We start from the raw sequence: 46,550 nt of genomic DNA on the forward strand, positions 1-46,550 counted from the left end.
TTTGCTGAGTGCTGCCATTCACCCTGAAAAAAGGGACAGTCTACGGTTAAATAGAACTGCCCCCTCTAGTTCTCCTGATATTTTTATTTTACATTGGGGCTAGTTCCCTGATGAAATTGAAGGAAGTACGGCCAAAGCGTACCTGATGTTTTCGTTAACGCCCGCGGATTGGCTGACTCCCGTATACATGTTATAGGTTTTAGACCTGCCACCCTGAACCACAGGAGTTATCCAAGCGGGTTGGATCCCGCCACTCCATCTGATAGGTACCTGGCCATACGCCGTGTAGATAGAAGGCCATTTATCTTCCGGGATTTGCGTATACGGTGGTTGGACCCTTTCACTGAAGTTGTGGTGGCCAAAGGGATATTTGTCACCGGCCAATATAACTACATACCAGCAGTTTGATACTGTGACAGGATAGCTGACCTCTTGACTCGCACTGTCCCTCACGTAGACTCGAGTGGTGCCGTTACTTTTGCTTCTGACGTTTCCATTGGCATCTACAACTGCTACTGGAGAGTTTTGTGGTCGAATTGAATAGTAATAAGGAGGCGTTCCACTTGCTGGCTGACGAGTAAGTGCGGCTCCAGGAAAATCAGCAATCTGCAATGCGCCTGTGGAGTTGAAGTGCCAGCCATTCAGGTACATGGTTGAGGTGTCAATGATAAGAGGTTTAGACTCGACGATGGTATAGGTCGTCTTTGGAAACTCAACTGCCCGGCTCTGATCGTCGATACCATTATAGGCCACGTAAAAACTCAACGTTACCTGGCTATTATTTGCCACCCTGTCCAACCAACTACGCAGCACAGCTTTATCTCTCAAACCATTGGCGGCCTCCGTGGCGCTGATCAGTTCGCCCTCCATCACCAGTAGATCTTCTATACCGTCGCTGCTGAGTATCATCCACCCTAGTTGGTCTTTGTCGCTCAAAGGCCACTTATCCACTGATGCCTTGGCGTCGCCGGTAAAACTACCCAGGTTCAGCGTGCCTCCATCAATAATACTGTTGATGAGTGGCTGCGGTAAGTCCGTGGCCGGAATCGTATTGACTTTCACCGTCTGCACCTGCGACGGGCGTGGGTCAGCCACGCCCGTGCTCACCACCGAATACTTCAAGCACACGGTACTGTTCACACTATGGTGCAAGACCTTGGCCGAGGTCAGGTTGAACACTACCGTGCCTCCATCCAGCCCATTCTGGCTGGTTGAATAAGAGGTGCCGTCGGCAAAAAACCAGTAAAGCGTGATGAAATCTTGGCTACTCATACCGTCATAGCGAACCGTTGCCGTCGTATTGTGTTGAATGGGCAGCGGGTCCACTGTCACATTCGGCCCTGTATCGGTGGTGCCATTGATAAACGGGTGGGGAAGATCTCCTGATAATGCCTGAATGGTGTACGTGCGCCGACGGAAGTGCACTGCATTGGCTTTGTTGGTGCTACGATCGAAACTGGCCCAGAAATCGATGAACAGCGGCATTCCATCCTTGAGTCTGCGCAGATCCGGCGGCGTCGGTGGCATGATGCCCTGACTCTCGCCCTCAGGCGTTACCAGGTTCTCGCTGTAGGTATCCTCAATGTAATCCGCGCCATCGTCGTAGATACCTTCATATCGCATCCACATCCGCTGAAACCGGTGAATGAACGGCCAGATATTGATCAGGGTGCGCTCCCGGCCAGTAAGCTGGGAAATTACCAATACCGGGTTATCATGCCCTTCGATGGTGGGGATCGGTAGCGTGGTCAGGGGCAGTAACAGCAGATCCAGTATGGGCGACGGTATTCTCCGCGTGCCGCGCAGCACAAAGTACTGCACGGGAATCTGGCGGCCTTCGGAAAGAATGTTGGCGCCTACTACTTCGCTCGGTACGTCAAAGTGCACTGTTCTTGAGGTGTTGCCATTCTTGGTTTCTTCATAAGTGCCAATGCCCGGTACGCCGCTGAACACTGCCAGGATCCGGTCGCTGGGTGACATGTTCAGAAACGATACTTCAATCGTTGCTCCGGTCGTTGCGGACTCCGGCCTTAGTTGGTCTGGGTCTCGTGAGGCTTCAAGCACTTCCGGCCTCAACAGCTCACCTATTGCTTTACCGACCGTCACGTCAAGCGTCTCAGAGCGCAGTGTTGTGTTGCCGCGTATGAGGGAATAGCTCAAGCGAATGGAGCCGTTGTTATTCACGTCGACATAATTTCGATCTACCGGAAACGAAATCTCTCCTCCTACCACGACGTTAATCGTGTCGCCTGTGCTGCCACCCACCCCAGAGCCTACCCAGCGCCACACGACAGTGTCACCTCGTTGGAAGGCATAGGGGAGAGTGACATTGACCTGGAAGATCACATCGGCCGGATCGAGGTTGCCATTTTCATCTACGCCCTCAATATGCGGCGCAGGCAGGTCGGCGCGACGTTCGCCTATTTCTACTATCAGGTGCTCGGATTCGCGCACCGTCAGCACATCGGCTTCCTGTATCGTGTTCACACCGTCATTGACGCGATAAAAGACGTCGATCGGCCCGAGCCCGACGAACTGTGCGAAATTTGCCGGCGTCACAATCCGAAAGCGTGTGGGTGGTGGTGGGTCGCCGGCCTGCTGGGTTTGTTCATAAAACACTAGGCCGCCGCCGGGTCGGTGCGCCTCAAAGCGCAAGGTGACGGGATAGTTCGGACTGTATGGCACGAAGGCCGGGAAGTTGACTTTGAGGTAGGGGACGGTCGGATCGATCAAGCCGCCTTCGTTTTCCTCGATTTCAACTGCAGGCATGTTGGAAACAGTACCAAAAACTGTGACAGACAGACTTTGGGAATAGCCAATCTCAGTGCCTAGCGGGAATTGCAGCGTATAGGAGATTTGCATCGAGCCGTTGATCAGGTCTTCGAGGATGCTGTTCTCGACGGTGGTATATGCCGAACGCCCGGGCCGGGCAGCAAACGCTGGCAATGGGATGGTGACTTTCGTTTTATCTTCGCGTGTACCCACGATGGTAGCTACGATCTGAGTGCCTGCTGGCGTTGGGGAGCCATTCGGGAGCCGTGTGGGCGCAACCACTTCGAGTTCGAAGTGACTCTCTGCGTACTGGTCGAAATCGACGTTATTATTGTCTGTTCCATCCACCAAAAAGTGGGGGCGCATGAGTGCGTCTGGATCCAGGTTACTGTTCAGGTTTACCACCTGAGACCACTGCTGCACTTCCCCTGAGAAGTTCAGCACCAAGTCGTAGATCCGGAACCGGATAGTCAACAGACCGCTACCGCCCAATTCGATGACCTCCCACGGGACGAACACCTCGATAGGCGTCAGTCCCTCGGCCTGATCCGCGTCCAACTGCAGCTCTACCAAACGACCGTTCCAATACAACTCGATGGTGTCCCCTACAAATGCATCTGGGTAGTGATCAATGGTAATGAGCACACCATCACGTGCGCGCTCGGGGTCGAGTACGGCATCTGAGCCACTCAAGTCCTCTGGCAGGTGAAGGACCAGCGCCGAATGGTAGGGGAGTCCTGGGTCCTGATCCACGCCCCCTGGCCGGGTATCTTTCAGGAACCAGGTTTCTTCCTCCGATGTACTTTCAGTGCCAGACCCGTTACGCCTGACCAGGCCATAGCAGGGGTACACAATACCTAGCGGTACATGCTCGCGTAGTACCGAGAGTTGGTAGCGTCTTTGCGTTTCCTCGCCAGCAACAATTTCCCCCCAGGCGACCGGAAAACGCCGATCTCCCATATACCATTCGTAAGAATCGCCGACGTTCTTCGTGGTCCAGCTCTCGAAGGTAATCAGCAAACGGTTTTCGAGGCTGCGTATGCCAACCCCTACATCAGCCAGAAGTTCGGGAAGGGGACGTACAGTGTTGTCGTTGTAGGGCGGCGGCTCCAGGTCTGCGATGCGTGGTGGGTGCAGGATGGGTGGACTGTCTGTGCGTTTATCGGACATGGTGGTGACCCTTCAGGCTGATTTGAGAAACGTGCCAAACAGGGTCAGCAAATATGAGAGAGTGGTCACCGTCTAGCTGTGAGAAATGACAGTGGCGACGAGCGGTCAGCTACTGAATAATGAGTGTCAGCGCGCTATAACGCACGCCCTTGGCCAGGGTTACCAGCAGCAAAAAACGCGACAACGGCTCTCGCATCACCCCGGCCACCAAGGTCAGCGGGTCGCCGATGATAGGTACCCAACTGAGCAACAGCGTCCAATGCCCCCAACGCAGGTAATGCCCGCGGGCTCTATCCAGCTGTTTGGCACTCACCGGAAACCAGCGCCGTTCCTTGAAGCGCTCTACCGAACGCCCCAGCAGCCAATTGACCACCGACCCCAGCACGTTGCCCAACGTGGCGATACCCAGCAGCAGCCACAGGTTGTAATGCCCGCTGATCAGCAGGCCGACCAGCACGGCTTCAGATTGCAGGGGCAATAACGTTGCGGCGCCAAACGCCGCGCCGAACAGCCCCAGGTAACCCATCAGCACCGGTCAGTGGGCCGGGTAGTCGGCTATGTATGGACTCGCCCCCACTTTCAACCCGCTTTTCAAACATTGGTACCCGGTTGCATCTATGTATCAGGCCTATCCGAGGAAGCTCCAAACAGCTTCTGGCCAACATTGGATCAGCTCGCGATCTGCCCATTACAAAAAGGCCTCAAGGGCCGGTAGGAGCACAGGCATCAATTCGCGACGGTCTGACCAGGGGTCAATGTTCGTTAGCACGGGTTGGAGCGGCTAAACGCCCCGGTGGCAGAACTCTGTAAATCAGTGGCTCATCGCAGCCTCCTGACTATTGCCTGGCTGACGTCGATAAGTCTGGTCGTTTTGCAAGAGCCGCCAGAGGATACGCAGGTTGCGGTTGGCCAAACGCACCGCCGCCTCCTTGCGCCCTATGCGAGATACCCAACGCTGTAGCCACTGGTCGTCGGGCTGTTCTGAATCCGGTCGCACCTGTCTTAACACGGCGTGGGCCCCCTGGACCGCCAGGCTGCGCAAATACGCATCACCCTTCTTGCTCATCTTGCCGAAATTGCCCTATGCTTGCAGTAATCGCGCCCATGCCTGAGCACCTGGCCCGGTTTCCACCAGCACCGTCACGCTTGCTGGAAGCTTAAGAAGAAAGGTTTGAAAGGCCTCTCGTGACTTAATCCGATCCTCGAATATCACCTGGCCGAGCGCATTCTCACCGGCCACCTGGAAGACCTTTTTGGCAAGGTCTACCGCGACGTTTACGCAAGTAGATACATCGGCTGACAAAGACTGATTGATCGTCGTATGCTTTTTCATGGGCTCGCCCTCGCTGTCGTTGGCTTCTATAAGAATGCCACCGTGGCGCATAGACGCCTCGGCTTGGGCGAGTCCATCTAATTACAGAGGTAACTCATGAGCGCCGCACAAAGGTGCGCATGGTTTGCCCAGGGCCGGTGCTGAATACGGTGGGCCTGGGCATGCCTTCATCCGCTGCGATAAATACGAAATCATCGCCGTCGAGCCGGTAACTGGCGGGAAGCTGCTTGCCCGCGTCATCGCCGATAGCGTCAATCCAGGTAATGCTTTTGGGCGTGGTACTGGCATCCAGGAAAAAACGGCCCGCCAGCAGTTGATCACCATTGACGGTGGTCACTTCGAAGCAATCGCCCGTGATGGTGGTAATAGCCCCTGGCGCACTGTGGGCGTCGGCGGGGTTGAGGATGCCACTGTCTTCAAGGGCAGTCTGCTCCCAGGTGCCTTGTAAGCCGCGTAAATCGAGAGTTGAAACAGACAGCATGCAAATTCCTTATTGCTGATCAGGGAAGCGCCCCGTTGCATCAGGTACGCAACCACGACGTAGGCGGATAAGTTTTTTCTTTAGAAGACAGCTATTTGACAGCATTTTGATGTTCTATTGACTATGCTTGCAAGCGCGCAAGTCCGACAATGCTGCGCCATTTGTACTACTCCTCGATATAAAACCGAAATAATCCTTGGAAATGTGGGATATTTCGGCTGGCTAAGTGGTCACATCGCCACCGGTCCGGCGTATCCAGGGCGTTGTCCCTGATTTTTGAAGCCATTTAGGTTTCTGAGAATGATGGCCTTTTAGTATTATTTTAAGGTGTTCTTATTTTGAATCGCACTTCCCCGCTCCCGCCCTCCGTAGCGTCTGATGAAATTGACTTGTTTGAATTGTTTCACGCCATCTGGCGACAAAAAAAGCTGGTAGTCGGATGTACGCTTCTGGTGGGCGTATTAGGGGCAGGGTACGCGTTCCTGGCACCCAAGACTTATGAAGTCAGCAGTGTGCTGCGGCCTGCGGCAATCAATGAACTGGATGCGTTGAACCGTTCGGAAGTCTATAAGTTGCCTCCCGCTGACGCCCTGATGAAAGTGGGAGCACAGTTAGACTCTTACGAGGCGCGCTTGGGATTTTTCAAGGAACACGAGGAATTGTTCAAGGCGTTCAAGAAGCCGGGGCAGAGCCTTGAGCAAAGCTTTGAGGCGTTCAATCGAAACTCTGTCAACCTGATCTTGCCGGACCCGAAGAAATCAGACTCGCTGAGCAGCTATATTCGCTTGGAACTGCAATACCCGACAGACGTTGATGGTGTCGCGATCCTCAACGGCTTTGTAGACTACGCCATCGCCGCCGAGCGTCAGCAGGTTGGCGCCGACCTCAAGGTGATCGTCAATAACCGCTTGAGCGAACTCAAAGGCAAGATCGACGCCGCCCGTGACAACTACGATACGGAAAAGGAATCCAAGATCGCCAAGCTGCTTGAGGCTGACCGACTCAAGCGTGCCCAGTTGCAGGATGAGCTCAGCGCGCTGCGCTTGCAGATGAAGATGGAGCGTACCAATCGCCTGGCCGAGCTGGCGGAAGCCATCGCCATTGCCAAGTCCATGGGCATCCGCACCCCGACGACACCATCTTCCATGGCGGACTCCACGCGCAGTGGGTCGAGCCAGGTCATGCGCACAGAGGTGAACAATCAGAAGATCCCGCTGTACTTCATGGGCACCGAGGCTCTGGAAGCCGAACGCGCTGCGCTGCAACAGCGCACCAGCGATGACTTCACCAACCCGCGAATTGCCGAGATCGGCAAGGATTTGCAACTGCTCGAAAGCAACCGCGAAGTCGAGGTGCTGCGCAAGCGCGGCAATGAGGACATATTCCTGCAGGACGTCGAGCCGCTTCGTGCTGAAGTTGCCAGGCTGCGTGGCTTGAACATCGACATGAGCAACCTCAAGCTGGTAACGGTCGACCGCCGCGCCCAAGAGCCTCTGGCGCCGATCAAACCGAAAAAATCGCTGATCATTGCTTTGAGTCTGGTGGGCGGCCTGTTGGTGGGACTCATGATCGCGCTGATTCGCTACTTCATCCGCAGCCGCAGCCAGGCCGTACCCTTTACGGCGTTGGGAGACGGCAGTTTGCCCCGCCGCGAGATTAAGGACACCCCGCAATAATTTCAGCAAAACCTTTAAGCAGGTGGGCGGGAACGCCCGCCTGTTCCCTTCCCCAGCACACTCAGTAGACAGCTTTTCACAATTCTTAGTTAACCTTTGGTTACAAAGTATGGCTAAATAACGGCCAATGGTTACACGCCGCAGGTCGCCCAGCCTGCCGTGTCACCTGTACGTGAATTGTGATTTCAGGTGCTGCATATCCATCCTCGGCCGTTGTGGGCCCGCAGGAGCAGCCTGTTCTCTCCCTGACTTGTGACGAATCCCTTGAAACTCATCATTGTTGCTCTCTACGTTGCCTCCATTGCGTATGTACACCTGCGTGGTCGGGTGCGACACAAGCTGGGTCGCCAGCTTAGCGATCACTCGACGTTCCTGGCGCCGATCAACTGTTTCCTGTACTTGTTCTCCAAGCAGCCCAGCCGTCCCTATCTGTCGCCCAGCGATTTTCCAGACCTGAGCCCCCTGCAGGAACATTGGCAAGAGATCCGCGAGGAAGGCCAGAACCTGATGCGGGCCGGGGAGATCAAACGTTCGGATCAGTACAACGACGTGGGTTTCAACTCGTTTTTCAAGTCGGGCTGGAAGCGCTTTTACCTCAAGTGGTATGGCGACAGCCACCCTTCGGCGATGAAGCTGTGCCCGCGCACCACCGAGTTGGTGCAAGGGATCGGCTCGATCAAGGCCGCGATGTTCGCCGAACTGCCACCGGGCTCCAAGCTGGTGCGCCACCGTGACCCGTACGCGGGCTCCTATCGGTATCACCTGGGGCTCGATACGCCCAACGACCCAGGGTGCTACATCAATGTGGATGGCGAGAGCTATTACTGGCGCGACGGCGAGCCGGTGATGTTCGACGAGACCTACATTCACTACGCAGAAAACACCACCCAGCAGAACCGCATCATTCTGTTCTGCGATATCGAACGCCCGATGAAGTACCGCTGGGCGGCGGCATTCAACCGTTGGTTCAGCCGCAATGTAATGGCCGCTGCAGGCTCGCCCAATGATGATGGCGACAAGACCGGCGGCCTCAACCGCGCCTTTACCCGCTTGTACAAGATCCGCCTGCGCGGCAAAGAGCTCAAAAAGCGCAACCGCACACGCTACTACCTGGAAAAATGGGCGATCTTTGCCGGTCTGGCGCTGATCTTCATTCTTATCTGAACCCTGTGCCGGGCGCGAATCACTGCGGTGGTTTTGCGCCCAGCTTGTCCCACATCTTCTTGCCGATTTTCTGCCGATTGGCATAGCCGGCCCATGGGTCGCCCTTCAACCCCTGCAGACGCTCATGCAGGTTCGCCACCGTCCACTGCTGGGCCCCGCGCAATCCTTTCAATTCTTCCCGACTGACCGGCACCGATACCGGCAGACCCGGCCGTGCACGCACGGAGTATGCCGCCACAGTGCTGGCGCCACGGGCATTGCGCAGGTAGTCGATAAAGATCTTGCCCACACGGTTTTTAGGGCCGCTGGTGGCGGTAAAGCGTTCGGGCAGTTGCTGGCTCATAAATTGGGCAATGGCCTTGGCGAATGCCTTGACGGCGTCCCAGCCATCACGCCGGGCCAGCGGCACGATCAGGTGCAGACCTTTACCGCCGCTGGTCTTGACGAAGGCTTGCAAGCCCAGCTCATCCAGCACCGACAGGGTCAGTTCGGCCGCTTCCAACATGGATTTCCAAGGCAGGGCCGGGTCCGGGTCGAGGTCCAGGACGAACAGGTCAGGGGTTTCAATCTTGTCCGTAGTGGCGCCCCAGGTATGCAACTCGACAGTGCCCATTTGCACGGCGCCGGCCAGCGCCTCTGCGCTGTCTACCTCCATCAGGCGTGCATGACCGGGATCCAGGGCCTGATCCAGTTGCTTGATGTGGGGAATTGCCAGGCGTTCGGAGTGCTTCTGAAAAAACTGCTCCCCTTCGATGCCTTCGGGTGCGCGCAGCAGCGACACAGGACGACCGCGCAGGAACGGCAGGATCCATTCGCTGATGTCGGCGTAGAACTGCGCCAATTGCTGTTTTTGCGTGCCACTGTGCTTGTCGATAATGCGATCGGGGTGGGTGATTTTCACGTTCTTCACCGCTATGTCGGCTTTATCGGTTTTCTGCTTCTTCGAAGCATTGACCGACTTTGCCGCACGCGGCTGTTCATGAATGATCTGCGACGCAGGCTTATCAGTGCGCAGCCCAACAAAGGCCGCCTGGCGCACCACGCCTTCACGCGTCCATTCGGCGAATTGCACTTCACCCACCAGGCGCGGCTCGACCCAATGCACGCCACGGGCCTGGGTGCTGGTCAAAGGCTTTTGCAAGGGCGAGTCCTTGCGCTCCAATGGCGTGAGCTTGGCGTAGATGGATTTCAACGTGGCCTGATCAAATCCGGTGCCCACACGCCCGGCATATACCAGCCCGGTTTCATCGTTGACGGCCAGCAGCAGCGCGCCAAACCCGCTGCGCGAACCCTGAGGGCGGGTGTAGCCAACAATCACAAACTCCTGGCGCAGGCGGCATTTGAGCTTGATCCAGTCAGCACTGCGGCGGGACACATAGGGGCTGCCTGCACGCTTGCCGATCACGCCTTCGAGCGCCAGGTCGCAGGCGCTTTCGAAAATATCGCGGTGGTTGGCGGCAAAGGCTTCGGAGAAACGCAGCAGTTTGCTTTTGCTGCCGGCGAGCGCAGCTTTAAGCGCAGCCCGACGCTCCTCGACCGGATCTTCGCGTTGATCACGGCCGTTCAGGAAGGGGGCATCAAATAGGTAATAGACGATGTCCAGGCTGCGGCCGATATCGAAGGCATTCTGCAACGCCTGGAAATCCGGCAACCCGTCGCCGTTGAGGCTGACCACTTCGCCATCCAGCCAGCTGTCCTTGAGCTTGAGGGCTTGCAAGGCTTTGGCCTGGCGCGGCAGGCGTTCGGTCCAGTCGTGGCCGTTGCGAGTGAACAGGCGCACTTGACCGTCATGGATGCGCGCGAGAATGCGATAACCGTCGAACTTGATCTCGTAGCTCCAATCGCCCTCGGGGGCGCGATCGACCAAGGTCGCCAATTGCGGGGCAAATTCTTCGGGTATGGCGCTCACTTGCGTGCGGGCCTTGGCCTTTGGCGCTGGCTTTTTTTTGACTGGGACCTTGGCCTTGGGCGTGCCGACCACCGCATCGCTGAGCACGCTGGCAGGCTCGGCGTCGACAATATCGTATTCAGAAGCGGGGCGTGCCTGCTGGTCTTTTTCCTTGATCAGTAGCCACTGCTCCTTGTCGCCACTACCCTTGAGTCGGGTGCGTACCAGGGTCCAATCCCCAGCGAGTTTTTCGCCCACCAGCGTGAACTTGAGCTTGCCGGCCGCATAGGCTTTGCGCGGCTCGTCATGGGGTTGCCAGATACCTCGGTCCCACACAATCACATCGCCTGCGCCATATTGGCCGGCTGGGATGCTGCCCTCGAAACCGCCATAGCTCAGGGGGTGGTCTTCAACGTGGACCGCCAGGCGCTTCTGGCTTGGGTCCAGGCTCGGGCCCTTGGGCACCGCCCAGCTCAACAGCACGCCGTCGAGTTCCATGCGAAAGTCATAATGCAGGTTGCGCGCATCATGCTTTTGAATCACGAAGCTCAGCGCCGAGGCTTTCCGCTTGCTGGCGGGTGAGCTGCCGGCGGGTTCGGCGGTGATCTTGAAATCGCGCTTGCGGTTGTATTCGCTCAGGGGCTTTGCCATATCGCGCTCCAGTCAATGGCAGGCTCAAGAGGCCTTTTTGTTGGATTTCTTCGCGGCGGGCTTTTTCGCCGCGGGTTTGCCCGCCAGGCTGCGTTTAAGCAGTTCGGTCAGGTCGATAACGTCGGCGGATTTGCGCTCTTCGCTGTCTTGGCTCGACTCCACGTCTTCGATCTTGCCGGCCTTGGCCTTTTTCGCCACCAGCGCCATGATCTTGTCCTGGAAGCTGTCGCGGTACTCATCGGGTTGCCAGTCTGCACTCATGTCTTCCACCAGGCGCTTGGCCATGTCCAATTCACCCTTGGCCAGGGTCGGTTTGGTTACATCGGCACCGAGTTCCAGCTCGTCCAGGCTGCGCACTTCTGCGGGCCAGCGCAGCATCACCAGTACCAGGGCCGATTCGAGCGGCATCAACGCGGCCAAGTGCTGTTTGGTATGCAGCACCACATTGGCCAGGGCGACCTTGCCGGTTTTCTTCAGGGTTTCGCGCAGCAGTGCATAGACCTTGCCGCCACGTTTGTCCGGCGCCAGGAAGTAGGGCGTGTCGATGTTTTGCAGGGGGATCTGGTCAGCGGCGACAAACGCGATGATCTCAATGGTCTGGGTCGATTTCGGATGGGCCGAGCGAATTTCATCTTCGCTGATCACCACATAACGGCCCTTCTCAAAGGCGACGCCCTTGACGATATGTTCCTTGGTGACTTCCTTGCCCGTGGTTTTGTTGATGCGCTTGTAGCCGACCGGGTCCATGCTGCGTTTGTCCAGCCAGTCGAAATCAACGCCTTGGGAAGATGTCGCCGAGACCAGCGACACCGGGATATGAACCAGACCGAAACTGATAGCGCCTTTCCAGATTGCCCGTGGCATAACTCCGATTCCTTAAAAAGTGAGCCTGTTCTGGTGACTCGCAGGCCGCGGCAAAAGTTTCGGCGGGCAGATGCTCGGACAGATCGTGTTACACCTGATGAGAAACTATTTAGTGTCGCAAGCCGAACCCATGGCGTAGCGTGTTATCGAAAGCACGTAGTACTCGGCATAGAGAGGCTCCGTCATGAATGCTTATGTACGTTATCTTGCAGTACTTGCGCTGGGCCTGGCCCTGGCGCCTTGGGCCCAGGCGCAAAACCTGCCGGGCCAATACGACACCAATAACAGCCCGATTCACCGGGCCAACCCCAATAGCATGCAGGGCACTCAGCCCAATGCACCTGCGGCCGGCGGTATCCAGACTGCGCCCACCGGCCCTCGGCCGACCGTGGAAAACCGCGGAATCGGCAATACGTATCCCAAGCGCGACGTAGCTCCCAGTCGCCCGGCCACCGAAACCAAAGCACCCACCTATGATGCCAACGGCAATCGCCGGTAAGGACTTCGCCTTATGTTTCTACGCAAAACTCTGCTAGCGGCTGTCTGTGCCGCCACGCTGCTGCCGCTGACCACCGTTTATGCCGCCGATAGCCAGCAGTTCCCCAGCGAGCAAGGCAGCATCACCGTCACGCCGATCGCCAAAGGCCTGGATCATCCATGGGCGCTGGCGTTTCTACCGGATCAGCAGGGCTTCCTGGTGACCGAGCTTCCCGGGTACCTGCGATTTGTCAGCCCCGACGGTAAGCTTTCCGCTCCGTTGAAGGGGGTGCCGCAAGTCTGGGCCAAGGGGCAGGGCGGGTTACTGGATGTGGTGTTGTCACCCGACTTCAAGCAGGACCGTATGGTCTACCTGTCGTACGCCGAAGGCGGCGGGCAGGATGGCAAAGCCGGAACCGCTGTGGGGCGCGGGCGCCTGTCCGCTGACATGAGCGGCCTGGAGGACTTCAAGGTGATCCTGCGCCAGGAGCCCAAGCTGTCTACCGGCAACCACTTCGGCTCGCGCCTGGCGTTCGATCGTGACGGCTATCTGTTCGTGACCCTGGGCGAGAACAACGACCGCCCGACCGCCCAGGACCTGGACAAGCTGCAAGGCAAAGTTGTGCGCATCTATCCAGATGGCCGCGTACCGGATGACAACCCCTTCGTCGGTCAACCCGGTGTACGTCCCGAGATCTGGTCCTACGGCCAGCGTAACCCACAGGGCCTGGCGCTGAACCCGTGGAGCGGCACGATCTGGGAAAACGAGCATGGGCCGCGTGGGGGCGATGAAGTGAACATCATCGAGCGCGGCAAGAACTACGGGTGGCCGCTGGCGACCCACGGCATCAACTACTCTCTGCTACCGATTCCCGAAGCCAAGGGCAAAACGGCAGAAGGCACGGTGCAGCCCCATCATGTCTGGGAGAAGTCCCCGGCCATCAGCGGCATGGCGTTCTATGACGCCGACCGGTTCAAGGTGTGGCAGCACAATCTGTTTATCGGTGCGCTGGGCACTCAGGAGTTGATTCGGTTGCAGTTCGAGGGTGACAGGGTCGTTCACGAGGAACGTTTGCTGGGCGAGTTGAAAGCGCGAATTCGTGACGTGCGGCAGGGGCCGGATGGGTTTCTGTATGTGCTGACGGATGAGGATAATGGAGTGTTGTATCGGGTCGGGCTGAATCAGGACTGATGCCTTTCGGTAATCGCTTTTTGTAGGAGCGAGCAAGCTCGCTCCTACAAAGGGTAAGAGAGCTACAGCCCTAGGTCTGACAAGCCCGGATGATCATCCGGGCGACGCCCCAGCGGCCAGTGGAACTTGCGTTCGCTTTCCTGGATCGGCTTATCGTTGATGCAGGCAAAGCGGTTGGCCATCAGGCCGTTCTCATCGAACTCCCAGTTTTCATTTCCGTAGGAACGAAACCAGTTGCCGGAGTCGTCATGCCACTCATAGGCATAGCGCACGGCGATGCGGTTGCCGGTGAACGCCCACAACTCCTTGATCAATCGATAATCCAGTTCCCTGGCCCATTTACGGCTCAGGAACTGCCTGGCTTCTTCGCGGTTGTGGGCGAATTCGGCGCGGTTACGCCACTGGGTGTCCAGGGTGTAGGCCAGGGAAACCCGTTCTGGGTCGCGGGAGTTCCAGCCGTCTTCGGCCAGCCGGACTTTTTCGATGGCTGACTCGCGAGTAAAGGGCGGTAGGGGCGGGCGGGCTTGTGCATTGGCTGACATGGGGTGGCTCCTTAAAACAATAGGGTTGAATGATAGAAGTTGCCAATTCCGAGAATTCAAAGTCCCAATAACGTTCGCGCCATGCATTGCGCATTATCGGCAGCTGTTGAATCACCCATGATCAGGGCAACGGTAATGGCGCCATCGATCAGGATCAGCAGTTGCGCGGCCTGCTGTTGCGGGTCGGGGGTGCCATGTGCTTGACACAGTTCAAGTGCGTACTCGAACAGTTTGTGTTTATGGGCCTTGGCCAGCAGACGCACCGGATCTTGAGCGTTGCCGGTTTCGCCACTGGTGTTGATAAAGGCGCAGCCGCGAAAATCCGCGGAACCGAACCAGCTTTTCAGGGCGCTGAACAGCGCCAGCAAGCGCTCGCCGCTGTTGTCGCTGCGTTCCACTTCGCTGCGCAGCCACTGCATCCAGCGTTCGTCGCGACGCTGCAGGGCGGCAATCACCAACTCGTCCTTGTTGGCGAAATAGCGATAGATGCTTTTTCTCGATACGCCAGCGGTTTTTACCAGCAAGTCCATGCCGGTGGCGGCGATGCCATGGCGATAGATCAGCTTTTCGGTGACGTCGAGGATAATGTCGCGGGTTATGTCGTTCATGCTTATTACAGTAGAACGATCGTTCTTCTTGGTCAACCGGCTTTTTTCCATGCCGTACGGCGAGACCTGAGCAGCCCCATGGTGTAAGCTCTGGACCTCTTCGGATTCGACCCATTGCGAGCCCTATGCCGTCGTTCTTCAAACGCTCCCTGTTGCCCAAACTACGCGGTTTCCCGCTGTCCCCGGAGGCCATCGAGGTGCTGTCCGGCGCCGATGCCTATCGTCGCTGCCTGCTGGAAAAAATCTCCCAGGCGACGCGTCGCATCTACATCGTCGCCTTGTACTTGCAGCACGACGAAGCGGGGCAGGAGATCTACGACGCGCTTCACGCTGCCAAGGCGGCACGGCCGGAGTTGGACATCGTGGTGATGGTCGACTGGTTGCGCGCCCAGCGTGGCTTGATTGGCGCCGGCAAGCAGCCGGGCAACAGCGCCTGGTACCAGGCCATGACGCAAAGCCACGCCAGCGAAGTGCCGGTGTATGGCGTGCCGGTGCAAACCCGCGAGCTGTTTGGCGTATTGCACCTCAAGGGCTTTGTGATCGATGACAGCGTGCTGTACAGCGGCGCCAGCCTCAACAATGTGTATTTGCACAAGTTCGACAAGTACCGCTTTGATCGTTACCACCTGATCCATAGCCAGGTGCTGGCCGATTCTATGCAACACCTGATCGAGCACGGCCTGGTGGCATCCAAGGCCGTGCACCGCCTGGACCTGCCCAACCCGCCGACCACCCGCAGCCTGCGCAACGATATCGGCGACCTGCGCAGCCGTCTCAAGCACGCGGCCTATGACACCACGGCCGGGCAGTTGCCCAATGGTCACCTCTCGGTGAGCCCGTTGCTCGGCGTTGGCAAGAACAACCCCCTGAGCCGGGTCATTCTGGAGCTGATCGCCAGCGCCCAGCAGCAGTTGACCATCTGCACCCCGTATTTCAACCTGCCGTTGCCGGTGACCCGCGAGATCAACCGCGCACTGGCACGTGGGGTGAAGATCGACATCGTGGTCGGCGACAAGACGGCCAACGACTTCTATATTCCGCCCAGCGAGCCGTTCAAGGTGATCGCGGCCTTGCCTTATCTGTATGAGATCAGCCTGCGGCGCTTTGCCAAGCGTCACCAGCCGATGATCGACAGCGGCCAGTTGAACCTGCACCTGTGGCGCGATGGCGACAACACCTACCACCTTAAGGGCATGTGGGTTGACCAGCGCTATACCTTGCTGACCGGCAACAACCTCAACCCCAGGGCATTTCGCCTCGACCTGGAAAACGGCTTGCTGATCGACGACCCCAAGGGCCAATGGCTGGAGCCGCGACATACCGAGCTGGCGCAGATCTTCCAGCACACCACGCGTATCCAGGGCTACCAGCAATTGCAGACGTTGGTTGATTACCCGCCGGCAGTGGGTAAATTCCTGCGTCGGGTCAGCCGAGTGCGCATTGAGCGTTTGCTGTACCGCATTTTGTAGCCGTTATCCCGCAGGCAAAAAAACACCCAGGCCCTCAACAGGGCCTGGGTGTTTTTTTGCCGGTAGCCTTTAATTCAAACCCAGCTTGCCGCGCAGCATCGACAAGTCTTCAGCCAGGGTGTTGACCGGGCCAACCAGGGCCTTGCGGTCGTTGTCCTTGACCTTGTCGTAGGTTTCAAAGCCGCCATCCTGGGTCTTGTACTTGGCCAGGATCTTGTCCACGGTGGCGAAGTTTTTATCGACCTTGGCCAGGAACGCCTGGTCCTGCTGCCCGATCTGGCCACGGAACAAATCGACGATTTTCTTCGCACCGTCGATGTTGCCCTGGAAGTCATACAGGTCGGTATGGCTGTAGCGGTCTTCTTCGCCGGAGATCTTGGTGGCAGCGACTTCCTCCAACAGCGCCGCAGCGCCGCCGACGACTTTTTCCGGCGGGAAGGTCAGGCCATCGACCCGCGTCTTGAGATCGTTCACATCGGTATTGAGCTTGGCGGTCAGTGCTTCCAGGCCCTTGGTCGAGTTTTGCGCGAACAGCGCGTATTCAATCCGGTGAAAACCGGTGAAGTCTTCGGCCGTTACACCTTTTTCATGGTCATCGACACGCGAATCGATGGACGCGTCGAGGTCGCTGAACAGCTCGGCGATCGGCTCGATGGCCTCATAGTGCACGCGGGTCGGCGCATAGAGCTTCTTGGCGGTGGCCAGGTCACCTTTATTGATGGCGTTGGTAAACGCCTGGGTCTGGGTGACCAGTTCGCCGATTTCCTCGGTAACGTAGATCTTGTAGTCCGATACCGGGCCTACCAGGTCGAGCGGCGCGGTAGCGGCGAAGGCAGCCAGCGGCGCAAGGCTCATTAACAACGACAACGCGATAGACGACTTCTTCATGGGGGCATTCCGCTCTGGTGTGTTTCAGGTCTTGGCAGGGGTGGTGGAGTGCGTTGCAGCAAGCAGCGTGCGCCCGATGAAATCCTCAGGGCCGGTGACGCCGGGCAAGGTGAAGAAATACCCGCCGCCGACCGGCTTGAGGTATTCCTCCAGCGGTTCGCCGTTGAGCCGCGTTTGCACGCTGATAAAGCCTTTCTCCAGGTCAGCCTGATAGCAGATGAACAATAGGCCCATGTCCAGCTGACCGTTTTTGTTGACGCCGTTGGAGTAGTTGAACGGCCGCCGCAGGATCAGGTTGGCCTGGGTCTGCGGGGTGCGCGGGTTGGCCAGGCGGATGTGCGCATCAAGCTTGGTCAACTTGCCATGCGGGTCTTTGCTGTAGTCCGGCACCTGGGTTTCATGCTGGCCATCCATGGGGGCGCCGGTGGGTTTGACGCGGCCGATGATGCTTTCCTGTTCTTGCAGTGGGGTGCGATCCCAGCGCTCGACAAAGTTGCGGATGATACGCACGGCCTGGTAACTGCCATGGGCCGCCCAGGCGGGTTCGTCGCTGCTCGGTTGCACCCAGACGATCTGGTCCATGGCCTTGGCATCGTTGGAGTCGGGGTTGGCCGAACCGTCGCGAAAACCCAGGAAGTTACGCGCACTCTGCGCCGGTTCGCCGGGCTTGGCCGGGGCCTGGGGCGGCACGCTGCCTTCTTGTTTCCAGCGCACCAGCAGCAAGTCAGGCAGGTTTTTCACGATATCGCGCAGGGCGTGGATGTTGGTATCGGGCGTGTTGGAACTGAACTGCAGGCTCAGGTCGCCGTGGCACTGCGCCGGCTCCAGTGCATCGTTGGGGAAACCCACCATGCGGATCAGGCGCTTGGGCTTGACGGCACTGAGGCCGAAGCGCTCATCGAACAACGATTCGCCGACCGACACGGTGATGGTCAGGTTATCTGGGGTAACCACCGGGCCAAGGATGCCGGAGTCGGTGGGTGGCAGTTTCGGGTCGACCTGCGGCACGGTGCCGCCGCTCATCAGGAACGCGATACGCTCGTTCAGGGTGCGGAACAAACGTTCGAGGTCCTCGCGGTCGCTGGCCAGTACGTCGAAGGCCACCACCATGCCGCAGGCCGGGCGCGGGGTGACAATGCCGCTCTGATGCTGACCGAAAAAAGCCTGGTGGTCGTGGGTCTTGTCGCTGCGCGGAGCGCTGGTGACTTGCTCGGCCGCTGCGGCCATGGCCGGACAGGTCAAGGTGCTGCCGGCGATGGCCGCGCCGGTGGCCGCCATGCCCAGCAGGACGCGGCGACGCGCAAGGTTTAGCTGTTCTGAATCACTCATGTATGCGTTCGTCTCACTGCAGGCCGGAAAGGCCAAGGGCGGGGTCGATTCCATCGAGTGCGGCGGCCAGTGCCTTGGCCTTGTCGGCGATCTGCTGGCGCTGATCGGCGGTGATGCTGTCGTACGTGCTGTAGGTATTGCCGACTTTGAATGCAGCGAGTTCGGCGTCGAAGGCATTCAGCGCGCTGTCGATATCGGGCAGCAAGCCGGCTGCGGACTTGCCCAGCAGCGGGCGCATCAAGTCGACCACTTTACGAGCGACGTCCAGGTTGGCGGCAAAGCCGTTCAGATCGATATGGCTGTAGCGCTCCTCTTCACCACTGCGGGCACGTACATCCGCCAGGCTGTTGAGGTTGCGTACCACAATGCTCACCAGTTGCTCTGGGGGCAGCGATTGCGCCAGCAACTGTTGCTTGAGCTTGGTGACGTCGGCCACCAGGCGTTGCGCGACCGGCGCCAGGCCGTCGAGACTGTGTTGCTGGAACAGGCTGTATTCGAGGCGATGGAAGCCGCTGAAGGCCGGGTCCTGCTCGCGCTTTTCAAAGTAGTCGGCGCGGGCGTTGATTGCGTTATCCAATTCGGCCAGGCGTTGAGAGGCAGGCGCCAGGCGCTGATACGCCTCACGGGCCGGCACATACAGGGCCTGCGCCTGGGCCAGATCACCGGCGTCGATAGCCTGTTGCAGCGCCGTCACCGCCTTGATCAGTGCACCGCTCTGGCCGCTCAAGTACACACGGAACTCCGACAACGGGCCGATAAACGCCACCATCGACGGCTTGGCCTTGGCCTGGGCGTCGGACTCCGTGGTGGGGGTGACATGCAAGGTGCCACGCGGGTTGCTCAACAGGCCACAGGTGATGGCGTAGTCACCGGGCAACAGGTTGGCGTTGATCACCTGGCTCAGGCCTGGGGCAATGTTTTCCCGTTCCTCGACCACCAGCACACCGTCGAGGATTTCCCACTCCACCGCACGGTCGGAGCGGTTGATGATACGAAAGCTTGCGCGCCCGGCCGGCACGGTGAGGGCGTTGGGCTCGCAGGCGTGGCTGTGAATCGTGACTGCGATTTCATTGTGGTTGGTCTGGCGCTTGGTCGCGGCCAATTGCGAGGCGTAGTAGAACAGGCCACCGGCGGCGATCATCACCACCACCGAGCCGGCCACACCCCAGCGCAAGGCGCGGGATGGCGGGGCCGATTGAGGGGTTGGGTTGGACAAGAGACGGTCCTTACTGGCTGGAAACGGAAGAAGTCGTGGCGACAGGCTTGGCGGGGGCCGAGGGCAGGAAGAACATCACCAGGGCCACCACCAGGTAAATCACATAGGCACCCAGGGTGCTGACGGTCGGCACCTCCTGATAACCGAACATGCCGGCCAGTACCGAGCCCAACGGGCTATCCATGGGCAGCGCAGCGCTGAAATCGAACAGCACGGTTTGCCAGTGGTTCCACACACCGGCCTCATGCAGGGCTTGCACCGAATTGGCGAGAATGCCGGCCGCCACTACAAGGATGAACAGGCCGGTCCAGCGGAAAAACGCGCCGAGGTTCAGGCGCATGCTGCCGGAATAGATGAGGAAACCGACGACGATGGCCAGGATCAGGCCGAGCAGGGCACCGACCGGCGCGCCCGGGCCTTCGCTCTGCTGGAACACGGCCAACAGGAAAAATACCGTCTCCAGGCCTTCGCGGGCCACGGCGAAAAACACCATGGCGATCAACGCGATCACTTGGTTCCTGGAGCCGGTCAGGGCGAGGTCAAGGGATTCGTGCAGGGTATGCTTGATCGAACGCGCCACCTTGCGCATCCAGAACACCATGGAACTGAGGATGCCCACTGCGACAAGCCCTACGATCCCTTCGAACAATTCCTGCTGCTTTTGCGGAAATTCCGCACTGACCAGTTCCAGACCGCCGCCCACCAGCAACGCCAGGGCCGCGGCCAGGAATACGCCAATCCACACCGCAGGCATCCACTGGCCACGGCCGGTCTGCTGCAGGTAACTGGCGATGATGCCAACGATCAAGGCGGCTTCAATGCCTTCGCGCAGCATGATTAAAAAAGGAACGAGCATCGGGCACCAGGGCGTAACTAGTTAGGAAGCTAAGTTGTAACATAATGATACTCATTGCTAAACAAGAAATATTGACCTTTGCTGAACGAGGGCTGAACAGTGGTGGCGAAGCGCGACCGCCCTTATGATGCAGGCCACCTGGTTTGCAGTCGGATAACTCAACATCCCATGTCGGAAAAAGACACCATCTCCATCCACCTTGTGCGCGAAGCGCTGTTGCAGAGCTGTGCGCCTGGTGCGGCCACTGTCGAGGCATTGAGCAAAGTCGGGATTGACCCTGCGTTGCTTGAGCAGCCCAATGCCCGTGTCCCGGCCACGGCCTATGCGCGCCTTTGGCGTTTGCTGGCGCGGCGCAGGGATGACGAGTTTTTTGGCATGGACCCGCGCGCACTCAAATCCGGTAGCCTGGCGTTTCTGTGTCGCGCCGCCATGGCGCAACCTAGCCTGGCGGCGGGCCTGGAAACCGGCCTGGGGTTTCTTTCGTTGATGCTGGAGCACATGCCAGGCCAGTTGGTTCGCCAACAGAGCCTGGCGGAGATCGTCCTGCTCGAACCCGATGAGCCCAAGCGTGCGTTCACGTATTTCACTTATTGGATGATCGTCCACGGCGTTGCGTGCTGGCTGGCGGGGCGTCGCATCCCGATCCTGGCCATTGAGCTGCGTTGCGCGCAGCCGGACTTCTGTGACGATTACCAGGTAATGTTTTCCGACAACCTGCGCTTTGATCGACCTCGTACCCGCATGATCTTTTCTGCCGACTGCCTGGACCTGCCGATCAAACGCAGTCAGCAGGAGCTCCAACGTTTTCTGGCCCATGCACCCGCTAACATCCTGGTCAAATACCGCGACCCTGAAAGCCTCGCCACGCGCATCAAGCACGACCTTCGGCAGATGCCTCCCGACACTTGGCCGGAAACGGAGGGCCTTGCCGCCAGGCTATGTATTTCTGCGTCCACCCTGCGTCGGCGCCTGGCGGAAGAGGGGCAGACTTATCAGGGCCTCAAAGACAGTGTGCGCAAAGAACTGGCGATTGTGTGGTTGGCTGAACCGCAGATCAGCTTTGCCGAGATTGCCACGCGGCTGGGGTTTGCCGATGCGAGCTCGTTCTACAAGGCGTTTCGCAAGTGGGTGGGGTCGAATCCGGGGCATTATCGGAGTTTGATTTTGAGCGAATCGAGTCGGTTCTAACCTTCGTTATGCGCAAGTAAGAAATTTCTTACTCATTCCTTCACCCCAGTATGACAGAACGCTCCTTCGATATTTTAGGACGCGGCCGGCATATTTGGCGCTTGATTTCGTGCACTGTAAGCAACGTGTTCCTACCCGCATTAGTGGGTGCTTGATATCTGCTGGGCTGATATCGAGTGTCATGTGCTGGCAGCCGTTGCTTAACTGCGAGGTGCGCTTATGGGGAAATAAAAGATCAGATATTTCGAGTGGGTATTTATTTACTATTTTCTGATTTGAGGTGAGATTATGAAAGGTCTTATTGCGTTGCCGTGTCTCGCGTTAATGCTTTTGTCTGCTCAGGTGTCGGCCTTGTGTCTGTATATAAGTGATAGCTATAGCGGGCTTTTGCCACCTGGTGTCGAAACGACTGTGTATGGCCCGTTCACAATAACTTCCGCGAATGGATGTGCGGGTGCGACTATTGATGCCTCAGCTTCCACGGGAGGAGGGCGGGCGCCACAGTTGATTATCCAAAAGCAGTTGGGAGCCTCTTAGCAATCTGTTGCGACAAGCTTTGGGAGCAGCGCTTCATACTCTGGATCGTTTGGTACCTATCGAGTCGCTATGTTCAATTCCGACCCTGATGTGAAATCCTACTCAGGCACCGCCAAATACGGCCGCTGAAGGCCTGCAATGGCAGTGCGTTAAGATCCTCCTTAGCGCACTGCCCAAACGACTTGGATTCAAGCTTGCTCATGAATCTTTAAATCACTTCTGGAAGAGTTGACGAAGTAGGTCAATGCGCCTATCGCGTGATTGGCATCTATCATCCCACGCCGCCACCTCAAAGTATCTTCTTTCACGTCTGCAGGATTATTTTCAAGGAAATCATTGTAGTCCTCAAGCCGCTCATTAAACAAAGCGATGGCGTTGAATTTGACGTCTGTTTCTGTAGGAAGACCATCTGCACCACTCGCCAAATTGCCTTCGGCGAATATTACAAATGCATGTATATCTATCATTTCATCGTCGAATAATCGTCGCGCTACTTTTCTGAGGTCATCTGAGCTTATGGCTGTCATGTCAAAGCCCTTTAAATATTCTTTCAGGTCGGCGATTTTTTTTGTTTCACCAAGATTTAGTGTGTCAGCTGCTACGGACTCCTCAGTGATTGTGAATTTATTCGTTATTTGTTCAGGATTTTTAATAACGTAAGCGTTGGTTGCCTTGGTATGCCTCATCTGCTCAGCAGTCAACATGATAGCCATGTCGCCTTCCTCCATTAGTAAGTGGCACTTGGTTGTCGACACGTGCGCCAATTACTTTAACGTGGGTGTACCGCTTGCCTACATGAAAATGCACTGTTGTTTCTGAAGTATTAAAACCTGGAAGCCAGGTATAGCGCAGTACTAGGACATTACCTACGAAGGACTTCTTAATTGGCTTACAGAAATAACGTTCAATATTTTAGGAAGTCCTGACAAAAAAAAGCCCCGCGACCGAATGGATCGCAGGGCTAAAAATTGGCTGGATGCGACCAACCAAAGGAGCTCTTTACATCACTTGTTGCTGGCCACCACTGCATCCGGTTGCCAGCCACCACCCAACGCCTTGTAGATCGCCACAATGCCGCGATACAGATCCACTTCGGCCTGGGCCTGGGAGTCCTCTGCGGCCAGGCGTTCGCGTTGGGCGTCGAGCAGTACCAGGAAGTCCACGGTGCCTTCGCGGTAGCGGATCGCGGCGAGGTCGGCGGCGGCGCGGCTGGATTCGCTTTGGCGGATCAGAGACACCAGGCGTTGCTGACGCTTGCCGTAATCGCTGAAGGCGTTCTCGGACTCTTCCAGGGCCAGCAGCACTTGCTGCTCGTAGGTTGCCAGGGCGCCGTCGGCCTCGGCATTCGCACCGCGCAAACGCGCACGCACACTGCCCAGGTCAAACGCGGCCCAGGTAATGCTCGGGCCCAGGGACCAGGCATTTGCTGCAGCCGAGCCGATCTGCGAACCACGCCCGGCGGTAAAGCCGAGGAAGCCGCTGAGGCTGACCCGTGGGAACAGGTCGGCCTTGGCCACGCCGATACGCGCGGTGGCGGCGGCCAGCTTGCGTTCGGCGCTGAGGATGTCCGGGCGCCGTTGCAGCAATTGCCCCGGGTCGCCAATCGGCAGGGCCTTGGCGATTGCCGGCAGGTCTTTGGGGCTCAGGTCCACGCTCAGCTTGTCGGGACGCTGGCCGAGGAGGGTGGCGATGCGATTGCGCTCGCGCACTTGTTCGGCTTGCAGCTGCGGCACGCTGGCTTCCACCGCCGCCAGGCGTGCGTCGGCACGCTCGACGTCGAGTTGATCACCCACGCCGGCATCGCGCAGGCTGACGGTGATGGTGCGTGATTCTTGCTGGTTCTTCAGGTTGTCCAGGGCGATGCGTTCACGCAGTTGCGCCCCGCGCAGTTGGCCATAGGCATCCACCAGTTCAGCGATCATGGTGACTTGCAGTTGGTACAGGTCGGCTTCGGCCACCTGTTGGTCAGCGTCGCTGGCTTCCAGGTTGCGGCGGATGCGCCCGAACAAATCCACTTCCCAGGCCATGTCCAGGCCCAGGTCATAGCGCTCGCTGTTGACACGCTTGGTAGTCTGGCCGGGAATCTGGCCCTTGCCCACATCGCTGCTGGCGCGGGAGGTGACCACTGGCATGATGTCGTTGGCCGCGTCGTCACGGATAGCCCGTGCCGCCCGCAGGCGGGCAAAGGCTACGCGCAAATCACGGTTGCCGCTCAGCGACTGGGTTACCAGCTGGTTGAGCGTCGGGTCTTCGAACTGCTGCCACCAGATGCCTTCGTACTTGGCATGGTCGTAGCTTTTGCTGTCGGCGGCGGCCGTGATGTTGGCCGCCTCCAGTTGCTGGGTCTTGTAGTCCGGGCCTACGGCACAGGCGGCGAGCGCCAGTACCAGCAAGCTCGGCAGGAATACTTTCACACTCATTGCTGTGTCTCCAGCTTCAAGGCCTTGGCCGCTTTGCGCGCTTCCTGGCGCTCAACATAGCGACGGATCAGTACGTAGAACACTGGCGTCAGCAACAGACCGAAGAAGGTCACACCGATCATCCCGGAGAACACCGCCACACCCATGGCATGGCGCATCTCGGCACCCGCACCGCTTGACAATACCAACGGCACCACACCCATGATGAACGCGAACGAGGTCATCAGGATCGGCCGCAGACGCAGGCGGCAGGCTTCCAGTACCGCGGCCAGCGGGTCGAGGCCCTCCGCTTGTTTATCCTTGGCGAACTCGACGATCAGGATCGCGTTCTTGCAGGCCAGGCCCACCAGTACGATCAGGCCGATCTGGGTGAAGATGTTGTTGTCGCCGCCCGAGATGATCACCCCGGTAATGGCCGACAGCAGCGTCATCGGTACGATCAGGATCACCGCCAGCGGCAGGCTCCAGCTTTCGTATTGGGCGGCCAGTACCAGGAACGCCAGCAGCACGCAGAGCGGGAACACGAACAGCGCGGTATTGCCCGAGAGGATTTGCTGATAGGTCAGGTCAGTCCACTCATAGGTCATGCCGTTGGGCAGTTCATCCTTCAACAGCTTTTCAATCGCAGCCTGGGCCTGGCCGGAGCTGTAGCCCGGTGCGGCGTTGCCGTTGATTTCAGCGGTGATAAAGCCGTTGTAGTGCATCACGCGGTCCGGGCCCGAGGTGTCGCTGACCTTGATAAAGGTCGCCAGGGGGATCATCTCGCCTTTGTTGTTGCGCACTTTCAGCTGGCCGATCTGGTCGGAGTCCTGACGGAACTGCTGCTCGGCCTGCACGTTGACCTGGTAGGTACGCCCGAAGCGGTTGAAGTCGTTGGCATACAACGAACCCAGGTAGACCTGCAGCGTGTCGAAGATGTCGCTGATCGCCACGCCGTGGGTCTTGGCCTTTTCGCGGTCGATGGCGGCGTCGACTTGCGGCACGTTCACTGTGTAGCTGGTGAACAGGCCGAACAGTTCAGGCACGCTGTGACTCTTGGCAATCACGTTCTGGACTTCTTTGTACAGCTCGTCGTAGCCGAGGTTGCCACGGTCTTCGATCTGCAGACGGAACCCGCCGATGGTGCCCAGGCCCTGTACCGGTGGCGGCGGGAAGATCGCCATGTACGCTTCTTCAATGTTGGCGTATTGGCCATTCAACGCCCCGGCAATCGCCCCGGCCGACATGCTAGCGTCTTTACGCTCATCGAAGGGCTTCAAGGTCACAAACACGATGCCGCTGTTCGGGCTGTTGGTGAAGCCGTTGATCGACAGGCCCGGGAAGGCAATCGCGGCCTCCACGCCGGGCTGTTTAAGGGCGATCTCCGACATGCGCTTCATCACGTTTTCGGTGCGGTCCAGGCTTGCAGCATCGGGCAGTTGAGCGAAGGCCACCAGGTATTGCTTGTCCTGGGCCGGTACGAAACCGGTCGGGGTGTGAGCAAACCCGAAGAACGTCAGCACCATCAGGCCGGCGTATACGAACAGGGCAATACCACTGCCGCGAATCACTCGGCGTACGGTACCCACGTAACCATGGCTGGCCTTTTCGAAAAAGCGGTTGAAGGGACGGAATAGCCAGCCACCGAAGAGCTTGTCGAGGAACTTCGAGAAGCGATCCTTCGGCGCATCGTGACCGCGCAACAACACGGCGGCCAGGGCAGGGGACAGCGTCAGCGAGTTAAACGCCGAGATCACGGTCGAGATCGCGATAGTCAACGCGAACTGCTTGTAGAACTGCCCGGTCAAGCCACTGATAAAAGCGGCTGGAATGAATACCGCACACAGCACCAGCGCTGTAGCGATGATCGGGCCGGTAACTTCGCTCATGGCTTTTTCGGTGGCCGGGAATGGCTCCAGGCCCAGTTCGATATTGCGCTCGACGTTCTCCACCACCACGATCGCGTCATCCACCACGATACCGATGGCCAGTACCAGGCCGAACAATGACAGGGCGTTGAGCGAGAATCCGAACAGGTGCATCACCGCAAACGTACCGATCAAGGATACCGGCACCGCCACCAACGGAATGATCGAGGCGCGCCAGGTCTGCAGGAACAGAATCACCACCAGCACCACAAGGATCAGCGCTTCGAACAGTGTGTGCACCACCGCTTCGATAGAGCCGCGTACAAAAATGGTCGGGTCATAGGCGATGCGGTAATCCATGCCCGCCGGGAAACTCTTTTTCAGCTCGGCCATCTTGCTGCGCACATCGTTGGAGATGTCGATGGCATTGGAGCCGGGGCGCTGGAAGATCGGAATCGCAACGGCCGGCTGGTTATCGATCAACGAGCGCAGCGCGTATTGGCTGGAGCCCAGCTCGACCCGGGCGATGTCTTTTAGGCGCGTGATTTCACCGTTGGCGCCGGCACGAATCACGATGTTCTCGAACTCTTCCTCGGTGACCAGGCGGCCTTGGGTATTGACCGACAACTGGAAGCTGGTGTCACTCGGCGCAGGCTGAGCGCCCAGGGCACCGGCAGCCACCTGGCGGTTCTGCTCGCGGATCGCCGTGACCACATCGGTGGCGGTCAGGTTGCGCGAGGCGGTCTTGTTCGGATCCAGCCATACGCGCAGGGAGTAGTCACCCATGCCGAACAGCTGCACATCGCCGACGCCGCCCAAACGGGCCAGTTCGTCCTTGATGTTGAGGATCGCGTAGTTGGACAGGTACAGCATGTCGTAACGCTGATCCGGGGAGGTCAAGTGCACCACCATGGTCAGGTCGGGGGAAGCCTTGTCCACGGTGATACCGATGCGTGTCACTTCCTCCGGCAGCTTTGGCTGAGTCCGCGTCACACGGTTTTGCACTTGCACCTGCGCGTTGTCCAGGTCGGTGCCCAGGGCGAAGGTGATAGTCAGGGTCAGCTTACCGTCGGCGGTGGACTGCGAGGACATGTACAGCATGTTCTCGACACCCGTGATGGCCTGCTCCAGCGGTGCGGCCACGGTTTCGCCGATGACTTTGGGGTTGGCACCCGGGAAGTTGGCGCGTACCACCACAGTCGGCGGCACTACTTCCGGGTATTCGCTGATCGGCAGTTGGAACAGCGAGATTGCACCCGCGATCAGGATCAACAGCGACAGCACCGCTGCGAAGATCGGCCGCGAAATGAAGAACTTGGAAAAATTCATCTTGAGTCTTATCCCTTAACCGCGTGGAGTCGCAGTGCTGGCGAGCTTGGGCGCGGTCGTTTCCGGCGCCACTTGCTCCAGGTTGCTGGCTTCAAGCGCTTGTCGTTGTTGGGCCAAGGCGGCGAGGGTTTCCTTGCTGGCCATCGGAATGGTTTCCGGCGCGACCGGTGAGCCGGGGCGCACACGCTGCAGGCCCTTGACGATCACGGTGTCGTCCTTGGTCAGGCCGCTGCGTACGATGCGCAAGCCTTCGATCTTGGGCCCCAATTCCACCGCGCGGTAAGCCGGCTTGTCGCCGTCCATCACCAGCACAAACTTCTTGCCCAGGTCGGTACCGACGGCTTCATCGTTGATCAGCACGGCGGAGTAGGTGCCGCTGCCGACCAGCTTCAAGCGCGCATACAGGCCAGGGGTGTATTCGCCCTTGCTGTTGTCAAACACCGCACGGCCACGGATGGTGCCGGTGGACGGGTTGACCTGGTTGTCGACGAAGTTCATCTGGCCCAGGTGCGGGTTGCCGGTTTCGTTGGACAGGCCCAGATACACCGGGGTGGTTGCGCCGCGACGGCCTTCACGGGCCAGTTCGGTGTACTTGAGGAACACACGCTCGTCGGCGTCGAAGTAGGCGTAGACCTTGTCGGTGGAGACCACACTGGTCAGCGCAGTGGTGTCGGCGGTCACCAGGTTGCCGGCGGTGATTTCGGCACGGCTGACGCGGCCGCTGATCGGTGAAGTGACACGGGTAAAGCTCAAGTTCAGGCGGGCCAGGTCCAACTGCGCCTGGATCCCGGCCATGGCGGCGCGGGCCTCCTGGGCGGCGGTGGTGCGCGAGTCGGCCAGTTCAGCGGAGATCGCATTGCTCTGGCGCAGGCGTTCGCCGCGTTGCGCTTCGTTTTCGCTGCGGGTGGCGGCGGCTTTGGTCTGTGCAAGCTGGGCTTCCAGGCGGCGCACTTCGGCCTGGAACGGGCGCGGGTCGATCTGGAACAGCAGGTCGCCTTTCTTGACCAAAGCGCCTTCAGTAAAAGCGACTTGGTCAATCTGGCCGGACACCCGAGGACGAATTTGCACGGTTTCCGGGGCTTCCAGCCGTCCGGTAAATTCGTCCCACTCGTTGACCGGCTGTTCCAGTACCTTGGCCACGCTGACCTTGGCTGGGGGCATGGCGGCCGCTTGTTCGGGAGACTTGCCGCACGCGCTCATCACCACCACGGCCAGAATCGCCAGGGGGAAGCGCAAAAGTTTGAGTGACTGTTCCATGAGGTGCATCCGCCAATGTATTTGAGATGGGCGGATCATGCGCGGCGGGGTGCTATGTCACGAATCGAATGAAGCAAAGGTAACTATCATTCGGAATGATATAAGAGGGGAGTCAGCCCTCTAGCATGGGGGTTTCGTTAGGGAGCTATCAATAGCCTTGATGACAAAAGACTGTTGCCTAAGGTGCATCGAATGCTTCACCCAGAAAATCGATCAAGGCGCGCACCGACGGCATCAGCCCGCGCCGGGATGGAAATACCGCCGTGATAACGCCTTGCACGGGCTGCCACTCAGGCAGCAAGACAACCAGACGCCCCTCGGCGACATCCTCCTTGACCACCACCCATGGCAGGTTGGCGATGCCTACTCCCGCCAGTGTCGCGTTTTTCAAAGTCGGCACATCATCGCTGACCAGGCGCGGCGTGTGCTGGATCTGCGTCGTCGCGCCATCCTGGCCGGTCAGCTCCCACACGTACTGAATCATCAGGTTGCCCCAGTGCACGGTGGGCAGCCCGGCAAGGTCGGCGGGTTGCGAGGGCAGGGCATAGTCCTGCAAAAAAGCCGCGCTCGCCACCAGCACCTGAGTACTTTTACCGAGCAGTTTCATCACCAGTTCACTGCTTTCCAGGGGTGGGAAACACAGGCTCAAGGCAAGGTCATAACCCTCGGCAATCACATCGACCTTACGGTTGAAGCTCTTCACATTCAGTTCGACGTTGCCGCATTGCGCCATGAATTGAGCCAGCATCGGCGCCACCCAATAGTTGAGCAGCGCGGTGGTGCAACTCAGGCGAATCAAGCCGCGTGGTTCTGATTTGTTGAAGGCCACCACATCTTCTGCCGACTCGGCCTCGGCAATCATCGCCACACAATGTCGATAATAAGCCTGGCCGATATCGGTAACCTGGAACTGGCGCGTCGAACGCTGTATCAGCCGCGCCCCAAGCCTTGCCTCAAGCTGACCGACCCTGCGACTCAGGGTCGACTTGGGCAGGTTCAACGCTCGACCCGCCGCCGCAAAGCCGCCGTGCTCGACCACCTTGGCGTAAAGGAAGAGTTCGTTCAGGTCGAACATGGGCAGTGTTCCATTTTTGAGATGCCCCCAGCTTAATCCAACTCAGGCCCTACGTTGAGCGAATGTCAGCGCTTTCATCCGTGCGTCAGTTCAGTGTACGGCTGACCTCACGCAGGCGCGCGTCGCTCAGGTTGCCGGTGGACGCCAACAGGTGCAACTGGGCCATCAGGATCGCATAGCGTTGTTGGGCCAGGCGTTGTTGGGTATCGGTGACTTTCTGTTGCGCATCCAGTACGTCGGTGTTGATGCGGGAACCGGCTTCGAAGCCGTGGGTCACGGCGGCGAGGTTGATCTGGCTGGAGTTCAAGGCCTGCTTGAGTGCCTGATATTGGCTCATGCCGTTGGTGACTTGCAGGTAGGCCTGACGGGCCTTCATCCCGGCGTTGCGGCGTGCGTCTTCGACTTCGTCCGCTGCCTTGCTTTGCAGTGCATGGGCTTCGCGCACGCGACTGCTGGTGCGGCCACCGCTGTAGAGCGGAACGCTCAGTTTGACCCCGACCACGGTCTGGTTATAGCGATTTTCCGGTAACGTCACATCGTATACATCACCGCCGACAGAGGCGAAGCGGCCATGGGCGGCGATCAGATCAAGGGTGGGCAAATGGCCGGCCCGTTCCTTGTCGATGTCCATTTCGGCCAGGCGCTGGGCAATCTGCGCCGCCTGTACGGCGAGGTTGCCTTGTTGCGCGGTCGTGGCCCAATCATCGATGACAGCGGGCACCGGGGCACTGAACTGCGGCTCTTTGCCTGACCAAGGCCCCACCTGTGCGGCAGTCAATTGGGTGAGTGTTTCGTTGGCGATGTCCAATGCACCACGGGCGGCAATCTGTTCGGCGAATGCCTGGTCGTATTTGGCCTGAACCTGCGCGAGCGCGTTAGCGGTGGTAGCCCCGTCGGCCAGCAGTCGCTGGCTGCGCGTCTGGCTCTGGCGCAGGGTTTGTAGCTGTTGTGTGCGGGTGTTCAACAGTTCCTGATTGAGCAGTACGTCGAAGTAAGCGCGGGCAACGCGCAGCATCAGCGCTTGGCGCGCCTGTTCAGTGTGCAGTTCACTGGCACTGATCAACAGTTTGCTTTGGTCGTGGGCGATCACATTCTGCCAACGCAGCAGCGGCTGTGTGAGGACCACCGCGTAGGCGTTGGTGTTATTGCGATTGCGATGATAATCGGAAGAGTCCTCGGCATCGACCCAGGCCGCGCCGCCGGTGACAGACAGGTCTGGCAGCAGGTTGGCACGGCTTTGCGGTTCCTTTTCTGCCGTGGCCAATTGCTGGGCCTGTGCGGCGGCGAACTGCATGTCGTGGGTCAGTGCCTTCTGGTACAGGTGGTACAAGTCATTTGCCGATACCTGGGTGGGCGCGCAGGCGAGTGCCAGCCAATACAGGGGCGTGAGCAGCGAGGTGGTGTTGAGATGCAAACCTGGAATACGCAAGGGGTGTGCTCCACTGAAAGATTTATCGACTGATGTGGCTTCTGCGCATCATCAGCACCATGGGAATCCCGATGGCCATCACCGCTCCCAAGGTGCCGAACAGCATGCTGAACGCCAGCATTTGCCCTTGTTCGCGTGCTTGCATGTAGGGCATCAGGGCCAGGGCTTGTTGATGGCTCGCCAGGCCCAGGGAAAGAAACAGCGGGTCGGTTTCCACGCCTCCCCAGCCACTGGCAACCAGACTCGATTCGGTGACATGTTCGGAAAGCAGGCGGTAGCGTTCCCACGAGAACCGTGTGAGCAGGGTGGCTGCGATGGCGATACCCACGCTGCCCCCCAACTGGCGCATCAGGTTGAGCACGCCCGAAGCACCGGAGATCAATGTCAGCGGCAGGCGGCGCATCGCCAGGTTGGTCAGCGGCACAAAGATCATGCCCAGGCCCAGGCCGCGGATCACCAAGGGCCAGTACAGCGTGTCCGGGTTACTGTCGAGGGTGAACTGGGTGTGCAGGAACATGGCATAGCAGTACATGACGATGCCCAGCGTGACGAACACGCGCTCGTCGATCTTGTTTTCCTGGGACAGCTTGCCGATCACCAAGGTGCTGATGGCGCTGGCCACTGCCCCGGGGAAAATCACCAGCCCGCTCTGGTAAGCGCTCTGCGCCAGTAAGGTCTGCAAGAACAGCGGCACCATGAACAACGTGCTGTACAGCCCGAAGCCCACACAAAATGCACAGATGCATCCCATCAGGAACTCGCGATTCTGGAACAGTGCGACGTTGACGATTGGGTTGGCCACACGCCGCTCCCACCAGAAGAAGCCCACCAGGCTGAAGCTGCTGAGCAACAGGCAGGCTACGGTCCAGTTGGACGCCATCCAGTCCCAGTGTTCGCCGCGCTCCAGCAGGATCTGCAGGCTGCCGACGCCCAGAGCCAGCAAGCAGAAGCCGCTGTAGTCGACGCTGGAAGGTTTTTGTTCGTTGGGCGAGTCGTTGATACACAGCCAGCACAGCAACAAGGCCACGGCACCGATCGGCAAGTTGATCAAGAAGATCCAGTGCCACGACAAGGTGTCGATCAGGTAGCCGCCGACGGTCGGGCCGAGGGTTGGCCCCATCATCACCCCCACGCCGTACAACGCCATGCCGCTGCTGACTTTTTCCTTGGGGAACACGTCGTAGATGATGGCCTGGGAAATGCCCAGCAACCCGCCGCCCGCCAGGCCTTGCAGCACCCGAAACGCGACCAGTTGCCAGAGTTCGGCAGACATCGCGCAACCCAACGATGCCAGTACGAACAGCGCAGTAGAGACCAGGTAATAAGTACGCCGGCCGAACCACGCCGATAGCCAGCCACTGACCGGAAGAATCACCACGTTGGCCACCACATAACCGGTGGAGACCCAGGAGATTTCATCCACCGACGCCCCGTAGGTGCCCATCAGACTGGGAATCGCGACGTTGACGATGGTGACATCGAGCAGCTCCATCATCGAGACCAGCGTGACGGTAAACGCAATCAGGTAGGGCGACCTCATAGCGTCTGGCCGGCGTCGTCAGGTGCGGCCACTTCGACGAACGCGCTCATGCCCGGGCTCAACAGCGACTTATAGTCATCCGGCACAGCGTTTAGCGCGATGCGCACCTGCACGCGCTGCACCACTTTGGTGAAGTTGCCCGTGGCATTCTCCTGGGGCAGCAATGAGAATTTCGCCCCGGTGGCCGGTGCCAGGCTTTCGACGACGCCGTCGAAGGCGTGCCCGGGGAAGGCGTCCACGGTAACTCGGGCGTTCTGGCCGACGCGCACGCGGCCCACCTGGGTCTCCTTGAAGTTGGCGGTAATCCACAGCGGTTCGGTGGCGATCAGGCTCATGAGCTTTTGGCCGGCGACCACAAACTGGCCAGGCTCCACTTCTTTTTTCGAGACAATGCTGCGCAACGGCGCGGTCTGGCGGGTGTCGTTGAGCTGGATCCTGGATTGTTCCAGCTCAGCTTGCGCGGCCGCGATCCGATAGTCCTGCACCTTGAGTTCGGCCTTGTTGGCCAAGGTGCTTTGGGCCGCGGCCTGGGCGTTGCTGCGCGCTACCCCCTGGGCATGGCTGAGGGCATCGAAACGCGCCTTGGCCACTTCCTGGTCCTGGGTGCTCAGCACGCCTTGAGCGCCGAGGCGACGGGCACGCTGGTAGTCGTTACGCGCTTGCTCAAGGTTGGCGCTCGCTTGAGCCAGGGCCGCTTGCGCGGCCTCGCGCATGGCCACTGCACCGAGCACCTGGCTGTCCAGCGCCCCCGGCACGCCTGCGCGCCCGGCGGCGGCGAGCAGCGCTTGCCACTGTGCTTCGCGCTGCTGCAGCTGGTAGCGGTATTCACTGTCGCGGATCTGAAACAGCAGGTCGCCGCTTTGTACTGTGACGTTGTCCACCACCGGCACACTGATCACCACGCCCGAGAGCTTGGCCCGTACCGGGATGATCACCCCGTCGAGTTCGGCGTTGTCGGTACTCACGTAGGTGCTGGAATACTGCCAGCGCTGCCAGCCCAGTATCAGCAACCCGCCGACCACGACGCCGCACAGCGTCAGTTTTATCAACTTGCCTTTGGTCATGTGGTACTCCCTGTCGATGCACGTTGAGGTCAAGCAGGCTCAGAAACGGTGTGGACCTCCCGCGCAGGACGGCTCACCGTCGGCTGAGCCTTGTCCAGCAGGAACTGATGCACGCCATTCCACAGGTCAATCCGTGAGTTGATTGCGGTTTTCGCACTCTCGACCATGTGCAGGTGTTGCGCGGGGCTGGTGACGATTTCGGCGATGATGCGTTTGGCCGCCGGGCCGTGATCGTCACCATCCATCTCGATGTGGCGCTTCAAGTAATACGTGAGCATCGGTACCTCGCTTTCACTGACCGACCATTGCGACAGCAGGCGACCAAACATGTCGGGGATAATGTCTTCACGCCCGAAGAAGAAGTACGCCAGGACCGCTTCGGTGCTGCCGTGTTGCGCAATATCGAGGGTCTGGCACATGAACACTTTGGCCGCCGTTGGAATCTCTCCGTGGTTGAGCGCCTTGGCCAGCGGAACCTTGGCCTGGATAGCGGCCAGGAAGCGGCGGAATACGCTGCTGTCGGCGCCGATTTCATCCATGGCCGCGAGGTACAGGTCCAGGTGGCTGATAAAACCGCCCTCGGGATGCTCGTCGGTCTCTTCACCGACCACGATTTCGTTGATCAGGCGGGCGGCGGTGATGTGTACCGGCGGTACCCAGGGCAACTCCACGCAGGTGAGGTCGCGCTGGATACGCTTGAGCAAGGTCATGAAGTCCCAGACGGCGAACACGTGAAATTCCATCAGGGTGCGCACGTCTTCTACGGTGCGGATACTGGCGAACAAGGGGTGACTGAACAGCTGCTCGCGCTCGGTTTCAATGTGGCTATCGATATCAAAAGGCATGCGTGCTCCTGCGGCCTGAAGGGTCAGGCAGAAAATCCAGCGGAAATTAAGGGTGTGTGTCGTTTACCGTGTTTGTACGGTAGGGGTGGCGCCCGGTGGCATACCGGAAAGACCGCACGAAGTGCTTTTCCAGCAGGTATTGCCGGTTTTCGTACCACCCCGCGTCCAGCAGTTGACGGTGTACCTTGGGCAGTCGCCAGCAAGGCACCGCGGGGTAAAAATGATGTTCCAGGTGAAAGTTCGAACCCGCGTGCAGCCAGGTGTTGAGGCGCGAAGTGCGTGAACGCGCTGGCGGCAAGTGCGGGCCTGCGTCGAAAGCATGTTCTTGATAGGCATTGACCGCCGACAGCATGAACGCCACCGCCAGGCTCAAGGAAAACCCCAGCAGCAACCCGTCGATGAGCCACATGGCCAGCCCATAAAGGCTGAGCCATACAACCTGACAGGCGATATTGCAGCGCGCCAGCCATTGCACCTGGGCTGAACTCAACGGCAGCGCCGAGGGATTGCCCAATGGCCCGAACGCCAGGCGCCAGGTGGTCTGCAGATAACGCAGGGTGGCGATCAAGCGCGACAGGGTGATGCGGCTTACCAGTGTGTGGTAACGCGAAAAGAGCCGGTAGTCCGGGTCCTTCGTGCTGTTGCTGTAACGGTGGTTTGCCAATGGTCTACAAAGTAACCGGTCACACAGAACCCCGGCAGCAGCGAACTGGTGGCAATGCCCAGGTAGCAACTGCGCATGGGGTTCGCACTCAGGTTGAAGTGGAAACCTTCATGCCCAAGGATCGCTTGCAGAAATAACCCGTATCCCGCCAATACCACCAACGGCAAACACACCAGCGTCCACAGGGTGGAAGCTGTGGTCGTCACCCACACAAACAGTGCCAGTGGCAACAGGTACAGGCTCAAGGCGTAGGCGATGATCAGCAAGGACTCCCTCGGCCGGGCCTTGAACAAGGCACGGTCGAGACGGACCTGGGGCTTGGGGTGCAGGTGGCTGGCCATTGGCGACGGCTTACTCGATCAGTTCAGGGTTGAGCACCAGGTGGCCGCCGCGCGTGAGCGTGCGCAGGCGCATGGCGATAAAGCCATCCACCACGCTCGGCACGCTGCGTGCGGTATACATGGCCAGCGTGCCCATGAACGTCAGCCCCCGGTTGCGCAGGCCATTTTTCTGGCAGGCACGTACCAGGCCGTTCGCGGCGGCATCCAGCTTTTCTTCGAGGGACAGCAGGGTCTTGTCACCCCATTTGAAGGTCACCAGGCGTTTGACCGACAGGCCCACACGCTGCGCGGGCAAGTGGATCGCCGTGTCGATGAACCCCGGGTACACCGTGACCACGTCAAGTTCCCCGCGATACTGCATGCGCAGCACATCCGAATAAGCGCTCAGCGCACGTTTGCTCGCAGCATAGGCGGCCACGTAGGGTGCATTCACCAGCGCGAACAGTGAGGACACGTTGACCACTTTGCCGCGCTTTCGCAGCAACCCCGGCAGGAACCCCGAAGTCAGTTGCCAAGGCGCGAACAGGTTGACATCCACCGCGCGGGTCACCTCATCGGTGACGCCGGTTTCGCCGCGTTCCAGCGTCAGGGTGCCGGCGTTATTGACCAGAATGTCGATGTCGCCGAAATCGGTGCTGATAGCGCTGATCACGTTGGCCACGGCGTGGCGGTCGCACAGGTCGACTTGATAAAACGCGTCCAGCAGACTGCTGTCTTGCGGTGCGAGGATGTCGAGGCCAATCACGGTGGCGCCCAGTTGCTTGAGTTTGCAGGCCGCTGCGAAACCCAGGCCGCGCGCGGTGCCGGTGATAACAATGGTTTTTCCGAGCAGATTCATGAGTGCGCTCCGGTCATGCTGAAGGTTGATGCGGACAAGTAGGTGTCAAGGTTGGTCGCCATCGAGATCCTGGCCGGTGGATGAAATTGCAAACCGCGGCAGGCCATCAACCCGTTGGAGCTCAGGTTGCTGGTGATGAACGCCATCCCGCCCAACATGGCGTGAGCCTGGTCGGAGAGCTGGGCAAGGCGTTGCTCGATGCCGTAACGCACCAGCAGCAGACGGGCCAGCACGTTAGGCAAGTCCTGTGGGTTGCGCTCGATATCCAGGGCCGCGCCTTCCAGCGCGCTGATCGCCAATTGCAGGTCGGCTGCCAGGTCCACGCGGTGATGCGCGGTCCAGCGGGCGGCGTCTGTGACCGACTCGATCAGGCCGGCGCAGGCACCCACATAGGATGCGCAAATCAACAGTTCGAACCAGATAAAACCCACGGTTTGCACGTCGCCCAGCTGGTGGGTGTAACCGGCGGAAAACACCATGCGCTCGGGCACCAGCACTTCGTTGAGGCGCACTTCGATGCTTTCAGCGCCGGCCAAGGCGCTGTTCTGCCAGAAGGGATTACGGCTGATGCCCGGCGCAGTGGCCGGAATCAATGCGACCATCAGCTCTTCGCCGCCAGGGGTTTGGCGGATATAGCTGGCGGTGAGCAAGTCCATCGACTGTCCGAGGCAGCAGGGCTTCTTGCTGCCGCTGAGTAACACCCCCTCTGGGGTGTGCACCGCTTGCATGGCCGAGTCGAGAATGCCCGCTCCGCTGGTGCCCTCGGCAAACCCCGAAGACAGCAACAAGCGTTTTTGCGCGACGGCAGCCAGCAACAGGCCTTCGGCGCCGCCACCGTTCTGCGTGAGTGCCAATAAGCTCGCCACGGAAAACTGGTGCATGGTGCTGGCCACTGCCAGCGAGGGCGAGCGGGCCCCCAGGGCGATCTGCACATGCACCGCGTCGAGGATATTCGCGCCCAGCCCGCCGGCTTCGCGGTTGACCAGCAAACCCACCGGGCCATGTTGCTTGAACAGGGCGATGACCTCGCTCTGTGGCGCCTCACGCTGGGCCGGAGGAATGGCCGCCAGACGCTCGTCAAAACCAGGGGCGTAGCGTTGAAGCAGATCGCGTGAGCGATTCAGTAACGACAGTGACATGGTTCAGGCCTTCAAGTAGCTCGCCGGAAACAGGCCGGTGATGATCGAGTGAATGTTGTCCCGGATGGCTTGTTTGGCCACAGGGTCGAGCATGTCCGCGAGCATCGGCAGGCCCAGGTCGAAGCGCGATTTGAAGGAGATGATCGCGTCCTTGCCGTCCGGCAAGACGTGCCAGGTGCCGGAGAAGTGATCGACGTCGCCGGCCATCTGCTCGAAATGAATTTCCCGGGTGTCGGCATTGAAGGTGTCACGCTCCTGCCACTTGAGAATGCCGCTGTGGAAGTTGACCTCCCAGGACGTAAACGACACCTGGTCGCTGACCTTGTTGATGCTGATATCGCGCACCGACTCGCAGAGCTCGACGTAATTGCTGAAATCGCTGATCACCGCAAATACTTCATCAGCGCAGGCATGGGGAATATGGGCCTGCACGTTGACTTCTTGCATGGGGGAAAACTCCATTTAAAGGGATGGCATCGAAGTGGTCAGTGCCTGGGTGAAGCCTTCGATCAACCAGTTGCAATCCTGGGCCGTCAGCAATGGCGACGGCGTGAGCCTTATCACCCGGTGATCATTGAGCGAGTGGCACACGATGATGCGCTGCTCGATCAGGGCCATGACCATATTGGCGGCGATTGAGGCCTCGGCGAACTCAAAGCCCAACAGCAAACCCGCACTGCGCAGTTGCACACGTTCGGCCCAACCTCTTTGTTGCAACAGCGCGCTGAAGCGGGCGTGCAGGTCCTGGCCCAGTAACCGGGCACGCGCGACCAGGTCTTCTTGCACCATCACTTGCAGCGTGGCCTGCACGGCCGCCATGGCCAGCGGGTTGGCGCCGAAGGTCGAGGTGTGGACCGTAGGGTTGCGATTGAACGGCGCATAGATCGTGGCGCTGGCGACCATGGCGCTCACCGGTACGCAACCGCCGGACAGGCTTTTACCTACCAGCATGATGTCGGGCACCACCTGTTCCTGGTCACAGCCCCACCAATAGCCGGTGCGGCCCAGGCCAGATTGGATCTCGTCGATAATCAGCACGGCGCCATACTGATTGCACAGCTCGCGCACACGCCTGAGGTAACCCGATGGCGGCAGAATGACTCCCGCTTCGGCCTGGATCGGTTCGAGGATCACGCAGGCCTTGTCCGGCGATGCGCGTAGTTGCTGCTCAAGTGCGACGCTGTCGCCAAACGGCACGAACTCGCTGTCGCTGAGCAACCCATTGAAGGGTTCTCGGTAGCTCTCGCGGCCGGTGACGGCGAGGGCGCCGAGGGTCTTGCCGTGGAACCCCCCGAAGGTCGACAGCGTACGACGGCAACCGTTGAGGCGCGCGAGCTTCAAGCCGGCTTCGGTGGCCTCGGCGCCTGAATTGCAAAAGAACACATAGTCCAGGTCGCCCGGGCACTGCGCTGCCAGGGCGCGTGCGGCAAAGGCCTGTTGCGGGTTGAGCAACAACTTGCTGGCCAAAGCGTTTTGCTGCAGTTGCCGGGTAACCGCTTCCACGACGACCGGGTGGCCATGGCCGAGGAAAAACACGCCATAGCCGCCTGCATCCAGGTATTGACGGCCTTGCTCGTCGTAGATGTAGACGCCACGGCTGGATTGCTCGATCGGCAGGTTCATCAGCGAAGCGAGGCGTGCGTAGCCCGAGTTGACGTGCTGGCGCAGGTATTGGTCGACCTGTGCGGCGTCGAGAGTAGGTTCGATAACAGTGTGGTTCATGCCACGCTCGCTTCTGTGGACGTTGTCACCGGCTGCTTGAGCATGCGCGTCAGAGCCCCCAGCTTGGGTGCCAGGTGGTTGAGCGACAGCAGCAACTCGCGGCCAACATCACGCTGGCTGAACGCCGGCTCGCCGAGTAACTGCGGCAATGAGGTGGGCAGTGGCGTGCGCAGGCAGGCATAGCGGCACAACTGCGTGGCACGGGTCAGGGCAGCCTGGATATTGCCGCTCAGCGCCGGCAGAAATACCGGGCGAATCAATCGTTCGTAAATATCCGGCGCCATGCAGCGTGGCCGTGTGAAGGGTTGCATCTGGGCTTCCATGGATTGGCACATCAGGTCCAGCAGCCCCGTCAGATCCAGGGCCTGTGGACCGCTGGTGAGAAAGTAGTCGTCGCCGATCAAACGCTGGTGCAGCGCGTTGGCAATCGCTCGGGCCGCGACGTCACGGGCGATCAGGTCGACATAGCCAGCAGGCGGGCAGGGTACGATGGGCAGTACGCCAGACATCATCAGCCCCATGGTCATATGGAAACCTTGAAAGTTGGGCATATGCCCTGTGCTGGCGTCACCGATAATGATGGACGGACGAAAGATCGACACATCGATGCCGGCCGAGCGCACCAGGGTTTCGGCCTGGCGCTTGGCGACTTCGTATGGCGTTTCCGCTTGCACGCCTTCGTAATAGTCGCAAGGGTGGGTAAAGGCGGTGCTGATGTGATACAGCGGCACCTTGGCTTGCTGCACGAAGGCCACGACGTTTTCGGTGCCGAGGTAGTTCACCGAAAAGATCTGATCGATATCACCGTCCAGGCGCGTCACCGCCGCGGCGTGGATCACCCAGTCGACACGCTCAACCAGCGCCGCATAAACGTCGCTGGCCAAGCCCAGGTCAACGCTGCAAATATCACCCTTGAGCACTTCCACTCGGGGATCGCGGATACGGCTTTTGCGCGCCAGGCAGACCAGGTGAAAGTCCTCTGCCAGGCAGTCGATCAGTGACTCACCGAGCACCCCTGAGCCTCCAGTGAGAAGGACGGTTAGTTTTTGCTGTGCTGACATGTAGGGCGCATCCTGCGGATTCATCGAAAGAATTCATGGTGCGTTTCGCCGAATTGCAGGCACAGGTGCCCCGGGCGAACACTCTTCTATTCACTTTCGGTGGCGCTGAGGTGCTCTGGGAGGAGGTGATCAGCGCTTAACGTTGTCGCGAATAAGATGCGATCGATATTGGCGTTTTGATATCAGTGCGTCTTGAACGAAACGCTTGTCTTACGCAAAACCTCAGCGGCGGTGCGCGGCGTCATGCCAATCATGCGGCGCATCATGCGAGCCAGATGCGCCTGGTCGGAGAAACCGCCGTCGGCGGCCGCGTCCGATAACGTCGAACCGCCGGCCAGGGATTTGGAGGCCCGTTCCAATTTGTTCCAGATGATCCACTGGGAGAGGGAAACACCCATCTGGTGGGTGGCGACGCAGCGCAACCGGGGGCTGGACAACCCCACCGCCTGGGCAGCGCGACTGACGCAACCTGGGCCGTCGCGGTCCAGGCGCAAAATATTCAGGGCTTTGTGGAGCCTATGGTCGATCGGCGGGGTAATTGCCAGCAAACGCGAGAGGGCATCGACAAAGTGCGACAGGGATGTGCTACGGCGAAAGCACGTCAGCAGTTCATCACTGGCCAGGGCGATGCCATCGTCCTGGAGCAACGCATTGAGTGCACGGCCCAACGCCGTGTCCGGGCTGACATATAAAAACGCTACCGGATGACTCTCCGCCACGGCACGGTGTTCGACGTTGGGACCGATGATCACACCTGCCGCACGGAGCACCCTTCCGGGCAACTCAAGGGTGGCGGGGTGACCTACGCCGATGCACAGTTGGATGGCGACATGGGAGTGAGCAGTGTTTTGATCCGCACGGCCAATGTAGCCGGCCCACGAGTCGCCAAAGGTAACGCTGCCATCCCACATTTGAAGTCTTCCTTGACGTGTTGGGTGATTGTTTGACGCGTGCAGGGTAGGCCTGCGCAGGGCTGGATTCAAGCGCGGCGCTGGGTCGCTGTCTTTTCGTTGCACAGCGAGTGCATATCAAGCCGACGCTCGCTAGAGGCTATCCGGATCGCCGAAAAACATCTGAATCCGCGACCTCAACCACCGCTCCCCCGGATCATTATCCTGCGACCCCCGCCATGCCATATGCAGCTCAAACGAGCGCACGGGCAGCGGCGGGTCTTCGGCGCGCAACCCTCCCGCCGCGGTCAACGCTTCAGCCGCATAATCCGGCACTGTGGCCAGAATGTCGGTACCCGCCAGCAACGTGCCCAGCCCGTTGAACTGCGGCACGGCCAGTACTACGTGGCGTTTGCGGTCGAGTTTCTCCAGCTCGTCATCAATAAACCCGCTCAGGTCGCCGGCGAATGACACCAATGCATGGGGGCGTGAGCAGAAGTCGTCCAGGCTCAGCGAGCCGGGCACGCTGTCGGCGCGCAGCAGTTTTGGCAGGCTGCGCCGCAGTACCTTGCGTTTGGCATTGGCCGGCAGGTCGGCGGTGTAGCTGACGCCGATGGAGATTTCACCGGAGGCGAGCAGACTGGGCATCAGGATGTAATTGACGCGGCGTACCACCAGCACAATGCCGGGGGCTTCGGAACGCAGGCGTTTGAGCAATTGCGGAAGCAGGGCAAATTCCACGTCATCGGACAGGCCGATGCGGAACACGGCGGTGCTGGTGGCGGGATCGAATTCGGCGGCGCGGCTGACGGCGGTGGAAATCGAGTCCAGGGCCGGGGAGAGCAGGGCGAAGATTTCCACGGCGCGGGCCGAGGGTTCCATGCTGCGCCCGGTGCGCACGAAGAGCGGGTCATCGAACAGCCCACGCAGGCGCGACAAGGCCGCGCTGATGGCCGGCTGGCCGAGGAACAATTTCTCGGCGGCGCGGGTCACACTGCGCTCATGCATCAAGGTTTCGAATACGATCAAGAGGTTAAGGTCGACACGACGCAGGTCGTTACGGTTCATCTTGTGTCCTGGAAGAGTCTGCAAACTTGATGTGAGCGGTCACACAGGAACCCATAAGGTCCTATTCAGAAGCATGACCGGCATGAATCTTACGGGGAAAGGCTGGTACTCTGCACCGGCTAATTGATTTTTCCTACGATAGTTGAGGTCTGCTCCTCCTTCGCGGAATCAATGACAGGCATGTCGACTATTAATGGCGACCGGTGGTCTTACCTGGAAAGCCCAGATAAAGTTCATGGCATTAGAGGTTACTTTGACGAGGTTTGCGATGTCCCGCACGATCCGTTTTCACAAGTTTGGTCCGGCCGAGGTGCTCAAATGCGAAGAGCATGCAGCCGCGCAGCCCGCACCGGGCGAAGTGCAGGTGCGTGTCGAGGCAATTGGCATCAGCTGGTACGACATTCTGTGGCGCCAGAACCTGGCGTCTTCCCATGCGCGCTTGCCTTCGGGCCTTGGTCATGAAATGGCCGGTGTTGTTGTCGCCCTCGGTGAGGGCGTGGATGACTTGGCAGTGGGCGATAAGGTGGCCAGTTTTCCGGCCGAGAGCCCCAATGATTACCCGGTGTACGGCGAGCAGATAGTCCTGCCCCGTTCGGCCCTGACCCGTTACCCGGATGTGTTGAGCCCGATTGAAGCCAGCGTGCACTACACGCCGTTGCTGATTGCCTACTTTGCCTACATGGATCTGGCGCGGGTCAAACCGGGGCAGTTTGCCTTGGTGACCGATGCCAGCCATTGTTCCGGCCCATCGTTTGTACAACTGGGCAAGGCCTTGGGTGTGCGGGTGATCGCCGCTACCAAAGACAGTGCCGAGCGCGAATACCTGCTGTCCCTTGGGGCAGAAAAAGTCATCGTCACCGAAGAACAAGACCTGCTCATGCAGATCAACAAGTTCACCGATAACCGTGGCGTGGACGTGGTATTCGATGGCCTGGGTGGCCCGCAGATGTCGCTGCTCGGTGATGTGCTGGCACCGCGTGGCAGCCTGGTGCTGTATGGCCTGCAAGGCGGCAACCAGACGCCGTTCCCGGCCTGTGCGGCGTTCCAGAAGAACATTCAGTTCTTCGTGCACTGTATCGGCAACTTCACCGGCAAGCCGGAACTGGGCATCATCCAGGACCAGGTGGCAGTGCAGCGCGCCTTGCGTGAGATCAACCAACTGACGGCCGACCGGGTGCTGGTCCCACTGAAAACCACGGTGTTTCCGTTCGGTAAGTTCGTCGAAGCGCATCGATACATGGACGAATGCCCGTGTCGTGAGCGTGTGGCTTTGCAGGTTGAAGCTGTTTGAGCTGTAGGACTATTCGTAAATGAATACGTTGGCGTCTGAGCCTATGAGGCAAATGCGCCATTTGACAGGGCTTAACCCGCATCAGGGTTGAGCCGCCGCGAGGGTGTTGCGCCCTGCAAACAATACCTTTTTTCCTTACGCCGCCCTGAATTCCAGCGCGGCGCTGTTGCGTGCGCGCCAAAAAAGTTCGGTCGCCTGCCCATCTGAACTGCTTTCAGGCGTTGTTCTGTATCTGTTAATCATTATTTGAGTGCCGATAATTGTGTCTTCGCTGTCATCTCAAGGATTGAGCAATGATTGAATACCTGACATTAACGTCTCGCACCTCTGAAACTAGCGATGCACGGGTCGCCTTCTCGAAAGTGCAAAACAAATACGCAGTCGCTTTACCTGAGCCAACAATGAGCGGGTAACTAATATGCGTCGGACGTTTCCTTAGTTGCTTAGTTAAAGTGGTGTAGGGCGTTGTCGGAATATTCCTAAGACATGCGGCCAGCCGCGCTGGAAGCCGTGCACGCCCACGACTCAGCATCGGTGGCGCCATTGACTGCTCCGGTGAGCGGTCCTGCGATTTTGTTGCAGGGTGCTAATGTTGAATCAACCTCGCACGATGCAACTGACGACAAACTTATAGATGTAATGGGTCGAGCAATGACAATTGATAATTGCTTGAAGCTAATATTTCAATTCAGGTAGTAGAACGATGAGCGCTATTCATGAGCAAGCCATGAACTATGTTTACCAGCAAGTTCTGCAACGGTTGGTCGGGCACTTTACCCGTGACGAACGTACCGCACTGCAACTGTTGATCCAGCGAATTGTGGTAGCGGCCGGTGGCATGGAACAAGTAGGCAACTACAAAGTGCTGATTGCTCACGGCGGGGGTGAGGTCAGCAGCTACACCCTGGCGCTGTTGCGTGCGGCGCAACTGAGCATCGCCGGGCGTGCACCCAAGACTTTTCATCTGCGCGTGGCAACGTTGCGGCATCCGGGAATGACTCAGGCAACGCTTGATTCACTGCACCAGGGCTATGGCGCGTTGTTCTTCCATGATGATTCTCGGGTTGAACTGCTGATGGTCGAAAACCATGAAGTACTGCCCTTTAATCATCAGCGCCCGGCGTCCAGTGCCGGGCGTGAAGTCAGCCAGCGCAATATGCTGATGATAGGGCACCTGACGTCCGGGGACATTCGCGCCATCCTGCGCAACGACACGTATCTGGCCCTTGGCGATTTCTATCAGCGGGTTGCTACCTGGAACGGCGGTGTGCACGCAGTGGTCAGCGGCGATTCGGTGCGCAAGCAAAGCCAATACATCGCGTGGCTGAAGAAAAATGCCCTGGCAACCGGTCTCGCGTTCGCGCCCGGCAAGCCGACATCGCTCAACGGGTTGTTTGCACGCATGGAAGAATGGAGCGTCGGCTGCTACCGCGACCTCTATGGCGAGCACTACGCGGGCACCGAGAACCCAGGCCGGGGCGGGCACCGGCATTTGGCCTACATCGGTATTGCCGACCTGCTCGACGATGTCGACGTCGCGCGCGCGCCGCTGCTTACGGAGTTTCTGGCTCACAAGCGCGACCCGTTCGAGTTCCAGTTCAGCCACCCAGCCTATCCAAACCCATTGCTCATGGCACATATGTACGGCTTGCAGGCCCAATGCCTGCGTGAGCTCTCCTATGAGCACGGTGTCGAAGGTTTTGTTCGTCACGCGGCAGACTACATGCTGCGCAGACGCGTCCCCATTGAGTTGATCACCGAGGCGTCCAGCCCGGATGGGCGGGTATTGTCGACCACCTACGCCCAGGCGTTTTTTGGTCTGGATGAAAGTCAGTTGACTTGCCTGCTGTTCGCGCCTTTCGTTCAGCATGGCGAACGGCTGGAGGGCTTCTTGCGTCAATGCCATCCCGGCATGTTGGTGGCACTGCCCGAACTGCACAAGGCGCTGCAGGGCAAGCCTGCTGCGGACATGTTGCATCAGTGGCTGGTAGACACCAGTGGTTTGCCGCTGGCCTTATTGCAGCATTTGTATCGCAAGCGAACATTGCCGGCTGCGCACGGCTCTCGCATCCACAAACAACTGTTTAGCCGGCCCGAGGCCCGGATCGCCCAAGTGTCGGGGCGCTAGCACCGTGCATTGGCGTATAGATGCCGGTGAGCGGCGATGAACCTGAGGGGAGAGCGGCAGGCAGACTTTGCCTATCAGGCGGTGTACCGCTACATGATCAACCTGATCAACGAAGTCAGCCTGGAAACGCCGGTCAAGTTGCCGTCGTTGCGTCAGTTGTCGACACGCATGAACGTGTCGATCTCGACGATTCAGTACGCTTACTCTTTGCTGGAAAAGGAAGGGCGGGTCTACTCGGTGGCCAAGTCTGGCTATTTCGCCTGGCCTGTGGCGACAAACCCGCCGGTCATGGCGGGGGGCC

38 protein-coding genes and 1 pseudogene are annotated in these 46,550 nt (G+C 59.1%); 9 read left to right on the forward strand and 30 right to left on the reverse strand.

Translation table 11 applies throughout. The features are described from left to right. Positions 1 to 99 precede the first annotated feature (99 nt). From E3O56_RS18835 to E3O56_RS18850, 4 genes and pseudogenes are all read right to left on the reverse strand, one after another. The gene (locus E3O56_RS18835) at positions 100 to 3,942 is read right to left on the reverse strand and encodes a hypothetical protein (protein WP_248128754.1); all 3,843 of its coding nucleotides are present in this window, start codon (positions 3,940 to 3,942) and stop codon (positions 100 to 102) included. Positions 3,943 to 4,051: 109 nt separating this feature from the next. Next, positions 4,052 to 4,474, reverse strand: a complete 423-nt coding sequence (locus tag E3O56_RS18840; RefSeq protein WP_248128755.1) for a YqaA family protein — start codon at positions 4,472 to 4,474, stop codon at positions 4,052 to 4,054. A gap of 279 nt (positions 4,475 to 4,753) precedes the next feature. Beyond that, positions 4,754 to 5,275 (reverse strand): annotated as a pseudogene (locus E3O56_RS18845) (hypothetical protein). 94 nt (positions 5,276 to 5,369) lie between these two features. Then, positions 5,370 to 5,756: a TIGR03067 domain-containing protein gene (locus E3O56_RS18850; RefSeq protein WP_032875090.1), complete on the reverse strand. Its 387-nt coding sequence runs from the start codon at positions 5,754 to 5,756 to the stop codon at positions 5,370 to 5,372. 338 nt (positions 5,757 to 6,094) lie between these two features. Between E3O56_RS18850 and E3O56_RS18855 the strand changes: the two genes are divergently transcribed. Both E3O56_RS18855 and lpxO read left to right on the forward strand, forming a co-directional pair. Continuing rightward, the gene (locus E3O56_RS18855; RefSeq protein WP_103735219.1) at positions 6,095 to 7,432 is read left to right on the forward strand and encodes a Wzz/FepE/Etk N-terminal domain-containing protein; all 1,338 of its coding nucleotides are present in this window, start codon (positions 6,095 to 6,097) and stop codon (positions 7,430 to 7,432) included. A gap of 264 nt (positions 7,433 to 7,696) precedes the next feature. Beyond that, on the forward strand, positions 7,697 to 8,596 hold the full coding sequence (gene lpxO, locus E3O56_RS18860) for a lipid A hydroxylase LpxO (protein WP_032875099.1): 900 nt from the start codon (positions 7,697 to 7,699) through the stop codon (positions 8,594 to 8,596). Between the two features lie 19 nt (positions 8,597 to 8,615). On the opposite strand, the gene ligD is transcribed toward lpxO, so the two are convergent. Together ligD and E3O56_RS18870 are read right to left on the reverse strand one after the other, a co-directional pair. Continuing rightward, the gene (gene ligD / locus E3O56_RS18865; RefSeq protein WP_248128756.1) at positions 8,616 to 11,135 is read right to left on the reverse strand and encodes a DNA ligase D; all 2,520 of its coding nucleotides are present in this window, start codon (positions 11,133 to 11,135) and stop codon (positions 8,616 to 8,618) included. Positions 11,136 to 11,159: 24 nt separating this feature from the next. Next, complete coding sequence (locus E3O56_RS18870) at positions 11,160 to 11,999, reverse strand: Ku protein (RefSeq protein ID WP_248128758.1); 840 nt, start codon at positions 11,997 to 11,999, stop codon at positions 11,160 to 11,162. A 184-nt stretch (positions 12,000 to 12,183) separates the two neighbouring features. Here E3O56_RS18870 and E3O56_RS18875 point away from each other — a divergent pair, with 184 nt between their 5' ends. Both E3O56_RS18875 and E3O56_RS18880 read left to right on the forward strand, forming a co-directional pair. Next, complete coding sequence (locus tag E3O56_RS18875) at positions 12,184 to 12,498, forward strand: hypothetical protein (RefSeq protein ID WP_078821416.1); 315 nt, start codon at positions 12,184 to 12,186, stop codon at positions 12,496 to 12,498. Positions 12,499 to 12,510: 12 nt separating this feature from the next. After that, on the forward strand, positions 12,511 to 13,668 hold the full coding sequence (locus tag E3O56_RS18880; RefSeq protein WP_248128759.1) for a PQQ-dependent sugar dehydrogenase: 1,158 nt from the start codon (positions 12,511 to 12,513) through the stop codon (positions 13,666 to 13,668). Between the two features lie 62 nt (positions 13,669 to 13,730). On the opposite strand, the gene E3O56_RS18885 is transcribed toward E3O56_RS18880, so the two are convergent. Together E3O56_RS18885 and E3O56_RS18890 are read right to left on the reverse strand one after the other, a co-directional pair. After that, a complete protein-coding gene (locus E3O56_RS18885) occupies positions 13,731 to 14,210 on the reverse strand; it encodes a nuclear transport factor 2 family protein (protein ID WP_032875113.1) in 480 nt (159 codons plus the stop codon). A gap of 56 nt (positions 14,211 to 14,266) precedes the next feature. Then, positions 14,267 to 14,818: a TetR/AcrR family transcriptional regulator gene (locus E3O56_RS18890; RefSeq protein ID WP_005788500.1), complete on the reverse strand. Its 552-nt coding sequence runs from the start codon at positions 14,816 to 14,818 to the stop codon at positions 14,267 to 14,269. Between the two features lie 125 nt (positions 14,819 to 14,943). Between E3O56_RS18890 and pssA the strand changes: the two genes are divergently transcribed. Then, a complete protein-coding gene (gene pssA, locus E3O56_RS18895; protein ID WP_223018254.1) occupies positions 14,944 to 16,287 on the forward strand; it encodes a CDP-diacylglycerol--serine O-phosphatidyltransferase in 1,344 nt (447 codons plus the stop codon). Positions 16,288 to 16,356: 69 nt separating this feature from the next. On the opposite strand, the gene efeO (E3O56_RS18900) is transcribed toward pssA, so the two are convergent. From efeO (E3O56_RS18900) to efeU, 4 genes are read right to left on the reverse strand one after another with little or no spacing between them, the layout of a single operon-like run. After that, on the reverse strand, positions 16,357 to 17,175 hold the full coding sequence (gene efeO / locus E3O56_RS18900) for an iron uptake system protein EfeO (RefSeq protein WP_078821413.1): 819 nt from the start codon (positions 17,173 to 17,175) through the stop codon (positions 16,357 to 16,359). Between the two features lie 24 nt (positions 17,176 to 17,199). Continuing rightward, entirely contained in the window at positions 17,200 to 18,504 is a 1,305-nt protein-coding gene (gene efeB / locus E3O56_RS18905; RefSeq protein ID WP_032875125.1) for an iron uptake transporter deferrochelatase/peroxidase subunit, read from the reverse strand. Positions 18,505 to 18,517: 13 nt separating this feature from the next. Continuing rightward, the gene (efeO, locus tag E3O56_RS18910; RefSeq protein WP_248128761.1) at positions 18,518 to 19,720 is read right to left on the reverse strand and encodes an iron uptake system protein EfeO; all 1,203 of its coding nucleotides are present in this window, start codon (positions 19,718 to 19,720) and stop codon (positions 18,518 to 18,520) included. Positions 19,721 to 19,730: 10 nt separating this feature from the next. After that, a complete protein-coding gene (gene efeU, locus E3O56_RS18915; protein WP_248128763.1) occupies positions 19,731 to 20,576 on the reverse strand; it encodes an iron uptake transporter permease EfeU in 846 nt (281 codons plus the stop codon). 168 nt (positions 20,577 to 20,744) lie between these two features. Between efeU and E3O56_RS18920 the strand changes: the two genes are divergently transcribed. Beyond that, complete coding sequence (locus tag E3O56_RS18920; RefSeq protein WP_248128764.1) at positions 20,745 to 21,764, forward strand: AraC family transcriptional regulator; 1,020 nt, start codon at positions 20,745 to 20,747, stop codon at positions 21,762 to 21,764. Positions 21,765 to 22,489: 725 nt separating this feature from the next. On the opposite strand, the gene E3O56_RS18925 is transcribed toward E3O56_RS18920, so the two are convergent. The 18 genes from E3O56_RS18925 to E3O56_RS19010 form a co-directional block, all read right to left on the reverse strand. After that, entirely contained in the window at positions 22,490 to 23,014 is a 525-nt protein-coding gene (locus E3O56_RS18925) for a hypothetical protein (protein WP_032875136.1), read from the reverse strand. A 291-nt stretch (positions 23,015 to 23,305) separates the two neighbouring features. Next, complete coding sequence (locus E3O56_RS18930) at positions 23,306 to 24,721, reverse strand: TolC family protein (protein ID WP_122734224.1); 1,416 nt, start codon at positions 24,719 to 24,721, stop codon at positions 23,306 to 23,308. Continuing rightward, positions 24,718 to 27,897 carry an efflux RND transporter permease subunit gene (locus tag E3O56_RS18935; RefSeq protein ID WP_032875142.1) on the reverse strand — a complete coding sequence of 1,060 codons (3,180 nt, stop codon included), beginning with the start codon at positions 27,895 to 27,897 and terminating at the stop codon, positions 24,718 to 24,720. Before E3O56_RS18935 ends, E3O56_RS18930 begins: the two co-directional genes overlap by 4 nt. A gap of 15 nt (positions 27,898 to 27,912) precedes the next feature. After that, positions 27,913 to 29,154, reverse strand: a complete 1,242-nt coding sequence (gene mexE / locus E3O56_RS18940; RefSeq protein ID WP_078821430.1) for a multidrug efflux RND transporter periplasmic adaptor subunit MexE — start codon at positions 29,152 to 29,154, stop codon at positions 27,913 to 27,915. A gap of 178 nt (positions 29,155 to 29,332) precedes the next feature. Next, the gene (locus E3O56_RS18945; RefSeq protein WP_032875145.1) at positions 29,333 to 30,229 is read right to left on the reverse strand and encodes a LysR substrate-binding domain-containing protein; all 897 of its coding nucleotides are present in this window, start codon (positions 30,227 to 30,229) and stop codon (positions 29,333 to 29,335) included. A gap of 85 nt (positions 30,230 to 30,314) precedes the next feature. Further along, a complete protein-coding gene (locus E3O56_RS18950) occupies positions 30,315 to 31,658 on the reverse strand; it encodes a TolC family outer membrane protein (RefSeq protein ID WP_248128766.1) in 1,344 nt (447 codons plus the stop codon). 22 nt (positions 31,659 to 31,680) lie between these two features. Further along, positions 31,681 to 33,198 (reverse strand): DHA2 family efflux MFS transporter permease subunit, encoded by a 1,518-nt coding sequence (locus E3O56_RS18955; RefSeq protein ID WP_032875151.1) that lies wholly within the window; start codon positions 33,196 to 33,198, stop codon positions 31,681 to 31,683. After that, positions 33,195 to 34,262 (reverse strand): HlyD family secretion protein, encoded by a 1,068-nt coding sequence (locus E3O56_RS18960; protein WP_032875154.1) that lies wholly within the window; start codon positions 34,260 to 34,262, stop codon positions 33,195 to 33,197. The genes E3O56_RS18955 and E3O56_RS18960 overlap by 4 nt, the downstream gene beginning before the upstream one ends. 29 nt (positions 34,263 to 34,291) lie before the next feature. Further along, a complete protein-coding gene (locus E3O56_RS18965) occupies positions 34,292 to 35,107 on the reverse strand; it encodes a DUF3050 domain-containing protein (protein ID WP_032875157.1) in 816 nt (271 codons plus the stop codon). A gap of 46 nt (positions 35,108 to 35,153) precedes the next feature. Continuing rightward, positions 35,154 to 35,771: a fatty acid desaturase gene (locus tag E3O56_RS18970; RefSeq protein ID WP_248128768.1), complete on the reverse strand. Its 618-nt coding sequence runs from the start codon at positions 35,769 to 35,771 to the stop codon at positions 35,154 to 35,156. Beyond that, positions 35,696 to 36,112, reverse strand: a complete 417-nt coding sequence (locus tag E3O56_RS18975; RefSeq protein ID WP_248128769.1) for a hypothetical protein — start codon at positions 36,110 to 36,112, stop codon at positions 35,696 to 35,698. The genes E3O56_RS18970 and E3O56_RS18975 overlap by 76 nt, the downstream gene beginning before the upstream one ends. Before the next feature lie 10 nt (positions 36,113 to 36,122). Beyond that, a complete protein-coding gene (locus E3O56_RS18980) occupies positions 36,123 to 36,950 on the reverse strand; it encodes an SDR family NAD(P)-dependent oxidoreductase (RefSeq protein ID WP_032875162.1) in 828 nt (275 codons plus the stop codon). Next, complete coding sequence (locus E3O56_RS18985) at positions 36,947 to 38,089, reverse strand: acyl-CoA dehydrogenase family protein (RefSeq protein WP_032875165.1); 1,143 nt, start codon at positions 38,087 to 38,089, stop codon at positions 36,947 to 36,949. The genes E3O56_RS18980 and E3O56_RS18985 overlap by 4 nt, the downstream gene beginning before the upstream one ends. Before the next feature lie 3 nt (positions 38,090 to 38,092). After that, complete coding sequence (locus E3O56_RS18990; protein ID WP_032875168.1) at positions 38,093 to 38,536, reverse strand: SRPBCC family protein; 444 nt, start codon at positions 38,534 to 38,536, stop codon at positions 38,093 to 38,095. A gap of 15 nt (positions 38,537 to 38,551) precedes the next feature. Beyond that, the gene (locus tag E3O56_RS18995; RefSeq protein WP_103735205.1) at positions 38,552 to 39,811 is read right to left on the reverse strand and encodes an aminotransferase class III-fold pyridoxal phosphate-dependent enzyme; all 1,260 of its coding nucleotides are present in this window, start codon (positions 39,809 to 39,811) and stop codon (positions 38,552 to 38,554) included. Continuing rightward, on the reverse strand, positions 39,808 to 40,872 hold the full coding sequence (locus tag E3O56_RS19000) for an SDR family oxidoreductase (RefSeq protein WP_103735225.1): 1,065 nt from the start codon (positions 40,870 to 40,872) through the stop codon (positions 39,808 to 39,810). Before E3O56_RS19000 ends, E3O56_RS18995 begins: the two co-directional genes overlap by 4 nt. 182 nt (positions 40,873 to 41,054) lie before the next feature. Next, entirely contained in the window at positions 41,055 to 41,783 is a 729-nt protein-coding gene (locus tag E3O56_RS19005; protein WP_032875173.1) for an AraC family transcriptional regulator, read from the reverse strand. 132 nt (positions 41,784 to 41,915) lie between these two features. Beyond that, positions 41,916 to 42,830 carry a LysR family transcriptional regulator gene (locus E3O56_RS19010; RefSeq protein ID WP_248128772.1) on the reverse strand — a complete coding sequence of 305 codons (915 nt, stop codon included), beginning with the start codon at positions 42,828 to 42,830 and terminating at the stop codon, positions 41,916 to 41,918. A 268-nt stretch (positions 42,831 to 43,098) separates the two neighbouring features. Between E3O56_RS19010 and E3O56_RS19015 the strand changes: the two genes are divergently transcribed. From E3O56_RS19015 to E3O56_RS19025, 3 genes are all read left to right on the forward strand, one after another. Continuing rightward, entirely contained in the window at positions 43,099 to 44,121 is a 1,023-nt protein-coding gene (locus E3O56_RS19015; RefSeq protein WP_103735204.1) for a zinc-dependent alcohol dehydrogenase family protein, read from the forward strand. Between the two features lie 703 nt (positions 44,122 to 44,824). Then, positions 44,825 to 46,249 carry a hypothetical protein gene (locus E3O56_RS19020; protein ID WP_177327387.1) on the forward strand — a complete coding sequence of 475 codons (1,425 nt, stop codon included), beginning with the start codon at positions 44,825 to 44,827 and terminating at the stop codon, positions 46,247 to 46,249. Positions 46,250 to 46,285: 36 nt separating this feature from the next. After that, positions 46,286 to 46,550, forward strand: a 265-nt coding sequence (locus E3O56_RS19025; RefSeq protein WP_248128773.1) for a GntR family transcriptional regulator, incomplete at its 3' end; no start/stop codon positions are given.

The organism is Pseudomonas sp. W2Aug9 (assembly GCF_023127755.1).
Lineage (GTDB): Bacteria > Pseudomonadota > Gammaproteobacteria > Pseudomonadales > Pseudomonadaceae > Aquipseudomonas > Aquipseudomonas synxantha_A.

Coding starts and splice junctions, on each gene's coding strand:
- E3O56_RS18835 (WP_248128754.1), bottom strand. CDS start 3,942: ATGTCCGATAAACGCACAGACAGTCCACCCATCCTGCACCCACCACGC.
- E3O56_RS18850 (WP_032875090.1), bottom strand. CDS start 5,756: ATGCTGTCTGTTTCAACTCTCGATTTACGCGGCTTACAAGGCACCTGG.
- ligD (WP_248128756.1), bottom strand. CDS start 11,135: ATGGCAAAGCCCCTGAGCGAATACAACCGCAAGCGCGATTTCAAGATC.
- E3O56_RS18870 (WP_248128758.1), bottom strand. CDS start 11,999: ATGCCACGGGCAATCTGGAAAGGCGCTATCAGTTTCGGTCTGGTTCAT.
- E3O56_RS18875 (WP_078821416.1), top strand. CDS start 12,184: ATGAATGCTTATGTACGTTATCTTGCAGTACTTGCGCTGGGCCTGGCC.
- E3O56_RS18880 (WP_248128759.1), top strand. CDS start 12,511: ATGTTTCTACGCAAAACTCTGCTAGCGGCTGTCTGTGCCGCCACGCTG.
- E3O56_RS18885 (WP_032875113.1), bottom strand. CDS start 14,210: ATGTCAGCCAATGCACAAGCCCGCCCGCCCCTACCGCCCTTTACTCGC.
- E3O56_RS18890 (WP_005788500.1), bottom strand. CDS start 14,818: ATGAACGACATAACCCGCGACATTATCCTCGACGTCACCGAAAAGCTG.
- pssA (WP_223018254.1), top strand. CDS start 14,944: ATGCCGTCGTTCTTCAAACGCTCCCTGTTGCCCAAACTACGCGGTTTC.
- efeO (WP_078821413.1), bottom strand. CDS start 17,175: ATGAAGAAGTCGTCTATCGCGTTGTCGTTGTTAATGAGCCTTGCGCCG.
- efeB (WP_032875125.1), bottom strand. CDS start 18,504: ATGAGTGATTCAGAACAGCTAAACCTTGCGCGTCGCCGCGTCCTGCTG.
- efeU (WP_248128763.1), bottom strand. CDS start 20,576: ATGCTCGTTCCTTTTTTAATCATGCTGCGCGAAGGCATTGAAGCCGCC.
- E3O56_RS18920 (WP_248128764.1), top strand. CDS start 20,745: ATGTCGGAAAAAGACACCATCTCCATCCACCTTGTGCGCGAAGCGCTG.
- E3O56_RS18925 (WP_032875136.1), bottom strand. CDS start 23,014: ATGGCTATCATGTTGACTGCTGAGCAGATGAGGCATACCAAGGCAACC.
- E3O56_RS18930 (WP_122734224.1), bottom strand. CDS start 24,721: ATGAGTGTGAAAGTATTCCTGCCGAGCTTGCTGGTACTGGCGCTCGCC.
- E3O56_RS18935 (WP_032875142.1), bottom strand. CDS start 27,897: ATGAATTTTTCCAAGTTCTTCATTTCGCGGCCGATCTTCGCAGCGGTG.
- mexE (WP_078821430.1), bottom strand. CDS start 29,154: ATGGAACAGTCACTCAAACTTTTGCGCTTCCCCCTGGCGATTCTGGCC.
- E3O56_RS18945 (WP_032875145.1), bottom strand. CDS start 30,229: ATGTTCGACCTGAACGAACTCTTCCTTTACGCCAAGGTGGTCGAGCAC.
- E3O56_RS18955 (WP_032875151.1), bottom strand. CDS start 33,198: ATGAGGTCGCCCTACCTGATTGCGTTTACCGTCACGCTGGTCTCGATG.
- E3O56_RS18960 (WP_032875154.1), bottom strand. CDS start 34,262: ATGACCAAAGGCAAGTTGATAAAACTGACGCTGTGCGGCGTCGTGGTC.
- E3O56_RS18965 (WP_032875157.1), bottom strand. CDS start 35,107: ATGCCTTTTGATATCGATAGCCACATTGAAACCGAGCGCGAGCAGCTG.
- E3O56_RS18975 (WP_248128769.1), bottom strand. CDS start 36,112: ATGGCCAGCCACCTGCACCCCAAGCCCCAGGTCCGTCTCGACCGTGCC.
- E3O56_RS18980 (WP_032875162.1), bottom strand. CDS start 36,950: ATGAATCTGCTCGGAAAAACCATTGTTATCACCGGCACCGCGCGCGGC.
- E3O56_RS18985 (WP_032875165.1), bottom strand. CDS start 38,089: ATGTCACTGTCGTTACTGAATCGCTCACGCGATCTGCTTCAACGCTAC.
- E3O56_RS18990 (WP_032875168.1), bottom strand. CDS start 38,536: ATGCAAGAAGTCAACGTGCAGGCCCATATTCCCCATGCCTGCGCTGAT.
- E3O56_RS18995 (WP_103735205.1), bottom strand. CDS start 39,811: ATGAACCACACTGTTATCGAACCTACTCTCGACGCCGCACAGGTCGAC.
- E3O56_RS19000 (WP_103735225.1), bottom strand. CDS start 40,872: ATGTCAGCACAGCAAAAACTAACCGTCCTTCTCACTGGAGGCTCAGGG.
- E3O56_RS19005 (WP_032875173.1), bottom strand. CDS start 41,783: ATGTGGGATGGCAGCGTTACCTTTGGCGACTCGTGGGCCGGCTACATT.
- E3O56_RS19010 (WP_248128772.1), bottom strand. CDS start 42,830: ATGAACCGTAACGACCTGCGTCGTGTCGACCTTAACCTCTTGATCGTA.
- E3O56_RS19015 (WP_103735204.1), top strand. CDS start 43,099: ATGTCCCGCACGATCCGTTTTCACAAGTTTGGTCCGGCCGAGGTGCTC.
- E3O56_RS19020 (WP_177327387.1), top strand. CDS start 44,825: ATGAGCGCTATTCATGAGCAAGCCATGAACTATGTTTACCAGCAAGTT.